General features: G+C 34.4%; 49 protein-coding genes and 1 tRNA gene (2 of these 50 running past the window's edge). 26 read left to right on the top strand and 24 right to left on the bottom strand.

The features are described from left to right. On the top strand, positions 1–205 hold the end of the coding sequence (locus tag PK35_RS13655) for a hypothetical protein (protein WP_044627112.1). The gene continues 401 nt to the left of window position 1, outside the view; 205 of the gene's 606 nt are visible here — the last part of the coding sequence; its start codon lies off the left edge, out of view; the stop codon is at positions 203–205. Here PK35_RS13655 and PK35_RS13650 read toward each other — a convergent pair. The 10 genes from PK35_RS13650 to PK35_RS13605 form a co-directional block, all read right to left on the bottom strand. Further along, entirely contained in the window at positions 200–889 is a 690-nt protein-coding gene (locus PK35_RS13650; protein WP_044627111.1) for a porin family protein, read from the bottom strand. The two genes, PK35_RS13655 and PK35_RS13650, sit on opposite strands and share 6 nt — an antisense overlap. Positions 890–1,008: 119 nt before the next feature. Beyond that, the gene (locus tag PK35_RS13645) at positions 1,009–1,482 is read right to left on the bottom strand and encodes an ExbD/TolR family protein (RefSeq protein WP_044627110.1); all 474 of its coding nucleotides are present in this window, start codon (positions 1,480–1,482) and stop codon (positions 1,009–1,011) included. A 21-nt stretch (positions 1,483–1,503) separates the two neighbouring features. Continuing rightward, positions 1,504–2,088 carry an ExbD/TolR family protein gene (locus tag PK35_RS13640; protein ID WP_044627109.1) on the bottom strand — a complete coding sequence of 195 codons (585 nt, stop codon included), beginning with the start codon at positions 2,086–2,088 and terminating at the stop codon, positions 1,504–1,506. A gap of 3 nt (positions 2,089–2,091) precedes the next feature. Beyond that, entirely contained in the window at positions 2,092–2,523 is a 432-nt protein-coding gene (locus tag PK35_RS13635) for a hypothetical protein (protein WP_044627108.1), read from the bottom strand. Between the two features lie 26 nt (positions 2,524–2,549). After that, positions 2,550–3,323 (bottom strand): MotA/TolQ/ExbB proton channel family protein, encoded by a 774-nt coding sequence (locus tag PK35_RS13630; protein WP_044627107.1) that lies wholly within the window; start codon positions 3,321–3,323, stop codon positions 2,550–2,552. A gap of 72 nt (positions 3,324–3,395) precedes the next feature. Then, positions 3,396–3,483 (bottom strand) — tRNA-Ser (locus PK35_RS13625). Positions 3,484–3,563: 80 nt separating this feature from the next. Continuing rightward, on the bottom strand, positions 3,564–4,595 hold the full coding sequence (locus PK35_RS13620) for an asparaginase (RefSeq protein ID WP_044627106.1): 1,032 nt from the start codon (positions 4,593–4,595) through the stop codon (positions 3,564–3,566). 2 nt (positions 4,596–4,597) lie between these two features. After that, entirely contained in the window at positions 4,598–5,365 is a 768-nt protein-coding gene (locus PK35_RS13615) for a TatD family hydrolase (RefSeq protein ID WP_044627105.1), read from the bottom strand. Positions 5,366–5,675: 310 nt separating this feature from the next. Continuing rightward, on the bottom strand, positions 5,676–6,413 hold the full coding sequence (locus tag PK35_RS13610; protein WP_044627104.1) for a tetratricopeptide repeat protein: 738 nt from the start codon (positions 6,411–6,413) through the stop codon (positions 5,676–5,678). Positions 6,414–6,417: 4 nt separating this feature from the next. Continuing rightward, positions 6,418–6,999 carry an RNA polymerase sigma factor gene (locus PK35_RS13605; RefSeq protein ID WP_044627103.1) on the bottom strand — a complete coding sequence of 194 codons (582 nt, stop codon included), beginning with the start codon at positions 6,997–6,999 and terminating at the stop codon, positions 6,418–6,420. Between the two features lie 151 nt (positions 7,000–7,150). Between PK35_RS13605 and PK35_RS13600 the strand changes: the two genes are divergently transcribed. The 6 genes from PK35_RS13600 to PK35_RS13575 all read left to right on the top strand — a co-directional run bounded on the left by PK35_RS13600 (position 7,151) and on the right by PK35_RS13575 (position 14,455). After that, positions 7,151–7,594 (top strand): hypothetical protein, encoded by a 444-nt coding sequence (locus tag PK35_RS13600; protein WP_044627102.1) that lies wholly within the window; start codon positions 7,151–7,153, stop codon positions 7,592–7,594. Positions 7,595–7,685: 91 nt separating this feature from the next. Then, complete coding sequence (locus PK35_RS13595; RefSeq protein WP_044627159.1) at positions 7,686–8,666, top strand: hypothetical protein; 981 nt, start codon at positions 7,686–7,688, stop codon at positions 8,664–8,666. 156 nt (positions 8,667–8,822) lie between these two features. Next, positions 8,823–10,775 carry a PKD domain-containing protein gene (locus PK35_RS13590; protein WP_044627101.1) on the top strand — a complete coding sequence of 651 codons (1,953 nt, stop codon included), beginning with the start codon at positions 8,823–8,825 and terminating at the stop codon, positions 10,773–10,775. A 26-nt stretch (positions 10,776–10,801) separates the two neighbouring features. Next, positions 10,802–13,357 (top strand): CHAT domain-containing protein, encoded by a 2,556-nt coding sequence (locus tag PK35_RS13585; RefSeq protein WP_082048586.1) that lies wholly within the window; start codon positions 10,802–10,804, stop codon positions 13,355–13,357. Further along, a complete protein-coding gene (locus tag PK35_RS13580; RefSeq protein ID WP_044627099.1) occupies positions 13,347–13,790 on the top strand; it encodes a retropepsin-like aspartic protease in 444 nt (147 codons plus the stop codon). The genes PK35_RS13585 and PK35_RS13580 overlap by 11 nt, the downstream gene beginning before the upstream one ends. A gap of 35 nt (positions 13,791–13,825) precedes the next feature. Then, positions 13,826–14,455, top strand: a complete 630-nt coding sequence (locus PK35_RS13575) for a response regulator transcription factor (protein ID WP_044627098.1) — start codon at positions 13,826–13,828, stop codon at positions 14,453–14,455. A gap of 595 nt (positions 14,456–15,050) precedes the next feature. Here PK35_RS13575 and odhB read toward each other — a convergent pair. Continuing rightward, complete coding sequence (gene odhB / locus PK35_RS13570) at positions 15,051–16,259, bottom strand: 2-oxoglutarate dehydrogenase complex dihydrolipoyllysine-residue succinyltransferase (RefSeq protein WP_044627097.1); 1,209 nt, start codon at positions 16,257–16,259, stop codon at positions 15,051–15,053. Between the two features lie 41 nt (positions 16,260–16,300). Next, the gene (locus PK35_RS13565) at positions 16,301–19,042 is read right to left on the bottom strand and encodes a 2-oxoglutarate dehydrogenase E1 component (RefSeq protein ID WP_044627096.1); all 2,742 of its coding nucleotides are present in this window, start codon (positions 19,040–19,042) and stop codon (positions 16,301–16,303) included. 146 nt (positions 19,043–19,188) lie between these two features. Here PK35_RS13565 and PK35_RS13560 point away from each other — a divergent pair, with 146 nt between their 5' ends. After that, positions 19,189–19,707, top strand: a complete 519-nt coding sequence (locus PK35_RS13560) for a hypothetical protein (protein ID WP_044627095.1) — start codon at positions 19,189–19,191, stop codon at positions 19,705–19,707. Positions 19,708–19,710: 3 nt separating this feature from the next. Here the strand turns inward: PK35_RS13560 and PK35_RS13555 are convergent, their stop codons facing one another. Genes PK35_RS13555 through PK35_RS13545 form a run of 3 tightly spaced genes read right to left on the bottom strand, consistent with a single transcriptional unit; the run spans position 19,711 to position 21,608 of the window. Further along, the gene (locus PK35_RS13555) at positions 19,711–20,286 is read right to left on the bottom strand and encodes a pentapeptide repeat-containing protein (protein ID WP_238320920.1); all 576 of its coding nucleotides are present in this window, start codon (positions 20,284–20,286) and stop codon (positions 19,711–19,713) included. Further along, positions 20,287–20,634, bottom strand: coding sequence for a hypothetical protein (locus tag PK35_RS13550; RefSeq protein ID WP_044627094.1), 348 nt, complete (start codon positions 20,632–20,634; stop codon positions 20,287–20,289). After that, on the bottom strand, positions 20,634–21,608 hold the full coding sequence (locus PK35_RS13545) for a polyprenyl synthetase family protein (protein ID WP_044627093.1): 975 nt from the start codon (positions 21,606–21,608) through the stop codon (positions 20,634–20,636). Before PK35_RS13545 ends, PK35_RS13550 begins: the two co-directional genes overlap by 1 nt. A 125-nt stretch (positions 21,609–21,733) precedes the next feature. On the opposite strand from PK35_RS13545, the gene PK35_RS13540 reads away from it, so the two are divergent. Genes PK35_RS13540 through PK35_RS13525 form a run of 4 tightly spaced genes read left to right on the top strand, consistent with a single transcriptional unit; the run spans position 21,734 to position 28,413 of the window. Beyond that, positions 21,734–22,345: a TetR/AcrR family transcriptional regulator gene (locus PK35_RS13540; protein ID WP_044627092.1), complete on the top strand. Its 612-nt coding sequence runs from the start codon at positions 21,734–21,736 to the stop codon at positions 22,343–22,345. Next, positions 22,345–23,685 (top strand): TolC family protein, encoded by a 1,341-nt coding sequence (locus tag PK35_RS13535; protein ID WP_044627091.1) that lies wholly within the window; start codon positions 22,345–22,347, stop codon positions 23,683–23,685. The genes PK35_RS13540 and PK35_RS13535 overlap by 1 nt, the downstream gene beginning before the upstream one ends. Before the next feature lie 21 nt (positions 23,686–23,706). Continuing rightward, complete coding sequence (locus PK35_RS13530; protein ID WP_044627090.1) at positions 23,707–24,876, top strand: efflux RND transporter periplasmic adaptor subunit; 1,170 nt, start codon at positions 23,707–23,709, stop codon at positions 24,874–24,876. A gap of 27 nt (positions 24,877–24,903) precedes the next feature. Beyond that, positions 24,904–28,413 carry an efflux RND transporter permease subunit gene (locus PK35_RS13525; protein WP_044627089.1) on the top strand — a complete coding sequence of 1,170 codons (3,510 nt, stop codon included), beginning with the start codon at positions 24,904–24,906 and terminating at the stop codon, positions 28,411–28,413. A gap of 104 nt (positions 28,414–28,517) precedes the next feature. On the opposite strand, the gene PK35_RS13520 is transcribed toward PK35_RS13525, so the two are convergent. Then, on the bottom strand, positions 28,518–31,400 hold the full coding sequence (locus tag PK35_RS13520) for a TonB-dependent receptor (protein ID WP_044627088.1): 2,883 nt from the start codon (positions 31,398–31,400) through the stop codon (positions 28,518–28,520). Between the two features lie 336 nt (positions 31,401–31,736). Between PK35_RS13520 and aspS the strand changes: the two genes are divergently transcribed. Genes aspS through PK35_RS13505 form a run of 3 tightly spaced genes read left to right on the top strand, consistent with a single transcriptional unit; the run spans position 31,737 to position 35,573 of the window. Further along, positions 31,737–33,491, top strand: coding sequence for an aspartate--tRNA ligase (gene aspS, locus PK35_RS13515; protein ID WP_044627087.1), 1,755 nt, complete (start codon positions 31,737–31,739; stop codon positions 33,489–33,491). A gap of 44 nt (positions 33,492–33,535) precedes the next feature. Beyond that, positions 33,536–35,326, top strand: coding sequence for a chloride channel protein (locus tag PK35_RS13510; RefSeq protein ID WP_044627086.1), 1,791 nt, complete (start codon positions 33,536–33,538; stop codon positions 35,324–35,326). Between the two features lie 7 nt (positions 35,327–35,333). Next, a complete protein-coding gene (locus PK35_RS13505; protein ID WP_044627085.1) occupies positions 35,334–35,573 on the top strand; it encodes a hypothetical protein in 240 nt (79 codons plus the stop codon). A gap of 259 nt (positions 35,574–35,832) precedes the next feature. Here PK35_RS13505 and PK35_RS13500 read toward each other — a convergent pair whose 3' ends face one another. Further along, complete coding sequence (locus tag PK35_RS13500) at positions 35,833–36,282, bottom strand: nucleoside deaminase (RefSeq protein ID WP_044627084.1); 450 nt, start codon at positions 36,280–36,282, stop codon at positions 35,833–35,835. A gap of 39 nt (positions 36,283–36,321) precedes the next feature. On the opposite strand from PK35_RS13500, the gene dxs reads away from it, so the two are divergent. Together dxs and PK35_RS13490 are read left to right on the top strand one after the other, a co-directional pair. Beyond that, positions 36,322–38,073 carry a 1-deoxy-D-xylulose-5-phosphate synthase gene (dxs, locus tag PK35_RS13495; protein WP_044627157.1) on the top strand — a complete coding sequence of 584 codons (1,752 nt, stop codon included), beginning with the start codon at positions 36,322–36,324 and terminating at the stop codon, positions 38,071–38,073. Between the two features lie 59 nt (positions 38,074–38,132). Continuing rightward, positions 38,133–38,888, top strand: coding sequence for a DUF5995 family protein (locus tag PK35_RS13490; protein ID WP_044627083.1), 756 nt, complete (start codon positions 38,133–38,135; stop codon positions 38,886–38,888). 146 nt (positions 38,889–39,034) lie between these two features. On the opposite strand, the gene dgt is transcribed toward PK35_RS13490, so the two are convergent. Continuing rightward, positions 39,035–40,375 carry a dGTP triphosphohydrolase gene (dgt, locus tag PK35_RS13485; RefSeq protein ID WP_044627082.1) on the bottom strand — a complete coding sequence of 447 codons (1,341 nt, stop codon included), beginning with the start codon at positions 40,373–40,375 and terminating at the stop codon, positions 39,035–39,037. A 158-nt stretch (positions 40,376–40,533) separates the two neighbouring features. On the opposite strand from dgt, the gene PK35_RS13480 reads away from it, so the two are divergent. The 3 genes from PK35_RS13480 to PK35_RS13470 all read left to right on the top strand — a co-directional run bounded on the left by PK35_RS13480 (position 40,534) and on the right by PK35_RS13470 (position 45,396). Next, the gene (locus PK35_RS13480) at positions 40,534–40,914 is read left to right on the top strand and encodes a carboxypeptidase-like regulatory domain-containing protein (RefSeq protein ID WP_044627081.1); all 381 of its coding nucleotides are present in this window, start codon (positions 40,534–40,536) and stop codon (positions 40,912–40,914) included. 246 nt (positions 40,915–41,160) lie between these two features. Then, the gene (locus tag PK35_RS13475) at positions 41,161–42,501 is read left to right on the top strand and encodes a hypothetical protein (RefSeq protein ID WP_044627080.1); all 1,341 of its coding nucleotides are present in this window, start codon (positions 41,161–41,163) and stop codon (positions 42,499–42,501) included. A gap of 69 nt (positions 42,502–42,570) precedes the next feature. Continuing rightward, positions 42,571–45,396: a TonB-dependent receptor gene (locus PK35_RS13470; protein WP_044627079.1), complete on the top strand. Its 2,826-nt coding sequence runs from the start codon at positions 42,571–42,573 to the stop codon at positions 45,394–45,396. A gap of 87 nt (positions 45,397–45,483) precedes the next feature. On the opposite strand, the gene PK35_RS13465 is transcribed toward PK35_RS13470, so the two are convergent. Then, a complete protein-coding gene (locus tag PK35_RS13465) occupies positions 45,484–45,798 on the bottom strand; it encodes a toxin-antitoxin system YwqK family antitoxin (protein ID WP_044627078.1) in 315 nt (104 codons plus the stop codon). 276 nt (positions 45,799–46,074) lie between these two features. Between PK35_RS13465 and PK35_RS13460 the strand changes: the two genes are divergently transcribed. Both PK35_RS13460 and PK35_RS13455 read left to right on the top strand, forming a co-directional pair. Next, the gene (locus PK35_RS13460; RefSeq protein ID WP_044627077.1) at positions 46,075–48,342 is read left to right on the top strand and encodes an inorganic phosphate transporter; all 2,268 of its coding nucleotides are present in this window, start codon (positions 46,075–46,077) and stop codon (positions 48,340–48,342) included. An 87-nt stretch (positions 48,343–48,429) separates the two neighbouring features. Next, positions 48,430–49,290, top strand: a complete 861-nt coding sequence (locus PK35_RS13455; RefSeq protein WP_044627076.1) for an OmpA/MotB family protein — start codon at positions 48,430–48,432, stop codon at positions 49,288–49,290. Positions 49,291–49,464: 174 nt separating this feature from the next. On the opposite strand, the gene PK35_RS13450 is transcribed toward PK35_RS13455, so the two are convergent. From PK35_RS13450 to PK35_RS13440, 3 genes are all read right to left on the bottom strand, one after another. Next, positions 49,465–51,264, bottom strand: a complete 1,800-nt coding sequence (locus PK35_RS13450) for a ribonucleoside-diphosphate reductase subunit alpha (protein ID WP_044627075.1) — start codon at positions 51,262–51,264, stop codon at positions 49,465–49,467. Positions 51,265–51,267: 3 nt separating this feature from the next. Beyond that, positions 51,268–52,542 (bottom strand): ribonucleotide-diphosphate reductase subunit beta, encoded by a 1,275-nt coding sequence (locus PK35_RS13445; RefSeq protein ID WP_044627074.1) that lies wholly within the window; start codon positions 52,540–52,542, stop codon positions 51,268–51,270. 566 nt (positions 52,543–53,108) lie between these two features. Continuing rightward, positions 53,109–53,681 carry a DUF3109 family protein gene (locus PK35_RS13440; protein WP_044627073.1) on the bottom strand — a complete coding sequence of 191 codons (573 nt, stop codon included), beginning with the start codon at positions 53,679–53,681 and terminating at the stop codon, positions 53,109–53,111. 100 nt (positions 53,682–53,781) lie between these two features. On the opposite strand from PK35_RS13440, the gene PK35_RS13435 reads away from it, so the two are divergent. Genes PK35_RS13435 through PK35_RS13425 form a run of 3 tightly spaced genes read left to right on the top strand, consistent with a single transcriptional unit; the run spans position 53,782 to position 55,197 of the window. After that, complete coding sequence (locus PK35_RS13435; protein ID WP_044627072.1) at positions 53,782–54,369, top strand: MarC family protein; 588 nt, start codon at positions 53,782–53,784, stop codon at positions 54,367–54,369. Between the two features lie 9 nt (positions 54,370–54,378). Continuing rightward, on the top strand, positions 54,379–54,582 hold the full coding sequence (locus PK35_RS13430) for a hypothetical protein (RefSeq protein ID WP_044627071.1): 204 nt from the start codon (positions 54,379–54,381) through the stop codon (positions 54,580–54,582). Between the two features lie 3 nt (positions 54,583–54,585). Then, positions 54,586–55,197, top strand: coding sequence for an FAD-dependent oxidoreductase (locus PK35_RS13425; protein ID WP_044627070.1), 612 nt, complete (start codon positions 54,586–54,588; stop codon positions 55,195–55,197). A gap of 87 nt (positions 55,198–55,284) precedes the next feature. On the opposite strand, the gene pckA is transcribed toward PK35_RS13425, so the two are convergent. Continuing rightward, entirely contained in the window at positions 55,285–56,901 is a 1,617-nt protein-coding gene (pckA, locus tag PK35_RS13420; RefSeq protein ID WP_044627069.1) for a phosphoenolpyruvate carboxykinase (ATP), read from the bottom strand. A gap of 61 nt (positions 56,902–56,962) precedes the next feature. Continuing rightward, entirely contained in the window at positions 56,963–57,361 is a 399-nt protein-coding gene (locus tag PK35_RS13415; RefSeq protein WP_202903833.1) for a DUF423 domain-containing protein, read from the bottom strand. Positions 57,362–57,460: 99 nt separating this feature from the next. Here PK35_RS13415 and PK35_RS13410 point away from each other — a divergent pair, with 99 nt between their 5' ends. Continuing rightward, positions 57,461–57,671, top strand: the start of a protein-coding gene (locus PK35_RS13410) for a saccharopine dehydrogenase family protein (RefSeq protein WP_044627067.1). 1,154 nt of this gene lie beyond the right edge of the window; only the first 211 of its 1,365 coding nucleotides appear in the window; its start codon is at positions 57,461–57,463; its stop codon lies beyond the right edge, outside the window.

Below are 57,671 nucleotides of genomic sequence, written 5' to 3'. Positions count from 1 at the left end.
TATCGCTGGATTATCCATGTTTTTTATAGCATTAAGCATTCATTTTAGCATCAATATTAATCTCACATTAGCTCTTATGTTTTTACTAATTGGAGCCATTGCTACATCGCGAATTCACGTAAAAGCACATTCTTATATCGAGCTTTTAATTGGGGTTTTTATTGGGGTTATACCACAGTTAATACTGGTTAACCATTGGTTATAAAATGTAGAAAATTAAACCCAGTTTAATATCGGTCATATCTAAGGTTGTGCCATTGCTTAAAGCAGCGTCTTTTAAAATAGGATTTAAACCATAATACGCATAAAAGTTCCAGGTATTGTAGCCTGCACTTAAAGTTAAACCGTACTGAAGCTTATTAAATTCATTAATATTAGCGTGTTTAATACGCCCTAAATCACCATCGTATTTCGTGTTATTCAAGAACATATAACCAAGCTTAAATCCAGCATAAATACGCCAAAAATTATAATCGCTAGCTGTTGATGTACGCCACCTTAACTCAATAGGAAGTTCTATAACATGATTTGAGAATTTATTTTTAGAATATGTATTCTCATTTACTATATCGTAAACAAAATCTTTATTCTCATTGGTATTGATTAATAAATTTTGATTAAACGAATTTGTAGAATAGCCCAAACCAACCCCAATGGCCCAATTACGGCGAGAATTAATAGGCATATCTTTTATAAATCCGATATGAAACCCTAATGAAAAACCACTTTGTTTTAAATTATCGGGTACTTTATGAAGCACATTGTAAGTTATAGCGGCATAAAACTGATCTTCCTTATAAAGTGAATCTATAACCGTATTGGCCTCATCATTTTGAGCAAATCCACAACAAAAGGTAAAACAAATAAAGAGTAGAACAAGGTGTTTCATTGTAACGAATAAACGTTTTAATATTTTTTGGAATAAAGATAATAATTTAAAACACCATAAAATTAAAAGGCGTTTTGAAACACTCAAAACGCCTTTTAAATAAAATTAAGAATGTAAAATTATTGATTAAGAACACTACCTTTTTTAGTAGTATAATTAATTTTTAACGCATTAACTTTACGTAGTTCTTGTTTAATATCACCAACAATACCCATGTTAGTTTCGCCATCAACTTTTAACGCAGTTGTTAAAAATGGCACCAACTCTTCACGTTTTGAAGCACGTTCGGCAGCAATAAACGATGCAATATCACTAACGTTAGCAAAATCGTCGTTTAATTGTATTCTTGCCTGAGTACCGTATTGTTTGTAGTTATCACTTGGCTTACCTGCATAAATATACATTACCAAATCTTTTTTATCTAACTTTTCAACTTGATCTGCAAAAGGTAAGTTGTTTTCAATCTTTAAGCTATTTTGCCTCATTACTGTGGCAACCATAAAGAAGAATAAAAGCATAAATACAATATCCGGTAAGGCTGCAGTATTAACTGCAGGTATTCCTCCGTCTTTTTTCTTTTTAAATTTAGACATAGTTTATGTTAAATTTTAATGTTATTGTACTTCCGAAAGCTTTTGAGGATAATCTAGCTTAATTTGCTCGATTTGATCCTTTAGCTTCGTTTTATTCCCTGGCCAGTTTACATCGTTAGCATTAGCTTCCATTTCTGTAAACGACATTCCGTATAAGGCTTGCGCTCTGTTATTTCTTAAAACATTATAAGCTGCAACTAATTCGTTTTGCACAGCAATGTATGTTTTATATGTAGTTTCACGCTCGTTTTTTAACGAAATAATGGCTTTTCCAGGATTATCTGATGATTCAGGATCTTTCTTTCCTTTACAGAAATCACATGATCCATCTCCTCCATTGTCTAAAAACTCTATAGCGGCTTGTCTTAAATCTTTAAGCTCCATAGTCTCATCTTCAACAAGTAAATCGTCGTTACCGTTTAAAAGTACGGTAAAGATGTTCTTTTGTTTAATGATTGGTGGCTCAGTTTCTTCAATTGGTGGTAACTTTCGGTTTAATCCAGAGTCTACCTCAATAGTTGTTGTAACTAAGAAGAAAATTAATAATAAGAAAGCAATATCGGCCATAGAGCCTGCATTTACTTCTGGTGCTGCTCTTTTTGCCATAATCTATCTATTTAATATTTTTTTAGCTCCACCTACTAACATTGAACCAATGGCTAATACTGCTAATATGTAAAAAGCAATTAAACCAGCTCCAACAGTTTTTGATGTAGATTCTGTTACGTCCGTTCCTTTTTGAATAAAAGGTTGTAAGTCTAAATCTGATCCAGAAGATATACCAAAAGAAATAGCAATAATTATTAAAAATGCCCCTACCGTTAGTAAGGTCTTTTTAATATCTCCAGCAAATAAACCTTTTATTACAAAAAGTACTACTAGTAATACCACTATACCCAATACGGCGTAAGCCACGTACAGCATATTACCGCTCATACTTTGTGCGCTTTCTTCATCTCCACCCATAATCATTAGTGCAAAAATGGCACCAATAATAGCAAGAGCGAAAGCTACTATTTTTAATACTTTATGTAAATTCATAATTTGTTTTCTTTATAATTATATTATTATTTTTTGTGTCTAATTAATAGATCCATTAACGTGATAGAAGCATCTTCCATATCGTTAACGATACTATCAATTTTAGCAATAATATAATTGTAGAAAATTTGAAGAATAATAGCCACAACAAGACCAAATACTGTTGTTAAAAGTGCTACTTTAATACCACCTGCTACAAGAGAAGGTTGCATATCTCCAGCTGCTTCAATTTTATCGAATGCTTGAATCATACCAATTACTGTACCCATGAAACCAAGCATTGGCGCAAGTGCGATAAATAAAGAAATCCAAGAAACGTTTTTCTCTAATTGTCCCATTTGCACACCACCGTAAGCTACAACCGCTTTTTCGGCAGCTTCAATACCTTCATCTGTTCTATCTAAACCTTGGTAGTAAATAGATGCGATTGGACCTTTTGTGTTTCTACAAACTTCTTTTGCTGCTTCTACACCTCCAGATGCTAAAGCGTCTTCAACACTTTGAGTTAATTTTTTAGTGTTAGTTGTAGAAAGGTTTAAAAAGATAATTCTTTCTATTGCAATTGCTAATCCTAATATTAAACATAACAATACAATCCCCATAAACTCAGGGCCTCCTTCTATAAAACGTTTTTTTAATTCCTGGTGAAATGTTAAGCTTTCTTCAGCAGCAGCTTCATCTTCTTGGGCTGTAGTAACTGTTGTAGTTACTGCCGTAGTTGTGTTTGCAATTGTAGTTGCATTAGCAGTTCCAAATGCCATCATTCCTGTTATGGCAAGGATAGAAAATAATCTTTTCATGTTCTCGATCTTAATTTTATTAGTTAAAGTGTTAAAGATATAAAAAAAAAGCAATTAAAAATAAAAATTCAGCAGAGAGGAAGGGATTCGAACCCTCGATACCCTTTTGAGGTATACACACTTTCCAGGCGTGCGCCTTCGACCACTCGGCCACCTCTCTATAGCACTTTTAATTACCCTAATTTTTGGAGGCTCAAATAACAAAAAAATCTTTTAACACTAAAATTTTAAGAGTTAATTTTAAGTGATTTCTCCTCGCAGACTCGTTTCGTACATGGTTTTGAAGCTTTTACCTGAAATATTTTGTCCTAATAGGTACATAGTTTTGGCTACTGCTGCTTCGGTAGTGATATCATTTCCCGAAATTACACCGGCTTTTTTAAGTGCGCTACTGGTTTCGTAGTGCCCCATAATAACACTTCCGCCACTACATTGGGTAATATTTATTATATGAATACCTTTATTTATGGTTTCGGTAATCATATTAATAAACCAAGTTTCGGTGGTGCAATTTCCTGCACCGTAAGTTTCAATAATAACAGCTTTTAAGTTTTGAATACTAAAAATACTTTGAAAAACCTCGGGCGAAATGCCCGGAAACAATTTAATGATGGCAATATTGCTATCCAAATTTTTCCTAACTACAAGTGCTTTTTCTAAATTGGGACGATACAAATACTCATTATTTATTTTTAAATGTACACCAGATTCGGCTAAATCGGGATAATTTAATGAGGCAAATGCCTGAAAATGTTCGGCATTTATTTTTGTAGTGCGATTGCCACGATACAGCTTATACTCAAAATACAAGCAAACTTCTTTTATAATAGGTTTACCTTGCTCCTGCTTTGATGCGATTTGTATAGAAGTGATTAAATTTTCTTTAGCATCGGTTCGTAAATCGCCAATAGGCAATTGCGATCCTGTAAAAATTACTGGTTTGGCTAAATTCTCCAACATAAAACTTAATGCCGATGCTGTATAACTCATGGTATCGCTACCGTGTAAAATTACAAAACCATCAAAAGCATTGTAATTATCTTCAATAATTTCGGCAATTTGAACCCAATAATCCGGATTCATGTTACTAGAATCTATAGGTTCTTTAAACGATACCGTATCTATATTACAATCTAAAAGTTGCAATTCGGGTATTTTCTCGAGTAAATTTTTAAAATCGAAAGCTTTTAATGCTCCTGTTTCAAAATCGCGAATCATACCAATGGTTCCGCCAGTATAAATAAGTAGTATGTTTGGTTTTTGTTCAGTCATATTTATATACCAAATACAGCTTTAGAATTATTTGTGGTTATTTCGGCTAATGTTTCTAAAGATACATTATATATGGTAGCTAATTTTTCTAATACCTTTAATATATATACACTTTCGTTTCGCTTACCGCGGAAAGGCGTAGGTGCTAAATACGGCGCATCTGTTTCTAAAACAATATGTTTTAAGTCTATTTGATTTAAAAACTTATCAATTTTCCCGTTTTTAAAAGTTGCTACACCACCTATACCCAGTTTCATATTATACGAAATAGCTTGATGCGCTTGCTCTAAAGTTCCAGTAAAACAGTGAAAAATTCCGAATAAATTATCACCTTTTTCTTCTTCTAAAACTTCAAAAACCTCATTAAAAGCCTCGCGACAATGAATTACAATGGGTAATTTGTGTTTTTTCGCTAATTGTATTTGCTGTTTAAACGCTTCTTTCTGAATGCCTAGCGTGCTTTTATCCCAGTATAAATCGATACCAATTTCTCCAACAGCATAAAATTTTCGTGAAGCCAACATCTCTTCAACATGTTGCAGCTCATCTTTATAATTATCTTTTACGTGTGTTGGATGCAAGCCCGTCATTAAAAACACATGGTCTGGAAAATCGCTTTCCAGCTGAAGCATACTTTCGGTATAAGTAGAATCGATTGCTGGAATAAAAAACCTTGTAACCCCAGCATCAATGGCTCTGTTAATCATTTCTGTTCGATCTTCATCGAAAGCTTCGCTGTATAAATGCGTGTGCGTGTCTGTAATAATCATGGAGCAAAAGTAACTGAGCGAATCGAGATTATCAAGTAATTGTTTATCTGAACTTATTTCAGATTCTATTGAGTTTAAATTAATGAGGAAACTTGCTAAAAAGTCACATTTTTGTCAATCTGAACTCGTTTCAGATTCTTTTAGTTTTTATACTAATAAGATCCCGCAACAAGTTCGGGATGACAAATAAACTCAACTAATTTGATTGTCAGTTCGAGTGATTTTGAGGCACGAAAAATTGTATCGAGAACTTTGTAGTTGCCAAATTTCTATTTCTCTCTACAAATCTTTCTCATAATACAAAAATACATTAATCTAGTTTTTTTATAAGCTTTTGAGCGCGCTTGTAGTCTTCTGCATCTTCAGGGATAGTTTTCAAAATAGCTATGCAAGCTTTAAAATTTTCTTGCTTTAATTGACTTAAACCCAAATACCAAATGGCCTTATTTTTATATACCGAATTTCCGTTTTTCACTTCATTCAACAAAGCTTCAGCGGTTTCAAAATGACTCAACTCAATATTTGAAATAGCTTTATAAAGTTTGTATTCTGCATTAGTTTCATCTAACTTCAATAACGCACTAAAAGCTTCTTCCGCTTTAACGAAATCTTTTGTATTAAAAGCTGTTTCTGCTGTATTTAAAAGGTCATCATTTTCACCTCGCACAGTTAAACTGATGGTGTCGTAATTATTAAAATCTGAAAATGTTGGTGTTGAAAATTGATTAAGAACAAAGAAACCTAACAACGCCACAACACAGGCAGCAACGGCATACTTATAAAAGTTGAAGGATTTCGGTTTTTCAGCTGAAGCTTCTTCTTTGTTAAAATAAGTATTCGATATACCTTCTAAATTAGTTTTAAACGCTGCTGAAGCGTCTTCGTTATTAAATTTATAATCTAAAAACTGATTTAGCGATTTGTAGGTTTGGAACGCTTCATTAAAATCGGCATCATTTTTTAATTGATTTTCGAAAGCTTCCTGCTCTACTTCACTCAATTCATTCGCTAAATACGCTTCAAATTGTATATACTTTTCGTCTTCCATTGGGCTACATTTTAATTTGGTTAAATTTTGGCGAGTTTCGAACCAATTCGGTTAATTTACCAATGCACAACGATTTTTTCTTGCGGGCATAAGCATAGGTTACACCCAAACTTTTAGCAACATCTTCCATGGATTTGGTTTTAAACGTAGCTTTGAGTAAATCTTTACAAGCATCGCCAAGTTTGGCAAACATTTCGGTAAATAAAGCTTGTTTTTCGCCAAATACCGAAGTTTCGAAAGCCAGTTCGTGAGCCTCGTCATCTTTAGATAATACTTCCTCGTTAATTGTTACCTCTTTATTAGAAGATTTTTTTAATTCATTCAACCATTTACGTTTACACAACAGGAAAAAATACGCATCAAACGGACAAGTAAGCTGTAAGCTTTTTTGGCTCGCTTGGTTATAAATAGTCATTATAGTGTCTTGGATAACATCTTGGGCTTCGGCACTACTTCCGCTATTCTGCTTTATGTAATTAACCACTTTAGGCACAAACTTATCGTAAATCGCTTGTATTATAAAGGAGTTGTTTTGAAGCAATCCGTTTATGTATTTCTGGTCTTCATGAATTTTTTTTTCGCCCATTAAGCCTTGTATTTTCTACTAATGTAAAAAAACTTTCAAAAAAATGGGTAACAAATTTTAAAGGGTTTTGATATAAGGGTGTAACAGTCAAAAAAAAAACAAATTAGAACTGTAAAACAAAATTTAATTAATCCATAAAAACTTAGAAATTATGAGACATTCAATTTTAACATTCGCACTAGTAGCACTATCAATAGTAAATATAAACGCTACAAACACAAACAAGACCTTAAACACTTCTATTGAAGTTGTAAACATTACAAAAAATGCCATTGCCCAAGTTTTTGAGTGGCAAGTAAAAACCAACAAAGGCGCATATGCAGGCACCGCATTATCGTTAAAGGAAGCCGAGAAATTAATGACACTTTCAACCTCTGGCGAAATTGTAATGAGCAAATCGATACAAAGTTATTTTGTATTAAAATCTGAAATAAACAAAACCGAAAATCGCAATTATTTCTGGGAAGTAGAAACCAAAACAGGCAAAGCAAAAGGTTATGCTTCAAATAAAGCTTACGCCGAAAAAATGATAGCCTTAGTAGCTACTGGCGATGCGGTTGTTTCAAAAATTATTATCAGTCAACCTCAGCAATAATCAAAAAAAAAAAAAAAAAAATCAAAAACAGGGTAACAAAAAACTTGCCCTGTTGATATAAACACGAATAACAATTTAAAACATGAATATTATGAACTCTATTAAACACATTTTAGGAACCTTAGTTTTAACAACCTTACTTTTTACAAGTTGTAATAAAAACAACGACGATGCCGATATAAAAATATATCCAACAGCTGAAGAATTTGCAAACCTACAAGACGAAGCACTTGAAAGCATAACACAAAATTTTGAGTTTAATGCCGAAGATGGCTGGATTAACTTAACCTCTGAAAACGGCGTAAATATAGGAATCAACGGTTCTTGTTTAACACTAAACGGGAATGCCGTTACCGGAACTGTAGATTTAGAATTTGTTGAATTATTCGACAAAGGTAGCATGCTTACCACAAACAAACCTACTATGGGTATTTTACCAAATGGCGATAAAGCCTTATTAATTTCTGGAGGTGAGTTTTTTATTGAAGCCACCCAAAACGGCGAAGTGCTTGAAACTACTTGTAACATTCAATTAGGAATTCCTACCGATTTAACCGGTGGCGCCGATAACGACATGACTTTATGGAACGGAATTATAGACGACGAAGGCAACCTTGCTTGGGAAGAAGATAAACGCGATGGACCACAAGGTGATGGTGGCGGTGTTTTTACGGAAGGCAATCAATATTACGCATTTATTGGCGATTTTGGTTGGAGTAACGTTGACCGTTTTTATAATGACCCAAGACCAAAAACCACCATTTTAGTTGATGTACCAGAAGGTTACGACAATACGAACTGTTCGGTATTTTTATCGTACGATGGCGAAGACACTGGTTTAGCTAACTTAGATACTTACGACCCAGTTGGAGAATTATTTAGTGAGCATTACGGACAAATCCCTATTGGTTTAGAGTGTCATGTAATTTTTGTAACCGAAGAAGCCAACGACTGGAAATACGCTATAAAAGCAGCAACTATTGTTGAAGATGGCGTAATTACAATTACCGAAGGCGATACATCAATCGCTACGCAAGCACAACTTGAAGCAGCAATAAACGCATTACCGTAAACATCTACCCATGTTTTCACCTACTTTTTTTGTTCCAAAGTATTAATCTACTTTTTAAACCAGAGGCTTTTCGGTCTCTGGTTTTTGTGCTTCAAAATAAATTTTTGCCCACCTAAAACGGATTTTGCTATATTTAAACTACTAAACTAAATCGCCATGTTAAAAAATAAACACCTCCTTTTTATCTACTTAATAAGTTTTTACAGTTTTTCTCAAGACATCGTGGAAACCGATTCGGTTAGAGTTGCCAACATAGTTCCCTACATAAACCAAAACGAAGTTATTTTTACACCAAAAACGCCACAACTCAATCAAATTGCTGGTGCACCCAAAGCTTTTTATACCCATTACTGGGAATTTGGAGATGGCCATTACAGCACCGAGAAAAACCCAAAACATATTTATAAAGCAACAGGCGAATACGAAGTACGCTTATGGGCAACCAATAATTACGACACGGGAAAACCACCAACATCGAGACCTAAAAAAGTAGCTATAAATGCGGCAAATATACCTTCGGAAGATTTGGCAACCATGGACGATGATTTTATTTTAAAACGCAATCGCGAACCTATACCAGATGAAGAATTGGTAACTATTATTCGCTATAAAAACACCAAAAACTACACAACTAACGGCAAAATTTATCTGTTTTACAACGAAAACCAATTTAAAGCCGATAATTTTGAAATTCTTGAAACACGCACCTATCACAACGAAAAAAACATCGATGTAAACACGTTTGCTTATACAGGCAAAATAGATACCGATGTAAACGATTTAGCTTCAGCAAAGCATTTTAATATTGAAAACCACCAGCAATTACAAGACACTACTATAAAAACTAACTTACCGCTTACCTTAAAAGAATCGGAATTTCTATATAAAAACTGGCAGGTTATTGAGTTCGATAATATGCAACCCGAAGAAGAACGCAACATTTTTGTAAGCCTAAAAACAACTCCCGAAATGGTTAAAGACACCAGCGCTATAATTTCGGTGCGTGGTGTTTATGTACCAGATAGCAACTACGACAACCATAAAGTAAAAGACATGGAAATGGAGATTGTAACCTCGCACGATCCTAATAAAATGTCATCAAACGGCACGCTAATGAATTATCGTTTAGTACGTTTTAAAAACTTAAAGTATAAAATAAAGTTTCAAAATAATGGTGAAGGTCCTGCGCGAACCATCCGTCTTGAAACCGATATTCCAGAAATGCTTGATAAATCTTCAATAAAAATTCTAGACATGTATCCTAAATGTGATATCTGCCCAAAGCGCGATGTTATTTACAGTTGTTTAGATACAACGTTTACAGATTCTCAGGCTATTTTCACTTTTAAAAACATCTATTTACCAGGAAGCGAACAAAAAAATGTTAAGGAATACGACAGCACAAAAGGCTTTGTAAAATACAGCATTAAGTTTGCTAAAGATTTTCATAAGAAAAAAACCAAGAGCAGAACCGCCATTATTTTCGATAAAAACGATCCCATAATTACCAACTACTCTACCACGCGGTTTACACCTGGTATTTCTGTTGGCGTTAAAGCTGGTGTAAACTCTTTTAGTAAATTAAACGATTCTGAAAGTTACTTTTTTGGCATTACCTTATCGCCATACAAATCTTACCGTTGGTATTGGCAGGTAGAATTGGAAAATAATTTTCATAAATATAACGGAGACACCCAAGTTCAAGAAGAATTTGTTCAAGACCCTCAAGGATTTCGGTTTAGACAACGTACAACAACAAACACATCATATAACAATATTGATTGGGATGTACCATTACTTATGCGTTACAACATAAATAACTATTTTGGTCTTGGAGCGGGTTTACATAACACCATTTCGGTTTCAGAAAAGCAAAATCAAGATATTTTAATTGAACAATTTGAAGGCACCGAACCCGATGCTCCCGTTTTTAACACCATTGAAGACTCGCAAGAAACCACCAACAGCTTCACTAATTTACGCACTGGTTTACTGTTTGAAGCTACTGCAGGTTTTGCCAGAATTGGTCCAAGTTTAGGCGCAAGATATATTATGAATTTTGATAACGATTTTAGCTACTGGCAATTTTATGCCATTTGGAAATTTTGAAATCAAACTTCAATTGGCAATACCTTATGATGAAAAAACTTAGTTGGCTGCTCTTTTTTATAACTTCTGTTTTGCTTTCGCAAAATTTAGAAGAAGACATTTATGTTGCCACCGAAACCTTTATAGCCAACAAAAATGAAACTACGCTAAACACCTTATTACAAAAAGAACATTATTTTAAAACACAACTTAAAACCAGCGACGAGCAATTAGCCTTCGTTTTTTTGCAATGCAATAAAGCATATTATTTAAAAGAAATAGGGCATTTAACCCAAAGTATTTTAAGCTTCGAAGATGCTTCAAAACGGTTTTTTAACAACAATCTCGCTGCAATTTCAGATTTCGATATTATTGAAAGTTGCTTAAAACCTCTTGGTAATTTATACATTCAAATAAACGATTATACCAATGCCATAAGTACTATTAACAATTATATTTTACTGGCAAAAACTCAAGAAAATGCAAAACATCAAACAAGTGGCTATATAAATTTGGCTATTCTATACCAAACTATTGGTAAACATAAAAATGCTATAGACATTCTAGAACAAGCTAACGCTAATAACAATCAGCAAAAACAATTATTGCTCCAACTAAAAATTAAAAGTTTAATTGAATTAAATAATTTCGAAAAAGCGTTTTTATTAAACAATCAACTTCAATCAACTTTTGAAAAACATAAAAACAATTACGCTGTTGCGTTGAAACAAAATGAAGTTAAGCTAGCGATTTCAGAATTTCAAAAAGCGAAAACGCTAATTGGCAATCAAACGTTTTCTGATAGATTTTTGGCTAAATTCTATTTGGAAGAAGCCCAACTTCATATTATCAATAAAAACGATACCTTAGCCAAAGCGAGTTTACAACAGGCGCTACAAATTTTACTACCAAACCAAAATACAAATGAGTTACCAGACAAAAATTTGCTTTACGCCGAAAACACATTTATTGATATTTTTGATGTATTAGCATCTATTGAAACCAACAGAAAAACAGCCTTAAATTATCTCGATTTAAGTTTTTATGTTTCGCAATTGCTTCAAAATAATTCAACTTCGCAGGAAAATAAAATTCAGCATCAAGCTACCGACAGATTACGAAGTGAAACCTGTATAAATTTACTTTACAATCAGTTTAAACATTCTGGTAATAAAAACAATATTACGAAAGCATTACATTACGCCGAAAACAACAAATCTGGAGTTTTAAAAACAATTGCAAGCAAAAAACTACGTTTACAACAATTTCCAAACGACACTTTACTTATAAAAGAATTTAAACTATTAGCCGAACAAGAACGCTTAACCAGTCAATTAATTCACGCCGAAATTAATAACGACGACACCAAAAAACTTAATAAAATAAGTACAGCTTTAAATACGGTTTCTATTGATTTAAAACGATTGCAACCTGAAATTAACAAAAAATACGGACGTTTTGAAACTAATCCGTTTTCATTAGAAAAGCTTCAAAAACAATTAAATATTGACAAAGCAACTTGTTTGGAATTTTTCTTCGGAAGGGAAGCCATTTTCATATTTAAAATCACTGAAAACGATACATCCTTTGATAAAATTGAACTTAACGAAGCCGTATCAAATCAAATAAAAAACTTTATTCATCTTTTTGACAATGCTTCGATTATAAACAACAACATTGCAAATTTCACTTCGCAAGCCTACAACTTATTTAATCTGTTAAAAATTGATGCTATTGAAAGCAAAAACCTCATAATAATTCCTGATGGACTGTTGAATTTTGTGCCTTTTGAAGCACTTTTACATCAAGAAACCAATACCACACAATACCAAAACGTGCCCTTTTTGGTGAAACAGCATAACATAGCATATAACTCGAGTGCTGCATTTTACACACAGCAGCTTCAAACCAAAAATAACACTAATATTTTAGGTATTTTTCCTGTTTTTGAAGGTAAGAAACAAGAACTCGGCTACTCTAAAGATGAAGCTGAATACATAAAAAGAATATTTACTGGTGAATTTCTACTGAAACAAGAAGCTACAAAACAAAAATTTTTGAAATACGCCAACAATTTTGGAATTATTCATTTATCAACCCACGCTAGTAGTGGTGATTTTTCACTTCCAGCAAACATTTCGTTTATTAACGATACCTTGTATTTAAACGAATTATATGCGTTAAATCTAAAACCAAACCTCGTGGTTTTAAGTGCCTGCGAAACAGGTATTGGCAAATTGTACAAAGGTGCTGGCGCTATGAGTATGGCTCGTGGTTTTCAATATGCTGGTGCCGAAAACCTGCTATTTTCACTTTGGCAAATTAACGATTTATCGACCTCGAAAATTATGCAATTATTTTATGAGAATCTTGAAATTTCAAAATCGGCTTTTCATGCTAATCATAGTTCTAAAATAGGCTATTTAAATAATAAAAACATAGCCAACTTTAAAAAGTCACCATATTACTGGAGTGCTTTTGTGTATTATGGTAAACTTACCAAACCTAGCAAAAATTATACTACAATTTATATTGTATTTGGTAGTATAATTATTCTGTTTGTAGTATTTTTGAGGAGAAAACTAAAAAGACATGCAAGCTAATTTGCAAGAATTTCTTCTAAACAAAGGTTACTCAAAGGTTAAATTACACCTTACCAAAACCAATCATTTTGAAATAAAAGCTACCATTAACGGTAAAAAAGGGCTATTTATTCTAGATACAGGCGCATCAAATTCTTGTGTAGGTTTTGAAGCCATTGAAACCTTTAAACTTAAGGCCGAAGATTCAATAATTAAAGCAGCTGGTGCTGGTGCTACCGATATGGACACCAAAATGTCGAAACGAAATAAAATTAAAATAGGAAAATGGACCAACAATAAAGTGGTTTTAGTTCTATTTAACCTAACACATGTAAATACAGCTTTAAAAAATCATAATTCCAAACCTGTTGATGGCATTATTGGTGCCGATATACTAAAAAAAGGTAAAGCCGTTATAGATTATGAAAAGAAATATTTATATTTAAAATTATAATAAAATAGCAAAAAAATAATTTCCCTCTCTAATTAATGACCAATTCCATAGTAATTGCAGACGATCATCCTTTAATGCTACGTGGTCTTACCGATTTTTTAAACTCAAAAGGTTTTAATATAATTGGGAGTGCTACCGACGGTAAAAGTGCCTATAATTTAATAGTAAAACAAAAACCCGAAATAGCCATTCTAGATATTAGAATGCCACATATGACAGGATTAGAAGTAGCCGAAGCCTGCAAAAAAAACAACCTAGACACCAAGATTATCCTGATTACCTTCGATAAAGAAGAAGAACTTTACGACCAAGCCAAAGCCTTTAATGTTTATGGCTATATTTTAAAAGAATTTGCCATTGAAGAAATTGAAGCTTGTATTAAAAGCGTAATAAACGACACCCCATATTTTAGCGATGAAATAGCATCGTATTTACAAAACTCACATAACGAAAGGCCTAAAGAAATTGATAATCTCACAAAATCTGAATTAAAAATCGTGAAGCTAATTGCCAACAAACACACTAGCCAAGATATTGCAAACGAGCTATCTATATCGGTTAGAACGGTAGATAAACACCGTAGTAATATTGTGGCAAAACTTGGTTTAGATAACAAACCCACATCATTATCGATTTGGGCAACATTAAATAAACATTTTTTATAAAATACGTATATGTACGTATTTTATTATTCGGTAATAAAACATATCTTTACAGTGCTATTAATTAGTTCTTAGGGAGAATTATAAAAAAGGTTCTAAATTGAAAAGTTTAGGCCTTTTTTTTATACCAATTATAAAAAAATACGCAGAAGTACGTATTTTTTAATTCGGCAACATAATATATCTTTACAGTGCTATTAATTAGTTCTTAGGGAGAATTATAGGAGGCTTTAGGTTTTTATTAATCTGAAGCCTTTTTTTATGTACTCATAAAAAATCGATTAAAAATACGTAGAACTGCTTATTTTATATCATCTCATTACTACCTAACTTTACAGTGCTATTAATCACAATATCTAGTTGAGAGATTTTTTGAAACTCTGCGTTAATTCGTTTAACGCAGGGTTTATAAAACAAAGCTTTATGGGAGAAGAAAACAAAACAATCAACAAATGTTTATTTATTGGCTTAGCCATAATAATAATCATGACTATTGCTTTTAACATTATGATGTTCTTTTATTAGTTAGTTTTTCACTACAAAAAAAAGGTGTTGTTTTAAAACAACACCTTTTTTTATATTAAATCATTAAAGTAACTTACAACTCTAAAGCCTTTTTAACATCATTGTTCATTAAAAGTTCAACAGGACTCTCTAAAGCTTCTTTAACAGCTACTAAAAAACCTACACTTTCTTTACCATCAATAATTCTATGATCGTAAGATAATGCTACGTACATCATTGGATGAATTTCAACATTACCATCAACAGCTATTGGGCGTTGTATAATATTGTGCATTCCTAAAATACCACTTTGAGGCGGGTTAATAATTGGTGTAGATAACATACTACCAAAAACACCACCATTAGTAATAGTAAAAGTACCACCTGTCATTTCATCAACCGTAATTTGACCATCGCGAGCACGTAAAGCTAAACGTTTTACTTCAGACTCTACACCTCTAAAAGTTAAATTTTCGGCGTTTCTAATTACTGGAACCATTAATCCTTTTGGTCCAGAAACCGCAATACTAATATCGCAGAAATCGTAAGAAATCATTTCCTTACCATCAATCATAGAGTTAACTGCAGGATACATTTTTAAAGCACGTACTACAGCTAACGTAAAGAATGACATAAACCCTAAACCAACACCATGCTTTGCTTTAAAGGTTTCTTTATACTCATTACGCAACTCAAAAATAGGTGTCATGTTAACCTCGTTAAACGTAGTTAACATTGCAGTTGTATTTTTAGCTTCTACTAAACGCTCTGCCACTTTACGACGTAACATCGACATTTTACTACGCGATTCACCTCTAGAACCACCTGTTGGTGTTCCCATTGATGGCACTGCTTTTACAGCATCTTCTTTTGTAACTCTACCATCTTTTCCTGTTCCAGAAATAGATGAAGCTTCAATACCTTTTTCAGCTAATATTTTCTTTGCGGCAGGACTAGCACTTCCTGTAGCATACGTTTTTTCATCTGTTGTTGGTTTAGCAGCTTCCGTTTTTGGAGTTTCTTCTACCTTTTTAGCAGCAGGTGCATCGCCTCCTTCAGGTTTTTCTGCATCCGTATCAATTAAACAAACTACAGCCCCAACAGCAACCGCATCACCTTCTTCAGCTTTTAATGTAATGGTTCCGCTAACCTCTGCAGGTAATTCTAACGTTGCTTTATCGCTATCCACCTCTGCAATGGCCTGATCCTTTTCAACATAATCGCCATCTTCAACTAGCCATGTTGCTATTTCTACCTCAGTAATAGATTCCCCTGGAGAAGGGACTTTCATTTCTAAAATCATTGGTTATAAATTTTATAGTATTCTATGTTTTTATTTGTTGTTTATTCGTTTGCAAAAACGGCATCAATTACACGTCTTTGTCTGTTTTTATCTCTTGTGCTAGAACCAGGTGCAGGTACCGAGCTGTAAGCACGGGAGCAAACTTCTAATTTCACTAAATTTAAACGCTCTGCCATAAAACTCCAAGCACCCATATTTTTAGGTTCTTCTTGTGCCCAAACATATTTTGATACATTTGGATATTTATTAATTATCTCTTGAATTTTATCTAAATGAAGCGGGAATAACTGCTCAATACGCACTAACGCAACATCGTCTCTATTTAACTCCTCGCGTTCCGCTAATAAATCGTAATAGAATTTACCCGTACAGAACACTAATTTTTTAACTTTTGAAGCCTCAATAGTATCGTCAATTATCTCTTGGAATTGCCCTGAAGCTAACTCGTTAATTGATGACACAGCCTTTGGATGACGCAGTAAACTTTTTGGAGTTAAAACTACAAGCGGTTTACGGAAATCGCGTTTCATTTGGCGACGTAATAAGTGGAAAAAGTTTGCTGGTGTAGTACAATCGGCTACAATCATATTATCATTGGCACACAACTGTAAGTAACGCTCCATTCTTGCAGAAGAATGCTCGGAACCTTGCCCCTCGTAACCATGCGGCAACAATACCACAATACCATTTTGTACTTTCCATTTATCTTCGGCAGCCGACAAATATTGGTCGAATATAATTTGAGCACCATTACTAAAATCACCAAACTGGGCTTCCCAAATGGTTAATGTGTTTGGGTTTGCCATAGCATAACCATAATCGAAACCTAACACCCCATATTCAGATAAAAAGGAATTGAAAATATCCATATTTCCTTTATTCTCTGGATTGGTATTTAGCAGGTTAATACGCTCTTCCGATTTTTCATCACGAAGAATCGCATGACGGTGACTAAACGTACCACGCTCAACATCTTGACCAGAGATACGCACGTTAAACCCTTCTTCTAGTAAACTACCATAAGCTAAGGTTTCGGCCATTCCCCAATCCAACGTATCGGTTTCAAAAACCATTTTCTTTCTACCTTCAAGAATACGTTCGGCTTTACGTAAAAACTTAACACCTTCTGGAACCGTAGAAACAACTTTTGATATATGTTCTAATTTATCTTTTGGATAATTTGTTTCAACTGGGCTTAACATAGCATCAACCCCGCGTCGTGTAAACTTATCCCAACGTTCTTGCATAAATTCACGCACTTTCGACGAATCGGCTTCTTTCGATTTTTCGTATTCGCTTTCAAGTGTTTCTCTAAACTCCGCTACTATACCGTCAACATATGTTTTATCGATAGTACCTTCAGCTATTAACTTATCGGAATAAATTTTAAACGGATTAGGATGCTTCGAGATGTATTTATAAAGCTTTGGTTGGGTAAAGCGTGGTTCATCACCTTCGTTATGCCCATATTTTCTGTATCCTAATAAATCGATATAAACATCTTTTTTATAACGCATTCTGTACTCTAAAGCCATTTCTACGGCATGTACCACAGCTTCAGCATCATCAGAATTTACGTGTAACACTGGCGATAAGGTAACTTTAGCCACATCGGTACAATAAGTACTTGAGCGCGCATCGAGATAGTTAGTTGTAAAACCAACTTGGTTATTTACTACAATATGAATGGTTCCTCCAGTTTTGTAACCGTTTAAGCGACTCATTTGAGCGACTTCGTAAACAATGCCTTGACCTGCAATTGCAGCATCACCATGCACAACTATTGGAATAATTTTTGAGTCGTCGCCACCATAATCTTCATCAATTTTAGCACGGGTAATCCCCTCTGCTACTGGTGCTACCGTTTCTAGGTGTGACGGGTTTGGCACCAAATTCATTTTAATGGTTTTACCGTTTTGGTAGGTTTTATCGAGTGTTAAACCTAAATGGTATTTTACGTCTCCATCAATATTTTCATCTTCAAAATCTTTACCATCAAACTCGTTAAATAATTCGCGTAAAGGCTTTCTAAAAATATTAACTAATGTACTTAAACGCCCACGGTGCGCCATTCCTAAAACACATTCTTTAACATCGTACTTTAACGATGCATAAAACAACACGTTGCTAATGGCGGGAATTAACGACTCGCCACCCTCTAACGAAAAGCGCTTTTGACCGACATACTTGGTTTGCAAAAAGTTCTCGAAGGTTACGGCCTGATTTAATTTTGAAAGAATATATTTTTTAGTATCGGGCGAGAAACTTGGTTGATTATCGTTTCTATTCAACTGCTCTTGCCACCACCCAATAACTTCTGGGTTACGCAAATACATGTATTCTACACCAATAGAATCGCAATAAATACTATTTAAATGTTTTAATATTTCGCGTAGCGGTTGCGCTCCTATACCTAAAATTTCACCAGCGTTAAAAACGGTATCTAAATCGTTTTCGTTAAGACCGAAATTTTGTAATTCTAATGTTGGTTTATAAGTACGTCGATCACGCACTGGGTTTGTTCTTGTAAACAAATGCCCGCGCATGCGATAACCATCTATAAGTTTTACAACCTGAAATTCTTTTTGTAATTGTTCTGGGATTTGTGTGCTAACACCCTCAACGATTTCGCCATTTAAACCATAGTTTTCACTTCCAAAATCGTAACCTTGAAAAAAGGCTCTCCAACTAGGTTCTACGGCATCGGGATTATGTAAATATTGTTCATATAACTCAGCAAAAAATGCTGTATGAGCTGCATTTAAAAAGGAATATTTATCCATTGTTTTATTTAATACCTTGTAGGTTTAGTAAAAATATTTTTCAAAAATACAACATTTAGTAAAATTAGGGCTTTGTTTAACTATATTTATAACTTATATTTTAATATTATTTATTGATATTATAAAACTGTTAAATTTTTAATAGAATGAAAACCAAAAAATTGCAAAATATTATTATGATGCTTCTTTTTTTATGCGGAAATTCTATTTTAAACGCTCAAATTAGTAATACTAATTTTTGGAATAAAGTTAGAATTGGTGGTGGCATTGGTTTAAATTTTGGTAACGGATTTTTTAGTGGCACTTTAGCTCCGAGTGCTATTTATGAAGTTGATGCTATTTTTGCTTTTGGCCTTGGCTTAAATGCGACTTATAACAGCCAGAAAAACACCTATAAATCCACTATTTTAGGAGGCAGTTTAATTGGACTTGCTAATGTTATACCCCAACTACAACTTTCGGCAGAGTTTGAGCAGTTGCATGTAAGTACAAATTTTGATAATCCTAATTTGTTGAAAGATACTTATTGGACGCCAGCATTATTTTTAGGCGCTGGTTACCGAAATAATAATATAACGCTTGGTGTACGATACGACATACTTTACAACACCAATAGAAGCATTTACGCTAATGCGTGGATGCCTTTTGTAAGGGTTTATTTTTAAGAGTTAAACTATTTGTATTTTATACTGCGTAAGTAAACCCGCAACATCTTTTAGTGAAAACTGCGCACCTTTAATTTTATTATTTTCTGGATTTATAGTGTAATTAAAAGCGGTTTTAAAATTCGCTTTTTCTAAGTTGGTATTTTCGAAAATAGCACCTTGTAAATCGCAATTAGAAAAATAAGATTGTGACAAATGAGTTTCAGAAAAATCTACCTCTTGTAATTTGCAATTTGTAAAATGGGTTTTATTGAGCTTTAAACTTCTAAATGAAGTATGATTTAATTGGCAATCGTTAAAACTTACCGCTAAACCAAACGCATCGCATGTATCGAATTGTAACCCCAACATCTTACAAGAATTGAAAACCACATCTTGAAAAATAGTAGCAAAAACATTAGCTAAACTAAAATCACAATCAATAAACTGGCAATCGGTAAACTGAAATCCAGCCATATTAACATTGTTAAAATCGCAATTTTTAAAGCTACAATATTCGTAGGTTCCTTTTAAAAAGGTTTCCTTACTAAAGTTTGAACCTATAAATTCCTTTTCATCTACAAAAACATCAGTCATCATTTAATATTTATTTCGAAACCACACTTTTTGCCATTCGCGTTTTAAAATTAAAAATGTAACGTCTTCCGATAGCTTTAAAACATCATCGCCATTTAAAGCTTTAACCGCAGTTTCAGATACATCAATTATATAAAGCAAATTTAAATATGCGGTAAATTTTTCTTGAATAAGTTTAAACACCGTTTCATGCAACATGAGTTTAAGACTAGACGGCAAAATATCATCATGAAAATCTAAATCGATATTAGCCAAAAGAAAATCTTTATTAAGCTGTTGCACTAAATTTTTATATAAATTTAATTGATTAGCCTCCGTAATTAAATCATTAAAAGTTGCGGGAAGTTGCATTATACCGTTCTATTCATTAAACTACTACCAAAGGTTTTTAAAAGTGCTTTTTTATCGTCAGAAATATTTAAACTTTCCAGATTATCAAAAGCTTTTTGGGTGTAAACCTGAATAGCTTCTTTAGTAGCTTTAGCTGCACCCGAAGATTCAAATAAGCGTTTTGCCGTGTCTATTTTTTCTTCAACTTGTTCGGGTTGCGAAGAAAACAACGCCACAAGTATCGCTTTATCGTCATCATTTAAAAACTCGAGCGCTTTAAGATATAAGTATGTTTTTTTGTTTTCAATAATATCACCTCCAACTTGTTTCCCAAATGTTTTAGGATCGCCAAAAGCATCTAAATAATCATCTTGTAGCTGGAAGGCTATGCCTAAATTTCTACCAAACTCATAAATATTATTTTGCTCGCTTGCTGAAGCTTTTGCAACAATAGCACCCATTTTCATGGCGGCACCAACTAAAACGGCTGTTTTATATTCAATCATTTTTAAATATTCTGGAATAGTAACATCGTTTCTGGTTTCAAAATCGACATCGTATTGCTGGCCTTCGCAAACTTCGAGTGCCGTTTTACTAAATAGTTTTGCTAAATCTTGAAATACATCGGCTTCATAATTTTCAAAAAGCTGATAAGCCATAATTAACATGGCATCGCCCGACAAAATTCCTGTGTTAACATCCCATTTTTCGTGTACGGTTTGGTGACCGCGACGCAACGGCGCATCATCCATAATATCGTCGTGAACCAGCGAAAAATTATGAAAAACTTCAATACTTAAAGCCGCATTTAAAGCATGTTTATAGTCTACATTAAAAATATCCGCTGTCATTAAGGTAAGTACAGGCCTCAAGCGTTTTCCGCCCAAATTTAAAATGTAATTTATAGGATTGTAAAGGTTTTGAGGTTCGTTAAGTGTAACAAATTTTTCTAAAAATGAAACAAAATGGTCTCGGTAGTCGTCTATTGATTGCATAGGGCAAAAATAAACGAAAATCTATTTTAAAAATGAGCATATCAAAAATTAATGTTAAATAATTGTAAAACGATGGAAACTTTTTTTGTTTTAAAAGTTTCCTGTTGTAGATTTGTGCCCTAATTATGAGAGAAAAGATTATACATAAATCGGCAGAAATGTTTATAAACCTAGGTTTTAAAAGCGTTACCATGGATGATATTGCCAACGAAATGGGCATATCTAAAAAAACCATTTATCAGCATTTTGCCAATAAAACAGTACTTGTACAAGAAACAGTGATGTTTGTATACCACACTATTTCGTCTGGTATTGAAGAAATACGTAAACACGAAAAAAATCCAATTGACGAGATTTACGAGATTAAGCAGTTTTTAATGCGTAATCTTAATGAAGAAAAATCGTCACCGCAATATCAACTTGAAAAGTATTACCCCAAAATTTTTCACGACGTAAAAGAAAAACAAATGTGTGTTATGGACGATTGCGTGCATTGCAACTTATCGCGCGGTATTAACCAAGGCCTTTTTAGAGACGACATTAATATAGACTTTATTTCGAAAATATACTTTAACTGCATGATGCTACTAAAGGATAAATCGACTTTCCCACTCGAAAATTTTTCAATGAAAATGCTTATGAATAATTATTTAGAATACCATTTACGTGGTATTTGCACCACGAAAGGGCTAGATTATTTAAACAACTATTTACAAATCAATCAAAATAACAATTAATGAAACAGATCTCAATCGTTGTTTTCGGGTTATTTTTCTCAATGCATGTATTAGCGCAGGAAAACAACTCGTACAGTTTTAGTTTAACCGAAGCCATAGACTATGCTTTACAAAACAATAGAACTGCAAAAAATGCCCAGCACGATATTGCTGCGGCAGAAAAACAAAAGTGGGAAACCACCGCAACTGGTTTACCTCAAATAAGTGCTACCGTAGATTATCAAAACTTTTTAAAACAACAAGTATCGGCCATACCAGCAGAGTTTTTTGATGGCAACCCTGGCGAATTTACCGAAGTAGCTTTTGGCACAAAACAAAACGCATCGGCTATAGCTACTTTGTCGCAAAAAATATTTGATGGCTCGTACCTTGTTGGTTTACAATCGGCTAAAGTGTATCTTCAAATTTCTAAAAATGCAAAACAAAAAACCGATTTAGAAGTTAGAAAAGCGGTAATTGATGCCTATGGAAATGTTTTACTTTCAGAAGAAAGTGTAAAAATTCTGCAAAAAAACCTTGAAACACTGCAAAAAAACCTAGACGATACAACTAAAATATTTGAAAACGGTTTAGAAGAGCAAGAAAGTGTTGAGCAATTGCAAATTACATTATCTGGCGTAAAAAGTAATTTAAAAAACGTTGAGCGACTAAAATCTTTAGCCTATCAAATGTTTAACATTACTTTGGGTATCGACATAAATGCAAACACAACGTTAACTGATAATTTACCTAGTTTAACAAGCCAGAACATATCTTTAGAACTGCTTGAAAACAACGTAGATATTGAAAATACAATAGATTATAAAATTGCCGCCAACGATAAAACCTCGAAAGAATTGCTTTTAAAATTAGAAAAAAGCAAAGCTTTACCAACCTTAAATGGTTTTATAAATGGTGGCTATTCGGCATTTAGCAACGAATTCGATTTTCTTGACAGCGATAAAAAATGGTTTGGTTCGTCGCTATTTGGTGTAAGCTTAAACATCCCTATTTTTAGTTCTTTAGGAAGAAGTGCTGCTACACAACGCGCTAAAATTAACCTATCGAAAGCCGAAAACGATTTAATTGAAACCGAGCAAAAATTAAAACTTCAAATTGCATCGGCTAAAAGCGATTATCAATTCGCCATTGAAGATTACGACAATAAAAAGCAAAATTTAAACTTAGCTGAGCGCATTGAGAAAAAAAACCAATCGAAATTTTTTGAAGGTGTAGGTTCTAGTTTCGAACTCCGACAAGCGCAAACTCAGCTATACACAGCGCAACAAGAATTTTTACAAGCCATGCTAGATGTTATAAATACAAAAGCGGCATTAGAAACCATTTTAAACACCATTTAAAACTAAAAACCAATTCATACAATGAAACATATATATCCATTAATTATTGTTACCCTTCTTTTAGCATCTTGTGGTGGTAAAAAGAATCAATCGGTTGAAGATGTTATTGCAACAAACGATTTAACACTTATAAGAAAAAAGAAAACCGAGCTTGATGCTTCTGCGCAAGCCATAGCGGCTCAATTAAAGCAATTACAAGCCAAAATAAAAGCTTTAGATCCGCAAGAAAAAATCCCATTAATTACAACTTTTAATGCCAAAGAAGAAGTATTTACACATTTTGTAGAGCTTCAAGGAAGTGTTGACACTAAAGAGAACTTAGTTATTTTTCCAGAATACTCTGGCGTATTATCTAGAGTATATGTTAAGGAAGGCCAAAAAGTAAGCAAAGGGCAAACTTTAGCAAAAATTGATGATGGTGGTTTAAGCCAGCAATTAGCACAACTTAAAATTCAAACGGCATTAGCTAAAACTACCTTTGAGCGTCAAGAGCGTTTATGGAATCAAAAAATAGGCAGTGAAATTGAATTTTTACAAGCAAAATCTAATTATCAAGCCCAACAAGAAGCGGTAAACCAATTAGAGCAACAAGTAGGAAAAACAATTGTAAAAGCACCTTTTTCTGGAACAATTGATGATGTCATTACCGAACAAGGCTCGGTAGTAGCTCCTGGGCAATCGCAATTATTCCGTATTGTAAACTTAAGCAACATGTATATTAAAACCGATGTACCAGAACGTTACGTATCGGATATTGTAGTTGGTAAAGCGGTTGAAGTTGAATTCCCTATTTTAGGAAAAACAATTGATGCTAAAGTACGTCAAGCAGGTAACTTTATTAATCCTGCAAACCGCACATTTAAGGTTGAAGTTGGTATTCCAAACAAAGATGCTTCAATAAAACCAAACCTTACAGCAAAACTTAAAATTAACGATTACACCAACAACAATACATTTTTAATACCACAAAGTGTTATTTCTGAAAATGCCGAAGGTGAGCAATACATTTATGTTGTAGAAAATAAAGATGAAAACAACCAAGGTGTCGCTAAAAAAGTAATTATTAAAACAGGAAAAACGCAAGGTGATGTTATTGAAGTACTTTCTGGCTTAGAAAAAGGAACCGAAGTTATTCAAGAAGGTGCCAGAAGTGTAAAAAACGACCAACCTGTTAAGGTTATAAACGATTAATTAATCATATTAATTACCTATTAAATTATGACTGATAATCAGAAAAAAGTCAATAAAGAGTTTGTATTGTCTTCATGGGCAATCAACAATAAAACCACAATGTATGTACTCATTGCGGTAATATTTTACCTAGGGATTTCGGCGTTTTTCGATATGCCTCGCGAAAACTTTCCCGAAGTTAACGAAACTAAAATATACGTAAGCACCATTTTTCCTGGTAATACGGCCGAAGATATCGAGAAGTTAATTACCGATCCGCTAGAAGATCAGCTTAAAACCGTAAGTAACGTTGTTGAAATTACATCAACCTCAACCGAAGATTACGCGATGGTAATTGTAGAGTTTGATGAAAATTTAACCGTTGAGCAAGCCAAACAAAAGGTAAAAGACGAAATTGAAAGCGAAACCGCTAGCGAAGATTGGCCAACCTTTAACGGTGCCAAAGTAGAGCCAGATGTTTTCGAGTTAAGCCTATCGGAAGAAATGCCAATTCTTAACATTAATATTTCGGGCGATTATACGGTTGAAAGATTAAAAGAATACGGCGAATTTTTACAAGATGAAATTGAAGATTTACTTGAAATTAAAGAAGTAGCCATTCGCGGTGCTCAAGAAAAAGAAGTTGAAGTTGCTGTAGATATTTATAAAATGACGGCAGCTCAAGTTACCTTTAGCGATATTATAAATGCTATAAACGGCGGTAACGTAACCATGTCGGCAGGTAATATTAAAGCAAGCGGACAACGTAGAACCATTCGTGTTTTAGGTGAAATTGAAAAACCATCGGAACTAGAAAATTTCGTAGTAAAATCTGAAAACAATTTTCCTATTTATTTAAAAGATGTCGCTACGGTTACCTTTCACGAAGAAGATAAAACCACATTTGCGCGCGAGTACGGACATCCAGTTGTTATGCTCGATGTTAAAAAACGTGCCGGTAAAAACATGGTTGACGCGGCCGAACAAGTACGTGCTATTGTTGAAAAAGCTAAATCGGAAGATTTTCCGCAAGATTTAGAAATTAGCATAACTAACGATCAATCTTCGGTAACCATTGGGCAGGTAGACGACCTTGTAAACAACATTATTTTTGGTGTTATTCTGGTAGTAACCGTTTTAATGTTCTTTTTAGGCTTTAAAAATGCCATTTTTGTAGGTTTTGCAATTCCTATGTCAATGCTAATGTCGTTAATGATATTAAACATGTTTGGCATAACCCTAAACACCATGGTACTTTTTGGACTAATTATGGGACTAGGAATGCTGGTAGACAACGGTATTGTTGTAGTTGAAAACGTTTACCGATTAATGGAAGAAGAAGGCATGAGCCGTATTGAAGCTGCAAAAAAGGGTATTGGCGAAATTGCATTTCCAATTATTATCTCTACAGCAACTACAGTAGCTGCTTTTATTCCATTAGGACTATGGCCAGGAATTATGGGTGAATTCATGAAAATTTTACCACAAACCTTATCTATAGTTTTAGGGTCATCTTTATTTGTAGCTATCTTTTTTAACTCGGTTCTAGTATCAAAATTTATGAGTACCGAAGATAAAGATATGCCTCTAAAAAGCATTATTACCTTAACTGGTATTATGGCTGGTATAGGTTTATTAGTTATTATTGTTGGTGGTGCCTATCGTGGTTTAGGAACACTTATGGTATTTACAGCTATTATGCTTTGGGTATACCGTTTACTTTTACGTAAATGGGCCAATAATTTCCAAACCAAAACTTTAGTAAAGCTTGAAAACTTTTACGAACGCCAGTTACGAAATGCCTTTAAAGGGCGACGTCCGTACTTTTTTACCATAGGTACATTCGCTCTACTCATTCTTGCCTTTATGGCTTTTGGAGGTTCTTTAGTGTCGCAACGTACAAAAGTGGAGTTTTTCCCAGATAATATTCCTAATCAAATTATTGTTTATATCGAATATCCTGAAGGAACTGCCATTGAAAAAACAAATACCATTACTAAAGAAATTGAAACTATTGTTTACGATGTTTTAGATGATAGCCAATACAAAAATGGCGATTACAATTTTATGGTAGAAAGTGCCGTATCTCAAGTTGGTGAAGGTGCCGGAAACCCACAAACCGATGGTGGTTCGGCTGCAGAAATGCCACATAAAGCAAAAATAACGGCTTCTATGCGCGAGTTTAAATATCGCGAAGGCGAAAACAGCGAATTGTTACGCCAGAAAGTACAAAAGGCTTTGGTTGGTATTTTTCCAGGTGTTTTAATTTCTGTTGAAAAAGATGCCGCAGGACCACCTGCTGGAGCGCCAATAAACATTGAAATTGAAGGTGATGATTACAACGAGTTAATTAACATAGCCGAACGCATGCGTGAGTTTATTAACAGTAAAAATGTTGGTGGTGTAGACGAACTTAAAATTGATGTAAATAAAGACAAGCCTGTAATGCGCGTTGTTGTAGACCGTAAAAAGGCTGGAGAATTAGGGGTAAGCGCATCGCAAGTAGGACAGCAATTACGTAACTCTATTTTTGGGTCGAAAGCTGGAATTTATAAAGAAGATGGTGACGATTATGATATTTACGTGCGTTTTAATGAAGAAAACCGCTATAACACAAGTGCCTTATTTAACCAGAAAATTACATTTAGAGATATGGCAAGCGGACAAATACGAGAAATTCCCGTATCTGCTATTGCTCATGCCGAAAACACTTCTGGATTTAGCGCTATTAAACACAAAGACACTAAACGTGTGGTAACTGTATATTCCGCACTATCCCCAGGGTTTACTGATGCTGGCGCAGTTGTAAGTCAAATTCAAAGTGAAATGCAAGGCTTTGAAGACATGCCAGACAACATTAAAATAGATTACACAGGGCAAATTGAAGAACAAAACAAACAAATGGCCTTTTTAATGGGTGCATTCTTTACAGGTTTAGGTTTAATTTTCTTCATTTTAATTTTCCAGTTTAACTCTATATCTAAACCAACTATTATTATGTTGGCCATATTTTTAAGTTTAATTGGAGTATTTGGTGGTATTGTAGTTACTGGTAGCTCCTTTGTTATAATGATGACAATGGTAGGTATTATTTCGCTTGCAGGTGTTGTTGTAAATAACGGTGTGGTACTATTAGATTATGCTCAATTACTTATTGATCGTAAAAAATTAGAGTTAAACCTCGATGAAGAACAGTATTTAAATGCGCACGATTTATACGAGTGTATTGTTCGTGCAGGTAAAGCTCGTTTACGTCCTGTATTACTAACGGCCATTACCACGGTTTTAGGCTTAGTACCTTTAGCGATTGGTTTAAACATTAATTTCTTTACATTGTTCTCAGAATTCAACCCACATATTTACATGGGTGGAGACAACGTAATTTTCTGGGGACCTCTAGCTTGGACTGTTATTTACGGATTAATAATAGCAACATTTTTAACTTTAATTATTGTACCGCTATTATTTTTCTTAGTAACTAAATTTAAAATGTGGTTGTTTAAAGACCGAGTTGCAGAAGCCTACGACGATAAAAGCCATGTAATGAAAACAGAATAATTTTAAAGCTTTAATATTTTTAATCCCTATTAAAAATATTGATTAGTAGCAGAAAAGCCTCAACAATTGTTGAGGCTTTTCAATTTTATTTGAACTGTGTTATGTTACAGTTTAAAACTTAATCGGGCAAAAAGGAAACGACCGCCTACACCAAATTGTTGCGAGCGTCTAGACCAATCGAATCGACCGCCACTTCTATTCGCTTCAATGGCTCTATCTGGATAAATATCGAATAAATTATTAGCTCCTACAGTAAGTGTTAATGATTCTGAAGCTTGATATCCAAAAGACAAATCGGTTACTAACTTCGAAGCAAATTCTTGTTGGTTTGCTATGTTGTTGGTAGCTTCAGAAACGGGTCCGAAATACACATTTCTCAAGAAAACATTAAACTTATTTACGGTATAATTATTAGTTAAATTTATTTTAGTACGCGGCACAGCTTCCTCTAAATAAATTCTACTAGTTTCATCAAAATAAGTATCTACAAGACCTGCTTCCTCTAAAACATCGGATGATTTAACACCTCCTACTCTTTTTGTTTTAGAAAAGGTACCCGATAAATCGGTTACCAATCTACCATTAGTACCAACATTAGCTTTATGCGTAATAACAACATCTAAACCTTTAGATTCGGTATCGATTGCATTGGCAAAAAACGCGACTCCAGATGCATTGGCTTGCTCTAATAAACCTCCTAATTCGGCATTAGCATCGTCAATATATTCGCCACTACCATCAAGCTGTGGCTCAAAAGTTCCGGTATAAACCACACGGTCATCAATCGCTACAAAATATGCATCAGCAGTAATACTTAAATTCGCATCTGGAATTTTAGCTGTAACCCCAAAACTTACACTTTTTGATGTTTCTTGTTTTAACTGCGGAATACCTAGTAAACTTGCTACTTTACTATCGTTAGAAAATGTACCAACCTCTTGGGCAATGCCATCTACAAAAATAGTTGACACCGAATTATAGTTTAACTGATGTAAGGATGGTGCTCTAAAACCAGTATTTACGGCAGCTCTAAAATTTACATTATCACTTACTTTTAAGCGTGTTGCTAACTTAAAGTTTGTTGTAGAACCAAAATCGGAATAATTCTCGTAACGTGTTGCGAAACTTGCCAGAAAAGTTTCAGAGAAATCGGCTTCTAAATCGAAATATGCGGCTACACTGTTACGGCCTCTCGACAGCTCGTTTGTTGGTCTAAAACCAGGAAACACTTGTGCGCCACCAGGTCTTGAATTTCCAAAGAAATCTACCGAAGCACTTTGCGAAGGCACGGTAATTAAAGCGCCATCTGCCGTGTATTGTCCGTATGAGGCTTCTTCGCCTGCAACAATTTCGTAATTCTCTAAACGGTATTCGGCACCAAATGCAACATTTAATCCGTTTAAAATATCATCATGAAACTTATTAATATCTAAATTCACGGTGTTTTGCGCAAAGCTAAAGCCACCAGCATCAAACGTAAATGGTGATGCATTTTGCAACGATGCATTGTAAGTATTACCTATAACATATAAAAATGAGTTTTTACCATAAGTATTACTTAAATCTACATTCCAATCGTTTACTTTTCCTTTAATACCAACAGCAAACGATCTATCTGTTATTGTAGAATTAATTTCTGGTAAAAATCCGTTTATATAAGCAGGCGTATACGTTCTACTTTGGTTTGGCAATCTATAAAACCCTGCCGAATTTCCCTTTCTTGAACTCACACCAGCAAACGAATACAATTCGGTGCCATAGTCATCTAAAGGTAATGAAAGGTTTGCAAAAAAGCGACCACCTCTAACTTCACTTTGGCCAACACGCATATTAAAATCGCTTCGCGTTAAGCCTCTTGCTGCTAATTCAGCAGTCGTATTATCGGCACTTAAAATGGCTTGCAACTCTTCTTTTGTTGCTGTAGGGCTTAACCCTAAACCAGCTTGATTTCCGTATTGAATTACATCATCAACATCATCATCTAGTAAATTAGCTAAGTTATATCCATCGTTATTTGCAAAACGCTCTACGGTGTTATACAAATTAAATACATCACCTTCCCATTCTTTCATTCGGCTGTAATAGTCGCGATAATCAAAATCTCCTGTAAAATTTATAAAACCACCATTATCGCCTAAAGCAATACCATAGTTGGCACTTACATTAACTGTTCCTCCATCAACACCACCAGTTTGGTTATTAGCATTTTTAGTAAAGTTAGCGCCAGTAGTAACATTAAACGTTAACTCGTTTACATTACTTTTTAATACAATATTAATAACACCGGCAATAGCGTCCGATCCATATTGGGCAGCTGCACCGTCGCGAAGTACCTCTAAACGCTTTATAGCTCCTGATGGAATAGCATTTAAATCGGTACCCACACTACCTCTACCAAACGTACCATTTACGTTTACTAAAGAAGAATTGTGTCTTCTTTTTCCATTAATTAAAACCAACACTTGGTCTGGACCTAGCCCACGCAATGATGCTGGATCGATATGATCGGTACCATCGGAAATGGTTTGCGTGTTCGATGTGAAGGAAGGCGCCACAAAATTTAAAATCTGGTTTAAGTTAACTTGAGGACCAGCTGAGGACAACTCTGTAATATCGATAACATCCACAGGAACAGGCGTATCGACAGCTGTTCTACTTGGGTTTCTCGATCCAACAAGCACAACTTCATCTAAAGCTACACCTGCTTTTAAGGTAACATTTAATGTGCTTCCTGTTACTGTAATTTCCTGCGAATCGTAACCCACATAAGAAAACACTAAAACATCTCCGTTATTAGCTTTAACCAAATACTTCCCGTCAAAATCGGTAGTTGTACCCGTTGTTGTACCTTTAAGTACAATGGAAACACCTGGTAAAGGTCCTGAATCGTCCTTTACTATTCCTGAAACTTCTTGTGCTACTAAAGCTCCTGAGATTCCTAGAAACATAAGAACCAACAATAATTTTTCGTGTAACAGTTTACTCATATTACTAAAGTTTTAAATTAGTTTGTTCCTAAGATACATACTTTTACTTAAAAAAAAGCACAACAATTAGCAATTTCTTATTTAAAGAACACTAAAATTACGAATATGAAAATTTTCAACACACTTTAATAAGCATCATATAATTTAGAGTAAACCACTCAGCTTCAAAGTATTAAATTCGCAAAAACAGTGAAGAAAATTCTTAAAAAATAAACTTTTCAACAGTTATTAGTTAAACATTAGGCAAAAAAATATATCCCTATCTGCCGAAAAAAAGGTAGATATCAATTTTTACTAAAAGCTATTTCATTAAATTTGCACGATTAAAATATCGATATGTATAGAAGTCACAACTGTGGTGAATTAAGAGCATCACATACAAATACAGAAGTAACCTTAGCGGGTTGGGTACAAGGTGTAAGAGATAAAGGTTTTATGGTTTACGTAGATTTACGAGACCGTTATGGCATTACTCAATTATATTTTGATGAAGAGCAAACCGACAAACTTGTGTTAGAAACCGCTCAAAAATTAGGGCGTGAATTTGTAATTCAAGTTAAAGGAAAAGTACAAGAACGCGCTTCTAAAAATCCTAATATCCCAACAGGTGATATTGAATTACTTGTTACAGAACTCACTATTTTAAACAAAGCCAAACTTCCTCCTTTTACTATAGAAGATAAAACCGATGGCGGTGAAGACATTCGTATGAAATATCGCTACTTAGATATTCGTCGTAATCCAGTAAAAAACAGCTTGATTTTTAGACACAAAGTAACGCAGGAAGTTCGCAATTACTTATCTAACGCCAGTTTTATTGAGGTTGAAACACCTTATTTAATAAAATCGACACCAGAAGGTGCGCGTGATTTTGTTGTACCAAGCCGCATGAATGAAGGGCAATTTTATGCCTTACCACAATCGCCACAAACCTTTAAGCAATTGCTTATGGTAGGTGGCATGGATAAATATTTCCAGATTGTAAAATGTTTTAGAGATGAAGATTTACGTGCCGATAGACAGCCAGAGTTTACGCAAATAGACTGCGAAATGGCCTTTATTGAGCAAGAAGATATTTTAAACACCTTTGAAGGTTTAACGCGACACCTATTAAAAGAAATTAATGGTGTTGAAGTCGATAAATTCCCAAGAATGTTATACGACGATGCCATGCGTTTATATGGTAACGATAAACCAGACATTCGTTTTGGCATGCAATTTGGCGAATTAAACGCCGTGGCCCAACATAAAGATTTTGGTGTGTTTAACAATGCCGAACTTGTTGTTGGTATTGCTGTTCCTGGTGGAAATAGTTACACCAGAAAAGAAATAGATAAACTTATTGATTGGGTGAAGCGTCCGCAAGTTGGTGCTTTAGGTATGGTATATTGTAGATGTAACGACGATGGCTGTTATAAATCATCAGTCGATAAATTTTACGATCAAGACGATTTAGCTAAATGGGCAGAAACAACAGGCGCTAAACCAGGTGATTTAATTTGTGTGCTTTCGGGCGACAAAAATAAAGTCCGTGCACAATTAAGCGCATTACGTATGGAATTAGCCGAACGTTTAGGTTTACGTAAACCAAACGAATTTGCACCACTTTGGGTAATAGACTTCCCGCTTTTAGAATGGGACGAAGATACCGAACGTTACCACGCCATGCACCACCCGTTCACCTCTCCAAAACCTGGACAAATTGAATTATTAAAAACAAACCCTGGTGAAGTTAAAGCAAATGCTTACGATTTAGTTTTAAACGGAAACGAAATTGGTGGTGGTTCTATAAGAATTCATGATAAAGAAACCCAAGCTTTAATGTTCGATTATTTAGGCTTTACCGAAGAAGAAGCTAAAGCGCAATTTGGCTTTTTAATGGATGCGTTTCAATACGGTGCGCCTCCACATGGCGGACTAGCTTTTGGTTTAGATAGATTGGTTGCTATTTTAGGCGGACAAGAAACCATTCGCGATTTTATTGCATTCCCTAAAAACAATGCAGGTCGAGATGTAATGATTGATGCACCCGCACCAATTGACGATGAACAACTCACAGAATTAAGTTTAAAACTTAATTTACAATCATAAATAAAAAATCCTGCTTCTTGCGGGATTTTTTAGTAATTTTAAATATGCCTACCAACATACAAGGTCTTTTACGCAAGTTTCTTATCTGGAAATATAAACATATTCCCGAGCGTAACTTTATTTATATTTTAAGCATACTTGTTGGTTTTTTAGCAGGTTTAGGCACTGTAACCTTACGTAACCTTACCCATTACATCAGGTTGCTTTTTGAAATTAGTTTTTTTAAAAACTACCAAAATTCACTGTATTTTATCTTTCCAATTATTGGACTGCTATTGGTTTATATTATTAAGCAAACTTGGTTAAAAAAACATATTGGTCACGGTATATCATCAACCTTACATGCCATTTCCAAGCTAAAAGGCATCATTCCGCGTTATAACATTTACGCCGCATTAATAACAGCGCCTTTAACTGTTGGTTTTGGTGGTTCGGTTGGGTTACAAGGTCCAGCCGTAAGTGTTGGTTCTGCCTTAGGCTCCAATTTAGGACGACTGCTACACGTAAACACCAACACGCGCATGCTTTTAATAAGTTGTGCCGCAGCAGGTGCCATGGCATCAATGTTTAAAGCGCCTATTGCAGCTATTATTTTTGCGGTAGAAGTATTTAGTTTAGATATTGCTTTCGCGTCTTTAATTCCGTTATTACTTGCATCGATTTCAGCAGTAATAACGTCTTACTTTTTCTTAGGAACCGATTTTTTACTACGCTTTCAACTCACCGATAAATTTCAAATAAACGATATCGCCTTTTATATTATTTTGGGTTTGGTAACCGCTTTTGCATCGGTCTATTTTTCAAAAGTGTTTTTCGCTATAACCAATTTTTTCAAACAATTTGAAAGTCGCGCAAAACGTCTCCTTATTGGTGGTTTAGCCATTGGTACGATATTGTATTTTATTCCGCCGCTTTATGGTGAAGGTTATGGTATTATGAACAACCTGCTAAAAGGCGACCATCTTGCCGCTATTGGTACAACACCTTTTAATTTAGATTTAAACAATATCTGGATTGTAATTGCACTACTTTTAGGCATTTCAATTTTTAAAGCCATAGCCATGACTACAACCTTTGGCGCTGGTGGTGTTGGTGGTGTTTTTATTCCAACCTTAGTAATGGGAAGCGCATTAGGCAACGCCTTTGCCAAAATTATTAATAATATAGGCTTTGGGTTTCATGTTTCAGAATCCAATTTCACCTTAATTGGAATGACGGGGTTAATGGCAGGTGTGCTACATGCGCCACTAACGGCCATATTCTTAATTGCAGAAATTACTGGAGGTTACGAACTTTTTGTGCCGTTAATGCTAGTTTCTGCTATATCGTTTGCCATAACAAAATACTATATTTCCCATTCTATTTACACCTTAAAATTAGCTAAACGTGGGGAATTAATGACGCACGATAAAGACCAAAACGTGCTTATGTTTTTAAACATCGATAAGGTTATTGAAACCAATTTTGTAGCACTAAAACCCGAAATGAGCTTGGGCGATATGCTTCACGAAGGTGTTGCTAAATCTACCCGAAATTTATTTCCCGTAACCGACAACGAAGGTGCTTTAGTTGGTGTAATTTTACTCGACGACGTACGCGATATTATGTTTAAACAAAAACTATACGACTGTACATTTGTTGAAGATTTAATGCACAACGCACCAGATATAATCGATTATAAAAACGATTCTATGAAAACCATAATGAACAAATTTCAAGATTCCAACGCTTGGAATTTACCCGTAATAAAAGATGGCAAGTATGTAGGTTTCGTATCAAAATCTAAATTACTAACAGCATACCGCCGCCAATTAATTAATTTTACCAAATCGTAATTTTAGCATGAAATATTTTATAGCTATCGCCTTTATAGCCGTTCTTACCAGCATTATTTGCGGATTTGTTTTACAAGTAGCTTACGCCGAAAAACTTATTGGCTTTGGTGTTGTAGGCTTATTTTTTGTGGTTATACCTATGTTTACCTACCGCCACTGGAAAGATAAAAATGTAAAAGATTATATGCTTACCAAAGAAAACTTAGAAGAAATGCGTAAGCGCGAAGGCGATAAACGTAAACTATAATTTTTTTGGCGTTACCCAAGGGTCGCGCTGTCATTACTCGCTACCTCCTACGTCGGCGAGCTCAAACATGCCATTCCATCGCTAACGCACTAACCAGCATTACAATAGGCTTTAATTAACCCGAGTCCGATATAAAACTCATAAAAAAGCAGTCAAAAACTCAATGAAACAGTTACTTGTCACCTTGAGCGCAGTCGAAAGGTTTCCAAATAACATTAAATCAATTTGGTTTCGACTGCGCTCAACCAGACAAAAGCTGTTAATTAAGATTCCGCTTTTCTACAAAAAAACGTTTCAATAAACTGGCAGCTTCTTCGGCCATTATACCACCAATCATTTTAGTTTTTGGATGCAATTTGGTATTCAAATTTATACAACCACGTTCTTCATCTCTGGCGCCATAAACAATCTTACCTATCTGGCTCCAATACAAAGCACCAGCACACATTTGGCAGGGCTCTAAAGTAACATATAACGTGCATTTTTTTAAATACTTACCTCCTAAAAAATTAGCAGCAGCAGTAATGGCTTGCATTTCAGCATGAGCCGTAACATCGTTTAAAGTTTCAGTTAAATTATGCCCTCGCGCAATAATTCTATCCTCTACAACAATTATGGCACCAACAGGAATTTCTCCTTTATCAAAAGCAGCCTCAGCTTCCTGTAGCGCTTTTTTCATAAAATAATTATCATCAAAAGGTTGTATCATGTTAGCAAAAATACAAATTCAAACTTGTACTTTTGTGCTGTGCAAAAATCAATTTTAAAACATATAAATTCACCCAAAGAACTACGTCTTTTACCACAAGAAGACCTCAACTTACTTGCCCAAGAATTACGTGAATTTATCATTAATATAGTAGCTACAAAACAAGGTCATTTAGGAGCTAGTTTAGGCGTGGTAGAACTTACCATTGCCTTACATTATGTGTTTAACACCCCAACCGACCAACTTATTTGGGATGTTGGACACCAAGCCTACGGACATAAAATTTTAACTGGCCGAAAAGAAATTTTCCACACAAACCGTCAGTTACACGGCATTAGCGGCTTCCCAAAACGCGACGAAAGTGAATACGATGCCTTTGGCGTTGGGCATTCTTCAACTTCAATTTCAGCAGCATTAGGAATGGCCATTGCGTCGCAGCTAAATGGCGATAACAAACACCATATTGCTGTTATTGGAGATGCGAGTATTGCCAGCGGAATGGCTTTTGAAGGCTTAAACCATGCCGGTGTTACCAATGCTAACTTATTAGTTATTTTAAACGATAATGCTATTGGTATAGACCCAAGTGTTGGTGCATTAAAACAATATTTAACCAATGTTAAAAAAGGCACGCAAAAACAAGATAATATTTTTGAAGCCTTAAATTTTAACTATTCTGGTCCAATAGACGGGCATAATTTAGAAGCACTTATTTCTGAATTAAACCGACTAAAAACAGTAAAAGGCCCTAAGCTTTTACATGTAATAACTACCAAAGGCAAAGGCTTAAAACAAGCCGAAAAAGACCAAGTAAAATATCACGCTCCTGGTAAATTTGATGCTAAAACTGGCGAACTTGTACCAAAAACAGAATCGGGTTACACCAAATTTCAGGATGTTTTTGGAGAAACCATTGTTGAACTCGCTAAAGAAAATCCTAAAATAGTAGGAATAACTCCTGCAATGCCAACTGGAAGTTCGCTTAAATACATGATGGACGAAATGCCTGATCGCGCTTTCGATGTTGGTATTGCCGAACAGCACGCGGTTACTTTGGCTGCAGGAATGGCTAGTCAAGGTTTAATACCGTTTTGTAACATTTACTCTACGTTTATGCAACGTGCCTACGACCAAATTATTCACGACGTAGCATTACAAAATCTGCCTGTAATTTTTTGTTTAGATCGTGCTGGTTTGGTTGGTGAAGACGGTGCAACACACCACGGTGTTTTCGATTTAAGCTACTCATGCTGTATACCAAACCTTATAATTTTTGCGCCTAGAAACGAGGTAGAATTACGAAACATAATGTACACTGCTCAATTGGGATTAAAGCAACCCATAGCTATTCGTTATCCTCGCGGAACAGGAAATATACTCCATTGGAAAGGACCTTTTAAACCAATTGAAATTGGTAAAGGTGAACCCTTAAAACAAGGTAAAAACTTAGCCGTTTTAAGCATTGGAACCATAGCAAATAATGTTACCAAGGCCATTGAACATTTAGAAATTTCGCATTACGATATGCGTTTTGTTAAACCTTTAGACGAAACATTACTTCACCATATTTTTAAAAACCACAATACTATATGGACTATTGAAGACGGCACTGTAAACGGTGGTTTTGGATCGGCAATTTTAGAATTTGCAGCGAAGCACGATTACAAAAACACTATTAAACTTAAAGGTATCCCCGATAATTTTATTGAACATGGTAGTGTTGATGAGTTGCAGAAATTGGTTGGATTGGATGTTGAAAGCTTAAGAACAGAGTTTCTTAAATTTGCTTAAAACTATGTGATTACCAAAAATTTAACTAACTTAGTTAACCATTCTTAAGGTTAATTATCATGCCAACTGCCACCACCATAAATGAGGTTTTAGAGCAACTCGACGAAATTATTAACGAGTGCATTGCAACCAATAATCGCATGGGCTTGTTTGCTTATGTTTACCGCCGTACTACTGCCGAAATTGCTTTAGAAATTAGCCTCGAGCATTTTGAGGACAACCAACGATTAGAAATTATGGATGTTGCTTTTGCAAATCTATATTTAGAGGCTTACAAGCGTTATAAAAACAACCAAGAAATATCGAAATCTTGGGCTTTTGCTTTTAATCATGCCAACGAATCGCTTAGTATTTTACAACATATTATGTTGGGCATGAATGCGCATATTAATTTAGATTTGGCTATTGCAACAGCGGCTACTATGAACGGAAAAGATATCACTGCGATTGAAAACGATTTTAATAAAGTAAACGATATTTTATTTAGAATAACAGATGAGCTACAGGCTCGGTTAAGTCGGGTGTCGCCAATTATGTTTTTATTAGATTGGTTCGGAAAAAATAGCGATGAAATGATTATTGATTTTAGCATGCGAAAAGCCAGAGAACAAGCTTGGAATTCGGCTAACCTACTTTGGTCGTTGGGAGATAATTACAATACTGATGCAATAAACAATATTGATAATTTAGTGGTTAAAATTGCCAAAATTATTAAAAACCCAAAATCGAAAATTATTGGGTTTGCGATTAAAATAATTGCCTATTTTGAGGTTAAAGCGGTAGGAAAGGTTATTGATAAACTTCGGGTAGATTAACAGAATACATACCAAAATAGCATTTTAGTTTTGTTAAAACTCTGAACTTATATGATACGCGGCGTTAGGGATTGCAGTGGAAAGCCCGCAGCTTGCGAGGACTTGTAACGTAAAGCCCGACCCTTGTGGTAACGCCCAAACAATTTTTAAAACCCGATACCTTTTATTTTTTTATACTCTAAAATAGCCTTACTGTCGGATAACGAGGCTACGTAATGGCACACGCTTAACAAACGTTTGTATAAACTGGTTTGATTGGTTTGCAAACTGGCTGGTAGACTTTTTAAAATAAGCTTGTCGTAGTTTGATGCCTGGTTTTTAAAACTATTGTTTACGGCATGCGTGTAAGCTGTAAGTAAGGTTTTTATAACACCGTAGCCCACAATTTCTTTGTCGATAACTTCTTTTGATTGGTAAATATTATCGACGCTAATTTTTATAATATCTTTTATTTGAGCATCATATTTACTTTTATCGAGTAAAGCGCAGTTAAATTCGCCTTTTAAAATAGCATCTTCGTGTTCCATAAATACCGAAACGGCATCGTCTATTAAACTACCAATGGCTAAGGCGCGCAGGTAACCAATGCGGTCTTCGCGAGTGGCGAGGGCGTAATAATTATCGGGTTTTATGGTATTGCGAATAATTTTTGACAAATACTCTAAGGCAAATTCTTCTTGGATGAGGCCGAGGTTTATACCGTCTTCAAAATCGATTATGGTATAACAAATATCGTCGGCAGCTTCTACTAAAAATGCTAGCGGATGGCGGGAAAAACTCACATCGCTATCACTACGCTTTTGTAATCCTAAGCTATTAGCTACATCGATAAAGGCGTCTTTTTCGCTTTGGAAAAAACCGTATTTTTTATCGGCTATATGCGATGTTGGCTTTTTAGGCAGCGACTCTTTGGGGTATTTGGTAAAGGCGCCTAATGTGGCATAACTAAGTCTTAAACCACCTTGGCGACCTTGGCGGGTTTCGGTTAAAATTTTAAATCCATTGGCGTTACCTTCAAAATCGCATAAATCTTGATATTCTTTTGGGGTTAGCTCGCTTTTATAAATGTTGCCTTCTCCGTTAATAAAAAACTCGCCAATGGCTTTTTCTCCTGAATGTCCAAAAGGTGGATTACCAATATCGTGCGCCAAAGCCGCTGCAGCAACAATGGCACCAAAATCGTTGGCTTTATAACCTAATTCGTATTGTAATTCTGGATATTTATCTAATATTTTTTTTCCTGCTAATCGTCCTAACGAGCGACCAACAACACTTACTTCTAAACTGTGTGTTAAGCGCGTGTGTACAAAATCGGTTTCAGATAATGGTATTACCTGTGTTTTATCTTGCAAGCTGCGAAAGGCCGACGAAAATATTACGCGATCGTAATCTACCTCAAAGCCCAATCGAGTTTCGTCTTGCGCAATACGTAATCGTTCTGTTGTGTCGCCAAATCGTTTTAAAGATAATAATTGTTCCCAGTTCATTGTTTTAGTAAAATGAAAGCAAGATAACATTTCCTAGCAACATAAAACTAAAAACGACTTAACATTAGGGTAAACTTTTAATTAACTTTTGTTGATGATTTGGTAACATTACATTTGAGCGATAGCGTTTTATTTGTAGTCGAATTTTAATTCAACTCATGAAACATTTTTTAATTGCTTTAAGCTTCGTTTTTACAGGTACTTTATTTGCCCAAAATAGCAACACCATTTCTGGTGAATTGTTTGATGCTGAATTAGAAAACACTCCTTTGGCTTTCGCAGAAGTTTTAATAAAAGAAACTGGCGAAAAAACACTTACCAATGCCGAAGGCTCATTTAAGCTTAATGCTACGCAAAACACGGACTACACTTTAGTTTTTTCGTTCGCAGGTTACGACAACAAAGAGGTTAGTATAAAAACCGCTTCAAAAGGCAACAAAACCTTAAAAGTTATGCTTCATGCTAAAACTATTTCGTTTGAAGATTTAGCTATGGCACTAGCAAAAGCCGAAAACAAAACTACTACTCCAAACAACTAATTACTTAGTTTTTACTTCTTAATTTTTTAAAATTCGCTGGCCTGAATTATAGTCTGGTTTAACTCAAATCACCCAATATTAACTTAATGTTAATTACCTAGCCAAAAACACAAATTCAATAACATTAAGCTAACCTTTTTATTACTGTTGTTTAAACTTGAGATAACACTTTATTTACAGTCTGTTGGTTTCTTTGCGGTGAGAAAATTGAAATCTAAAAAAAATTATCAAACAAAATTTATACTCATGAAAAAACTATTCTTAACTGCTTTAATTGCATCTACATTAGTGTTTACTGGATGTTTTAAAGATGACGACACCCCTATTATTATTGAAGAAATTACAATAATAAATGATGGAGGCGGAAGTTCTAGCGGTGCGGAGGTTGTTGCTGTAACAGGAATTATTAGTAGTGATGTTACTTGGACCAACGACAAAATTTACGAATTAAATCAAAAAGTGGTAGTTGAAAGCGGTGTTACATTAACTATTAACCCAGGAACTATTATTAAAGGTAAGCCTGGTACAGGTTCTTTAGCTTCTGCCTTAATTATTGCAAGAGGTGCTAAAATTAACGCTGTTGGTACGGCTAGCCAACCAATTATCTTTACATCTTCTAGCGATAACATCGAAGTAGGTGAAACTGCAGGTACTAACTTATCTGAAGCTAACAGAGGTCTTTGGGGTGGTATCCTAGTACTTGGTTATGCACCTTGCTCTTTAAAAGGTGATTTAACCGAAACTCAAATTGAAGGTATTCCTGCCGATGACACTTTTGGTCTTTATGGTGGTGACAATATTAACGATAACTCTGGAACTATTCAATATGTATCAATCCGTCACGGTGGTGCTTTAATTGGTGAAGGAAACGAAATTAACGGTTTAACTTTAGGTGGTGTTGGTGCTGGTACTACAATTGATCACGTAGAAGTTATCGCAAACGTTGATGATGGCATCGAATTTTTTGGCGGAAACGTTAACGCTTCAAACTTATTAGTTTGGGCTCAAGGTGATGACGCTTTAGATATTGACCAAGGTTACTCTGGAACTATTACTAATGCCGTTGTTGTTTTAGGTGATGTTTCTGATCACGCTTTAGAAATTGATGGTAGAGAAGGTAGTGAAGCAACTTTAAGTGCAGATTTCGACGGTAAATTTACTATTAACGATTTAACTTTAATTGGTAACAGCACAACTTCTGGTGGTGAATATGCCGATTACAGAAGTTTAGCTACTGGTGCTACTAACAACGTTTACGCTAAAGGTTTTCCTGCTGGAAAAGATGTTGAATTAGATAACAACGCTGTTTCACAAAATTTCTTAGATGGTAACTTAACTTTCTCTGCTTGGGAAGTTGTTGGTTTCGATAACAGTATTTTTGTAGAAAAAGGTGGTTGTATTCAAAATTGTGACGACGATGACTCTAGCAACGACGTTTTTGAAGATTTAATTATTGAAAACGACGACTTTACTACTAGAGCTGCTGCTTGGACATCTCAAGTAACCGAAGGCGCTCAAACAGTTGGTGCAGATACGTCTGTATTAAGCTGGACTTACGCAGCAACTGCTGGTGGTTTAGTTTTCTAAAAAAACATTTCTATTAAATAAAAATTTACAACTGCTCACCTTGTGAGCAGTTGTTTATAAATTACATTTATGAAAAAAATTTTAATAGTTCTTACTCTATTTGTAATAGGATCGTTTAACATAGCCAACGCACAATCTGGTATTTTAGCTGGTAATGTAATTGATGGTGATTACAACAATGAACCTCTTGCATTTGCAAACATTCTAGTAAAAGGAACTACTACAGGTACAACTTCAGATTTTGATGGAAAATACCAATTAGATTTAGAGGCTGGCACCTATACCATCCTTTTTTCTTTTGTGGGTTACGAAACCAAAGAAATTAGTGGTGTTGTAATTAATGCTGGCCAAGTTACAAATTTAGATATTACTCTAGCTTCAAATGCGTTAGATGAAATTGTAATTACTACAAGTGTTAAAAGAAATACCGAAAGTGCAGCTTTAGCACTTCAAAAAAAATCGGCTACACTTTTAGATGCCATGTCTGCGCAAACTATAAAAGCTAGTGGTGCTGGTAACTTAGCAAGTGCTGTAAAAACAGTACCTGGTGTATCTGTTGAAGGTGGTAAATATGTTTACGTTCGTGGTCTTGGAGATCGCTATACTAAATCTACATTAAACGGTGTTGATATTCCTGGTTTAGATCCAGATAGAAACACCATTCAAATGGATATTTTCCCAACAAATATATTAGACAATATTGTTGTTGTTAAATCGGCAGCAGCCGAATATCCAGCTGATTTTACTGGTGGTGTTGTAGATATTATTACCAAAGATTTCCCTACTAAATTTGAAGCTTCTGTGTCTTTAGGTGGTGGTTTTAATCCAAGTATGCATGGTAAAAGTAATTACCTTATTGGTTCTGGTAGCGAAACCGATTTTTGGGGTTACGACAATGGTACACGTTCTAGACCAATACATCGTTACCAAGAAATTCCTGGTACTTTCGATAACAGACTTTTACTAAACACGTTAACGAGTCGTTTTGATAGTGAATTAAGAGCGCAAGAAGAAACAAGTAAACCTAATTTCGATTTTGGTTTTACACTTGGCGATCAGTTTGCCATTGGCGATAACAAACTTGGCTACATGGCCTTGTTTTCGTACAAAAACAGCACTACGTTTTACGAAAACCGCGTTGATGGTGCGTATGCTTTCGATTTCTTAGATAAATCGAACAACGAATTACAAGCTAGCCGTTTATCGAATGGTAGAGAAGGTATTAATAACATTTTACTTAATGGTTTAATTGGTTTAACTTTTAAAACGCAATTATCAAAATATAAAGTAAACCTTTTACACATTCAAAATGGTGAATCTACTGGTGGTTTCTTTAACCAATCGGTTGCTGGTGCAGTAGCAGGTTCTGGTTTCGAGCCTATTACAAAAGATGCGATTACATACACCGAGCGTTCGGTAACCAATTTATTAATAAATGGTGACCATACGTTTGGCGCTAAAAACGATTGGAATTTTGAATGGAAATTATCGCCAACGTTCTCTAAAGTTCACGATAAAGACCATAAAATTACACCATTGCAACGTTTTGATGATGGCAGATACCAAATTACACCATCGTTTGCAACATTCCCAATACGCATTTGGAGATTCTTACAAGAAGAAAACTGGGCTACTAAATTCGATTTTAATAAAAAATATGAATTAGGCGGAAGACCTGCTAAACTTAAATTTGGTGGTGGTTACACATATAAATTCAGAGATTTTAGTATCGATGATTGGACCTTTCAAAACAACGAACCTATTGAAAATGGAGATCCTAACAATTTCTTAGCTTCTGATAATTTATGGAATCGCGATAATGAAAACGGAACTGCTTTAATATCTACCGATATTTTTAATGCTGGTGATGCTTACGAAGGTGAACAAAATATTTCTTCTACTTACATTTCAAACGAGTTTAACATTTCAGAAAAACTTAAAACCATAGTTGGTTTACGTGCCGAAATATTCACATCGTATTACACAGGAAGAAATAATAGCTCGAACGAAGACTTTTTACGTGCTAAAATTATCGATAAACACGATTTATTTCCATCGGCAAACTTAATTTTTGCGGCAACCGATGCTGTAAATATTAGAGGTTCTTACTATAGAACTACGGCTCGCCCGTCGTTTAAAGAATCGTCGTATTCACAAATTTACGATCCAATTACCGATAGACTTTTTATTGGTAATATTGATGTGGTACCAACTTACGTGAATAACTTCGATTTAAGATATGAGCGTTTTGGTGAAGCTGGACAAATGTTTGCTGTAAGTGGTTTTTACAAAAAGTTTAAAGATCCTATTGAAAAATCGTTCTTCGCTAGTGCGCCAACTCAATTAACTGTGGCTAACTTAGGTGATGCTAATGTTTACGGTGCCGAAGTAGAATTTAGACAAAATTTAGGATTTATTACTGAAGATTTAACCAACTTAAAGTTTAGCATTAATGCCTCTTACACACAATCGGAATTAACGATGTCTGAAGGTGAATACACTTCGCGTGTTGCCAATGCTAGAACCGGACAAAATATTTATAGAGAACGCGACATGCAAGGTCAAGCTCCTTACTTAATCAATACCAGTTTAAATTATACTAACGACGAGTTAGGCTTACAAACTGGTTTATTCTTTAATGTACAAGGACGTACACTTGAGGTTGTAGGTTTAGGTGGTGTTCCAGATGTATACACCAACCCATTTGAAAGCTTAAACTTTACTTTAAACAAGGCTTTTGGAGAGAAAAAACGCTCTTCAATCGATTTTAAGGTAAGCAACATTTTAGGTGCTGAAAAAGAAAGTGTTTTTGAAGCTTATAATGCCGAAGACAAAATATTTTCATTAAGACAACCAGGTACCGAGTTTTCTTTAGGATATACTTTTAAGTTCTAAAAAAACAATATATCTCAAATAAAAAAAAGCGTCTAAAACATTGGTTTTAGACGCTTTCTTTTTTTTAAACACTAACAAATAATATAGTTATAACGAGGCAATATTATCTTTATAATTTACAACTTTCTGCTTGCCATCAATATAGTGAATCCACTTACCCACTTTTTTTCCGTTGTTGTAAAACGCCGATACTAATTTGTTTCCTTTTTTATCATAACTAATCCAGTTACCTTCAAGTTTACCTTCTAAAGTAAACGATCCAGTTTGACTAACTTCTCCGTTGTCATGATAATAAACTACATCAATTAAATTTGTATCTTCATTTAATGTTAGCTTTTTTTCTTTTTGTGCAAAAGTCACTGTTACAAACAATGCCATTGCGAAACTTAATATTGTTTTCATAATATGGGGATTTTATGTTATCTTCTTTTACAAAGATACACAATTTTTACAATTATGAAACATTTACATAACATTAAATTAACATTAAATCGATATTTAATTGATTATCAATATTTTAATACATAACATTTTATTAACTTTACTTAATTCAGTTAATATGGGCAACACCAGTAAAAACAGTATAATTTAAGTAAGCATTATAAAAGAACATAACATTTGGTTAACATAGAGTTCAATTTAAAATGAGACATTTGCCTAATAATATTTAATAGTTTTATGGGAGATATTTACATCTATATGTTGGTAGCTTTAGCAGTATTAGCGGCTGCCGATTTAGTTGTTGGAGTTAGTAACGATGCTGTTAATTTTCTAAATTCAGCTATTGGCTCTAAAGCCGTTTCGTTTAAAACCATTATGATTGTAGCTAGTTTAGGTGTTGCTATTGGCGCCATGTCTTCTAGCGGAATGATGGAAGTAGCGCGTAAAGGTATTTTTAACCCTAGCGAATTTATGTTCGACGAGATCATGATTATTTTCATGGCCGTTATGCTTACCGATATCCTTCTACTCGACTTTTTTAACACCATGGGTTTACCTACATCGACCACAGTTTCTATTGTTTTCGAGCTTTTAGGCGCTTCGGTGTGTATTGCCATTATGAAAATTTCGGCCGATGATTCTCAATCTATTTTAAACTTAGGAAACTATATTAACAACGAAAAAGCCATTGAAATTATACTTGGTATTTTACTATCGGTTGTTGTAGCCTTTAGTATTGGTGCCCTAATTCAATTTGTTTCCAGGTTATTATTGTCTTTCAATTTTAATAGTAAACCAAAAATATTTGGTGCTGTTTTTAGTGGTTTCGCTATTACGTCTATCATGTATTTTATCCTTATAAAAGGGATAAAAAACGCCACGTTTATGAACGATTCTATTAAAGCCGTAATAACAGGAAATCCGCTTGCGCTTCTTGCCATTGGCTTTGTTGTTTTCACCATTCTATCGTACGTTGCTATGGTGACTTTAAAAAGTAATATTTATAAAATTATTATTGTTGTAGGTACTTTTGCTCTTGCAGTTGCCTTTGCTGGTAACGACTTAGTAAACTTTATTGGTGTACCCATTGCGGCATTTAACTCATACGAAGCTTGGTCGGTTACTAATATTTTACCACAGCATTTCCCTATGGTGGCGCTTAGCGAACCTGTGCAAACCAAACCATATTTACTTTTAATTGCAGGTATTATTATGGTGTTAACCTTATGGTTTTCTAGTAAAGCTCGTGCGGTTGTAAAAACATCGGTTGATTTATCGCGTCAAGATGAAGGCTCAGAACGTTTTGAACCCAACTTTTTATCAAGAAGTATTGTTCGATATAGCATCGTAGCTTCCGAAGGTTTTAATAACATGCTACCTAATTCATTTAAACAAAAAATTGAACAACAGTTTAAAAAACCAGTGGTTTCAACAGTAATAAAAAAGGAAGATTTACCAGCATTCGATTTAGTTCGAGCTGCCGTAAACCTAATGGTTGCAAGTGTATTAATTTCTATTGCAACCTCAATGAAACTACCGCTTTCTACAACTTACGTAACTTTTATGGTTGCTATGGGAACCTCGTTAGCCGACAGAGCTTGGGGCAGCGAAAGTGCTGTTTATCGTGTTGCTGGTGTACTTAATGTAATTGGTGGTTGGTTTTTTACTGCTTTAAGTGCTTTTGTAGCAGCCGCAGTTATGGCATTAATTTTATTTTATGGGCGCGGTTATGCGTTAACTGCCTTATTAACTATTGCGGTTATTCTTTTAATTAGAAACTCTATTGTACATAGTAAAAAGGCTAAAGAACAAAAAGCTGAAGACAGTCTTAAAAAAGCAGAAAGTAGCTCTACACAAGGTGTTATTGTTGAAAGTGCTAATAATATTGCTAACGTAGTAAAACGTGGCAACAAAATTTACAGTGGCGCTATAAACGGTTTGGCTACCCACAACTTAAAACAGCTTAAAAAGAATAAAAACAACATTAATAAACTATCGGAAGAAATTGAAGAACTTCGTGATAACATCTTCTATTTTATTAAAAAATTAGACGAACCAAGTGCTACAGCAAGTAACTTTTACATTACCATATTAAGTCATTTACAAGATATTACGCAGTCGCTCGAATACATTTCAAATGTGAGTTATAAGCATGTAAATAACAATCATAAAAAGTTAAAATTCACTCAAATTAAAGAATTAAAAGAGGTTGATAAAGTTTTAGAAAACCTATTTGAAAGTACTAAAACATCATTTAATTCGCATTCTTTTGAAGAAATAGGCATCGTTTTAAGTAAAAAACAAGAGATTTTTAATTTACTTAACGACAAAATACAAAAACAAGTTGAGCGCACACGCACCGAAGAATCGAGCCCTAAAAATACGACATTGTATTTTAGTATTTTATTAGAAACCAAAGATTTACTCAAGGCAATGATGACACTTTTAGAAGAATATTACAGTGCTCACGACGACTCTGTTGAGCCTGCAACCATAAAAGAATAACTCCTAAAATATTCTTAAAATAATAATTTAAACATCTATAAATGGTTTTGCTTCGTAAGTATTACAAACCATTAAGATTAAATTATTATGAAGAACTTTTCAGTTTTATTATTAGCAACCATTTTTACCGTGTCATGTGTTTCAAAGAAAAAATATGTAGCACTACAACAAGAAAATGGTGAAATAAAAAGCGAACTACTAAAAACTAAAGTTGCTAAAGAAGACCTTGAGGCTAAATTTGCGAAAATTGAAGCTCGTGTTGCCAATTACAACAATAAAATAATGTCTCTTAAAGAAGAAAGCGATGCTAAGCTAGAAGTTTCGCAAAATGGCACACTTATATCGAACGATGCCAAAACGCAAATGAGAGCCACGTTAAAACACGTTGATGCGAGCAAATTAAGCAAAGCTAAAACCCTAAAAGATTCTATGAATTTAGCTGTGGCTTACAATCTTGAAAAAGCCATTAACGACAATAATATTAACGAAGATGAAGATTTTGCGGTAGATATTAACGAAACTGTTGTAATGATATCTATTGCAGACAATATGTTATTTAACACCGGAAGCTACCGTTTAAGCAATAAAGCCGATAACGTACTTAAAAAACTTGCCGATGTAATAAACTCTGAACCTAGTTTAGATGTGATGATTGAAGGCCATACCGATGCTAGAACAATTAATACGGCTAAAGTATCAGATAACTGGGATTTAAGTGTTTTAAGAGCCACATCGGTAGTTAGAAAATTACAAGATCAATACAACGTTTCTCCTGATAAAATGATTGCTTCTGGTAGAAGTAGTTACCAGCCTATTGCCAGCAACGACAACGCCGAAGATAGAGCAAAAAACAGAAGAACTCGTATTATAATTTTACCAAACATCGATAAGTTTTTTGCTTTAATGGCAGATAACGATAGTACTTTGGCAGAAAATATTTTGGATTAAATTAGAAATTAGTCACTCATATTCCATTGAACATCGCCTTGTGAGGTTTTTTGAACCTTACAGGGCTTTTTAGTACCTTGTAATTGCATTATCACGCGTTACATTATATCTTTTAAATAAAAAAAGCATCTCAAAAAATTGAGATGCTTTTTTAAAATCCATAACACTTTTGTATTAACCTTCACAGCTAGTACACTCTTTTTTCTGTTTGAATTTTTGCGCTGCATTCATACTGTGTTGATAGTACAGCGATTTTATACCTAATTTCCAAGCTGTAACGTAAATTTTATTAATATCTTTTACTGGCATATCTGGGTGCACCATAATGTTTATAGATTGCCCTTGATCGATATGGTTTTGGCGGTTTGCAGCTTGGTAAATAATAGTTAACTGATCGATTTCAGAATAGGTTTTAAACACATCCTTTTCATGCTCGGTTAAAAAGTCAAGATGCTGTACAGATCCATCGTAATCGCGAATACTCTTCCAAACTTCGTTGGTGTTCATTCCTTTTTCTTCTAACAGATTTAATAAAAACGGGTTTTTAATGGTTGTTTTTATTTTAGCAATATCTTTTACATAACTATTAGACCATATTGGCTCGATACCTTGTGATACTTGACCTAAAATAAACGCTGAAGACGTTGTTGGTGCAATAGCATTTAAGGTTGTATTACGTCTGCCATAACCTTTTAAAACTTCTGGCTCACCAAATAACTTGGCTAACTCTTCTGAAGCTTTAATAGAACGCTCTTTTATTGTTTTAAAAATTTCGCTGTTTAAGTTAAAGGCTTCTTGACTATCGAACGATAACATTTTACTTTGTAAGTACGAGTGCCATCCTAATGCGCCCATTCCTAAAGCTCTGTTTTCTTTAGCAAAGTTATAAGCACGTTCCATAAATAAGAAGGTTTGTTGGTCGTCGCGGTTCGGCGAGTCTCTATACACTTCTAATTTTGTGATGAATTCTTCTAAAACAGCATCAAGGAAATAAATCATGGTTTCAACCGCATCGGTATCTTTCCATTTGTCGTAATGTAACAAGTTTATTGACGATAACACACATACAAACGACCATTTTTCGTTTGTAGGTAGCATAATTTCGCTACATAAGTTACTTGCATAAATTTCATGTCCTTTATCTCTATAAACATCGGCCGCATTGTTATTGGCATTGTCTCTAAAGAAAATATAAGGATATCCTATTTCACCTCTACGTTGTAAAATTTTAGCCCAAAGTGTACGCTTTTCAACATCGCCATCAATCATTTCTTGCATCCACTCGTTACCAACGGTTACACCATGGGTAAGTTCTTGAATTGGATTACCTTCGGTACCAATTTCTAAAAACTCATTAATATCGCTATGATCGATAGGTAAATATGGGGAAAAGCGACCACGTCTTACAGAACCTTGACTCACTACATCAACCATTTTTTCAAACAATTGCATAATGTGTACCGCTCCAGACGACTCGCCATTGTTTTTTACAGGCGCACCACGGTGACGTAATTTACCAAAATATCCAGAAGTACCACCACCTAATTTCGACATCATTCCAACTTCCGATTGCGTGTATAAAATATCACCCATATCGTCTGACACATGCGACCCAAAACAGCTAATTGGCAAACCGCGTTTTTTACCAAAGTTAGACCAAACAGGTGATGCTAACGAGTAATACCCTTCGGCCATATAGCCATAAAACTTATCGGCAAATCCGTCTATTTTCAAAATATCTTCGGCACGTTGCGCAATTTCTAAAATACGCTCTTCTGGCGTAGTATCCTCGGTAAGATAACCCGACGATAAAAATTTACGACTGTGCTCGGTTAACCATTTAATTTCTGGTTGTTGTTTAGCAGCTGTTTCTTGTCTAGCTTCTTTTCTTGCTTTTAATAACTCATCGTATTTTGAAGCAGCCTCGGCTTCTACTTGAGCGTTTTTGATGTCTGGATTTGCGTGTTCGTTCATGTTTTAAAATAAGTCGTCGCTTGTTATACTTTTGGTTCTTTTACTATAATTTATAGAGCGTTTTACGAAGAAATCTCCGTGTTTGGTGCCTATTATCTCGTCATCAAACCATTCGGTTTGAGCTATTAATGATTGGTTTATATCGAAAATTTTATCAATTCCTATACTTTCTAACGAGTTGTTAAATCTGTTTTTAATAAACTCGTTAATCACATCTTTTGGTAAGAAATCTAATTCGCCTGCTTCAAAAATCCAGTCTACAATTTTACTTTCCGATTCAAAAGCTTCTTTACATAATTCTTGAACCTTTGTGTTATGTTCTTCACCAAACCACGTTGGGTTTTCATCTTTAATTATTCTAATAATATCGATACCAAAATCGCCGTGAATTTGCTCTTCTTTTGAGGTTGCTTCAACAACATTCGATATACCTTTAAGCATATTTTTATGTTTATTGAATGCCATAATTATTAAAAATTGAGAGAATAACGATACGTGCTCAATAAATAAAGAGAATAATAAAATTGATTCTGCATATTCTTGATCGTCTTCACTTTTAGCATTTTTAAGTGCGGTTTCTAAAAAGTGAACACGCTGCATTACTACGGGTTTCTTTTTAAGGTTTTTAAACTCGTTGTTTAATCCTAAAATTTCTAATAAATGCGAATAAGCATCATGGTGACGCACTTCACTCTCGGCAAACGTAGAACCTACCGAACCAATTTCTGGCTTTGGCATTTTTTGGTAAATATCGCCCCAAAAAGTCTTTACAGCTACCTCTATTTGCGAAATAGCTAACATGGTATTTTTTATAGCGTTTTGCTCTACAACGGTAAGTCGTGTTTTAAAATCTTGAATATCGCTAGTAAAGTTAAATTCACTATGAATCCAGTACGAATGCCTAATGGCATCAACATATTCATAAAGCGCTGGGTATTCGTAAGGCTTTAAGTTAATACGCTTTTCAAAAATATTAGTCTTTCTGTTTCTAGCCTGTTCGTTTCTGTAAAGAATGTAAGCTTTGGCAACGTCGTGAAATTCGCTACCCATTAATTTATCTTCAACAATATCTTGAACCTCTTCTACAGTTGGCACATAATTACTATCGTTAGCTTTTCTATCTGTTAAAGTTTGTAAAACTTTTTCGGAAATTTCTTTGGCGTCTTCTTTAGAGCCATTACCAACAGAAATCATAGCCTTTTCTATGGCATTTGAAATCTTATTTAAAACAAACGGCGCTGTTTCGTAATCTCGCTTAATAATTTGTGTAATTTCCATAATACTTAAATTTACAGACTAAAATACCATTAGAATAACTGCTTAATTTTGGTTATTCAGTTTAGTTATTTCGTTAAAAAATGTGTTTTTTGTGCTCCTAAAAATGAGGATCGATTGGGGGCTTTCGCAAAAGCTAATTTTCAGTCTCTTTTTTACCCAAATAACCGACCAAAAATTTTACTTTTTTTGCCTACAACAAAGATTGATAATTGTGTTTAAAAATGAAAGCGGTTTTAATAAACGTTGTTAACAAGTTTTTAACAACGGCTATTTTCAGTATTAAAAACCATCTAAAACAACGATTTATTTATTTGATTTTCAAAATTTTACATTAAAATTAGGGATTTAATAAATTTTGAAGTCAATTTAATTTTAAAAAAATTTGATAACCTGAAATTTGAAGCGAAAAAAATTAAATTTCAACAATTTAATCCTTTAAAATTAACTCGAAAAAAAGACTTAAAAAAAGTGTATCTACAAGTGAATTTTAAAGGGATTTTATCTTTAAAAAAACACCTAAAAACAACTTCAATTTACACCTATTAAAAACACATGAAATCGGGTTATTATTTTTCGTTTTTTTTGGCAGCAATTTTCTCTAATTCGGCATACCAATCGGCTCCAAATTTTCTAATTAAGGCTTCTTTTACAAATTTATAAACGGGCACGCCTAATTCTTCTCCTAACTCGCAAGCATCGTCACAAATTTGCCACTTGTGATAATTTACCGCCGAAAATTCGGTGTAATCTTGTACTCTTATAGGATACAAATGGCACGACACTGGTTTTTTCCAATCTACTTCACCTTGGTTATACGCTTCTTCAATAGCACAAAGCGCGGTATTACTGTCATCAAAAATCACGTAAGCGCAGTCGGCACCATTAATAAGTGGTGTTTCAAGTTCATCATCTTCGGTAGTTATAAAAGTACCCTGTTTTTCAATAGCTTCTACCCCTTCTTTTCTTAAAAAAGGTTTTACTTTAGGATATATCTCTTCTAAAATTTTGGTTTCTTCCAAATTTAAAGGCGCACCAGCATCACCATCAATACAACATGCCCCTTTGCATGCATTTAAATTACAAACAAAATCTTTTTCTAAAACATCTTCCGAAACTATGGTTTTTCCTAACTGAAACATTATTTTCCAAAATTTAATATGCCGCAAAAATAGTTAATAATAGCTTCAACTTTATTAACTTTTATATACTACTTTTGCCGAAAATTTAAAACCAAAAAAAATGCAACTTAATTTTAAAGAGATATTTACTGCTTTTATGGTACTATTTGCAGTAATTGATATTATAGGAAACATACCCATTGTAATAGATTTACGCAAAAAAGCTGGCCACATACAAAGCGAAAAAGCATCCATAATTGCTGGTGTTATACTCATTGTATTTCTGTTTTTAGGAAAAAGTATATTAAACCTTATTGGTATAGACGTTAACTCGTTTGCCGTTGCTGGTGCCTTTATACTATTTTTTATTGCCTTAGAAATGATTTTAGGCATTACCCTTTACAAAGAAGAAGAACACAACGCAATGACTGCCACTGTTTTCCCTTTGGCATTCCCATTAATTGCTGGCCCTGGAAGTTTAACAACGCTACTTTCGCTTCGCGCGGAATTTAGCACCGAAAACATTATTGTTGCCGTTATATTAAATGTTATTATTATTTTTATTGTTTTAAAAACATCGGCAAAAATTGAGCGTATTTTAGGTGCCAATGGTATAAATATTATTAGAAAAGTATTTGGCGTTGTACTACTTGCTATTGCCGTAAAATTATTTACCCACAATATTAAAGCCTTATTTGATATTGTTTAAATTATTAAAATGAAAATTTTCACATACGTAATAAGTATTCTTGCTTTAGGACTCGTTATTTTTAATATTACAAAAGTAGATGTTGATGCACCTTTTACAGGCGAAAGCATGATTGCTTTAATTACTATTGTAGCTGGATTGTGCGCTATTTTGTTAATGACTATTTTAAGAATATCGAAACAAATTGAAAAAAAGGTAAAAGAAAAGAAGTAAACTATGTTCGACGCATTAATTATTGGTGGTGGTGCCGCAGGCTTATCTTGCGCCCTAGTTTTAGGCTCGGGCTTACAAAAACCTTTTGCTAAAAATAAAAAGGTTGCTATTATAGCCCACCAAAAAACATCGCATTTACAAACCGCTTTATTTAATAATGTTTTAGGTTTAGCTCCTGGTACAACTGGCGCATCTATTTTAGAAGATGGTAAATCGCAATTAAGTGAGTTATACCCAGAAATTGAACAAATAGACAAAGAAAAAGTTTTAGAAGTTTTTAAAACGAACGATGGCTTTACCGTAAAAACTAACAAAAACACTTATAAAAGCCACATTGTAATTATAGCTGTTGGTTACACCAATTTATTCACCATTAAAGGCTTGGATCAATTTATTGAAGCACACCCAAGAGCAGCCGCTGAAAAAAATAGAATTTGGTTAAAAAACAACGACCATTTAATTGAAGAAAACTTATATGTTGCTGGCACATTAGCGGGTTGGCGCAGTCAGTTTGCCATAGCAAGCGGTAGTGGCGCACATGTGGCCACCGATATTTTAACCCTTTGGAACGGTGGCAAACACACTAAAGTACACGATAAAATTGAAGGTGTTTAATTTTAAACTAAATCAATAAAAAAGCGGTGAACTTTTTAAGTTTCACCGTTTTTTATTTTTAACAATACCTAGTTTTTATCTTCTTAATTAAAACGCATAACGCTGCGGTCCGCCACGACGAATTTCTTCGCTACAAAAGGCTTCGTATTTTTTAAAATTCTCTCTAAATGCATTGGTTAATTTAAATGCCATGGTGTAATACGCTTGGTCGTCGTTCCAGGTTTGTCTCGGGCTTAATACACTTGTTGGTACTCCAGGACAGGATCTTGGTTGTGCCACACCAAAAACCGAATGAATGTGATAATCGTCGTAATTATACAACCCTAAATCGCCATTTAAAACAGCATTTATCATGGCGCGCGTATACTTAAGCTCCATGCGTTTACCAACACCGTAAGGACCACCAGTCCAACCCGTATTTACCAACCAAACATTTACGCCAGCGTCTACCATTTTTTTACTGAGCATTTCGGCATATTTTGATGGATGCAATGGCATAAAAGGCGCTCCAAAACAAGCCGAAAACGACGGCACTGGCTCGACTACACCTGCTTCGGTACCAGCAACTTTTGCTGTATAACCCGAAATAAAATGATAAGCGGCCTGACTAGGTGTAAGTTTCGATATTGGCGGAATTACTCCAAAAGCATCAGCCGTTAAAAAGAATATATTCTTCGGATTTTTACCTATTGATGGCTTGCAAATATTTTCAATATGATGAATAGGATAACTTACGCGCGTATTTTGGGTTATACAAGTATTTGCAAAATTGACTGTACCAGCATCATCTAGTATTACGTTTTCAAGGATAGCACCTTGCTTAATGGCATTGAAAATTTCTGGCTCTTTCTCTTCCGAAAGGTTAATCACCTTAGCATAACATCCGCCTTCAAAATTAAACACCGTATTTTCTTTAGTCCAACCATGTTCATCATCCCCTATTAAACTTCTGTTTGGGTCGGTAGACAAGGTTGTTTTTCCTGTACCAGACAACCCGAAAAATATAGCTGCATCGCCATCTTTCCCAACATTTGCACTACAATGCATGGGTAAAGTTTCCTTATAAACTGGTAAAATAAAGTTTAAAGCTGAAAAAATACCTTTTTTAATTTCGCCAGTATAGCCAGTACCGCCAATTAAAGCAATTTTTCTTGTAAAGTTTAAAATAGCAAAATTATGTTGACGTGTGTTATCTTCTTCAGGAATAGCCTTAAAACCTGGAGCATTTACAATAGTCCATTCGGGTGTGAACGTATCCAATTCGTCTTCATTTAAACGTAAAAACATGTTACTTGCAAACATGTTGCTCCACGGATATTCGTTTATAACTCTAATATTTAGTTTGTAATTTTTATCTGCGCAGGCGTAACAATCGCGAACAAATAACTCTTTTTCAGAAAGATAACTAACAACTTTATCATACAACTTATCAAAATCATCAGATTCAAACGGAATATTTACATTTCCCCACCAAATTTTATCTTCGGTAATGGCATCTTTTACTATAAAACGATCTTTTGGGGAGCGTCCTGTAAATTCACCCGTATTTACAGCTAAAGCACCAGAATTTGCTTCAACACCCATACCTTTTTCGATAGAAATGTCATGCAAAACTTCAGGAGATAATTGATAATTTACATCGGCATTTTTTATACCGTACTTTTCTAACGAAATCGTTTTCGTAACTTGTTTGTAGGTTTCCATAATTTCACTTAAAATTAAATTATAAAAGCAAAACTATAATTTTTATTTGTAAATTAACTTTTTAAATAGTGTTTTTTTGATAATTTCTCAAAATAGCAACTAAAAGAAATACCCAAGCCAAAATTAGTAGCAAACCGCCAATAGGCGTAATAAAACCAATAGATTTAAAATTAAACCCCGATAAATTATTAGTCGCTAAGCCATAAATAGAGCCCGAAAAGAAAATAACTCCAACAAGTACCAAATAAAAAATAATACGTTTCATTTTATCTGAAAGATAATTTGTTTGCGCTATAAACAATAGAAACAAGGCGTGATACATTTGGTATTTTACACCTGTTTCGAAGGTTTGCACAGCTTCTTCCGAAATTAATTTCTTTAATCCATGAGCACCAAAAGCTCCTAAAATAATACTTATCAAGCCTAGTAAGGCTGCCGTAATTAAAATTTTTCTAGTCATTTTTATAAAATATCTTCAACAAAAACTTATTTTTATTGATAAATTCGAAACACTTTTTTTTGAATACCGTCATCACAAAATTACTCAACAAAACTCGAAATGCGAAAGATTTTAATCATAGGTTCTGGAAAATCGACAGCTTATTTGCAGAAATATTTACTCGATAAATCTGAAGCTGAAAAACTCCTCATTACAATAGGCGATTTAAACCTTGAAAGCGCGCAAAAAGCTACTCAATATCATAAAAACGCTAGAGCCATTTGTTTAGATGTTTTTGATAATGAATCGCGTACAAAAGCCATAAAAGATG

It is taken from the genome of Neotamlana nanhaiensis (genome assembly GCF_000943555.1).
In the GTDB taxonomy this organism is placed as follows: Bacteria; Bacteroidota; Bacteroidia; order Flavobacteriales; family Flavobacteriaceae; genus Neotamlana; species Neotamlana nanhaiensis.
This window is presented reverse-complemented; position numbering and strand designations above follow the sequence as displayed.

Bases quoted from the DNA above. Each gene is read 5' to 3' on its own strand.
- PK35_RS13560 (WP_044627095.1), top strand. From the start codon at position 19,189: ATGAAAACCAAAAAATTGCAAAATATTATTATGATGCTTCTTTTTTTA.
- PK35_RS13565 (WP_044627096.1), bottom strand. From the start codon at position 19,042: ATGGATAAATATTCCTTTTTAAATGCAGCTCATACAGCATTTTTTGCT.
- dgt (WP_044627082.1), bottom strand. From the start codon at position 40,375: ATGAACTGGGAACAATTATTATCTTTAAAACGATTTGGCGACACAACA.
- PK35_RS13630 (WP_044627107.1), bottom strand. From the start codon at position 3,323: ATGAAAAGATTATTTTCTATCCTTGCCATAACAGGAATGATGGCATTT.
- PK35_RS13590 (WP_044627101.1), top strand. From the start codon at position 8,823: ATGTTAAAAAATAAACACCTCCTTTTTATCTACTTAATAAGTTTTTAC.
- PK35_RS13600 (WP_044627102.1), top strand. From the start codon at position 7,151: ATGAGACATTCAATTTTAACATTCGCACTAGTAGCACTATCAATAGTA.
- PK35_RS13445 (WP_044627074.1), bottom strand. From the start codon at position 52,542: ATGGAAATTACACAAATTATTAAGCGAGATTACGAAACAGCGCCGTTT.
- PK35_RS13440 (WP_044627073.1), bottom strand. From the start codon at position 53,681: ATGTTTCAGTTAGGAAAAACCATAGTTTCGGAAGATGTTTTAGAAAAA.
- PK35_RS13535 (WP_044627091.1), top strand. From the start codon at position 22,345: ATGAAACAGATCTCAATCGTTGTTTTCGGGTTATTTTTCTCAATGCAT.
- PK35_RS13610 (WP_044627104.1), bottom strand. From the start codon at position 6,413: ATGGAAGACGAAAAGTATATACAATTTGAAGCGTATTTAGCGAATGAA.
- PK35_RS13635 (WP_044627108.1), bottom strand. From the start codon at position 2,523: ATGAATTTACATAAAGTATTAAAAATAGTAGCTTTCGCTCTTGCTATT.
- PK35_RS13455 (WP_044627076.1), top strand. From the start codon at position 48,430: ATGAAGAACTTTTCAGTTTTATTATTAGCAACCATTTTTACCGTGTCA.
- PK35_RS13580 (WP_044627099.1), top strand. From the start codon at position 13,347: ATGCAAGCTAATTTGCAAGAATTTCTTCTAAACAAAGGTTACTCAAAG.
- PK35_RS13650 (WP_044627111.1), bottom strand. From the start codon at position 889: ATGAAACACCTTGTTCTACTCTTTATTTGTTTTACCTTTTGTTGTGGA.
- PK35_RS13595 (WP_044627159.1), top strand. From the start codon at position 7,686: ATGAACTCTATTAAACACATTTTAGGAACCTTAGTTTTAACAACCTTA.
- PK35_RS13550 (WP_044627094.1), bottom strand. From the start codon at position 20,634: ATGCAACTTCCCGCAACTTTTAATGATTTAATTACGGAGGCTAATCAA.
- PK35_RS13520 (WP_044627088.1), bottom strand. From the start codon at position 31,400: ATGAGTAAACTGTTACACGAAAAATTATTGTTGGTTCTTATGTTTCTA.
- PK35_RS13510 (WP_044627086.1), top strand. From the start codon at position 33,536: ATGCCTACCAACATACAAGGTCTTTTACGCAAGTTTCTTATCTGGAAA.
- PK35_RS13530 (WP_044627090.1), top strand. From the start codon at position 23,707: ATGAAACATATATATCCATTAATTATTGTTACCCTTCTTTTAGCATCT.
- PK35_RS13460 (WP_044627077.1), top strand. From the start codon at position 46,075: ATGGGAGATATTTACATCTATATGTTGGTAGCTTTAGCAGTATTAGCG.
- PK35_RS13620 (WP_044627106.1), bottom strand. From the start codon at position 4,595: ATGACTGAACAAAAACCAAACATACTACTTATTTATACTGGCGGAACC.
- PK35_RS13585 (WP_082048586.1), top strand. From the start codon at position 10,802: ATGATGAAAAAACTTAGTTGGCTGCTCTTTTTTATAACTTCTGTTTTG.
- PK35_RS13500 (WP_044627084.1), bottom strand. From the start codon at position 36,282: ATGATACAACCTTTTGATGATAATTATTTTATGAAAAAAGCGCTACAG.
- PK35_RS13645 (WP_044627110.1), bottom strand. From the start codon at position 1,482: ATGTCTAAATTTAAAAAGAAAAAAGACGGAGGAATACCTGCAGTTAAT.
- PK35_RS13545 (WP_044627093.1), bottom strand. From the start codon at position 21,608: ATGCAATCAATAGACGACTACCGAGACCATTTTGTTTCATTTTTAGAA.
- odhB (WP_044627097.1), bottom strand. From the start codon at position 16,259: ATGATTTTAGAAATGAAAGTCCCTTCTCCAGGGGAATCTATTACTGAG.
- PK35_RS13465 (WP_044627078.1), bottom strand. From the start codon at position 45,798: ATGAAAACAATATTAAGTTTCGCAATGGCATTGTTTGTAACAGTGACT.
- pckA (WP_044627069.1), bottom strand. From the start codon at position 56,901: ATGGAAACCTACAAACAAGTTACGAAAACGATTTCGTTAGAAAAGTAC.
- PK35_RS13430 (WP_044627071.1), top strand. From the start codon at position 54,379: ATGAAAATTTTCACATACGTAATAAGTATTCTTGCTTTAGGACTCGTT.
- PK35_RS13640 (WP_044627109.1), bottom strand. From the start codon at position 2,088: ATGGCAAAAAGAGCAGCACCAGAAGTAAATGCAGGCTCTATGGCCGAT.
- PK35_RS13425 (WP_044627070.1), top strand. From the start codon at position 54,586: ATGTTCGACGCATTAATTATTGGTGGTGGTGCCGCAGGCTTATCTTGC.
- PK35_RS13435 (WP_044627072.1), top strand. From the start codon at position 53,782: ATGCAACTTAATTTTAAAGAGATATTTACTGCTTTTATGGTACTATTT.
- PK35_RS13470 (WP_044627079.1), top strand. From the start codon at position 42,571: ATGAAAAAAATTTTAATAGTTCTTACTCTATTTGTAATAGGATCGTTT.
- PK35_RS13505 (WP_044627085.1), top strand. From the start codon at position 35,334: ATGAAATATTTTATAGCTATCGCCTTTATAGCCGTTCTTACCAGCATT.
- PK35_RS13575 (WP_044627098.1), top strand. From the start codon at position 13,826: ATGACCAATTCCATAGTAATTGCAGACGATCATCCTTTAATGCTACGT.
- PK35_RS13480 (WP_044627081.1), top strand. From the start codon at position 40,534: ATGAAACATTTTTTAATTGCTTTAAGCTTCGTTTTTACAGGTACTTTA.
- PK35_RS13490 (WP_044627083.1), top strand. From the start codon at position 38,133: ATGCCAACTGCCACCACCATAAATGAGGTTTTAGAGCAACTCGACGAA.
- aspS (WP_044627087.1), top strand. From the start codon at position 31,737: ATGTATAGAAGTCACAACTGTGGTGAATTAAGAGCATCACATACAAAT.
- PK35_RS13450 (WP_044627075.1), bottom strand. From the start codon at position 51,264: ATGAACGAACACGCAAATCCAGACATCAAAAACGCTCAAGTAGAAGCC.
- PK35_RS13540 (WP_044627092.1), top strand. From the start codon at position 21,734: ATGAGAGAAAAGATTATACATAAATCGGCAGAAATGTTTATAAACCTA.
- PK35_RS13525 (WP_044627089.1), top strand. From the start codon at position 24,904: ATGACTGATAATCAGAAAAAAGTCAATAAAGAGTTTGTATTGTCTTCA.
- PK35_RS13615 (WP_044627105.1), bottom strand. From the start codon at position 5,365: ATGATTATTACAGACACGCACACGCATTTATACAGCGAAGCTTTCGAT.
- PK35_RS13555 (WP_238320920.1), bottom strand. From the start codon at position 20,286: ATGATGACTGATGTTTTTGTAGATGAAAAGGAATTTATAGGTTCAAAC.
- PK35_RS13415 (WP_202903833.1), bottom strand. From the start codon at position 57,361: ATGACTAGAAAAATTTTAATTACGGCAGCCTTACTAGGCTTGATAAGT.
- PK35_RS13475 (WP_044627080.1), top strand. From the start codon at position 41,161: ATGAAAAAACTATTCTTAACTGCTTTAATTGCATCTACATTAGTGTTT.
- PK35_RS13605 (WP_044627103.1), bottom strand. From the start codon at position 6,999: ATGGGCGAAAAAAAAATTCATGAAGACCAGAAATACATAAACGGATTG.